Below are 57,543 nucleotides of genomic sequence, written 5' to 3'. Positions count from 1 at the left end.
GTCCGCATTCTCGCGCGAGGAGGCGATATCATCCTTGTCATGCCCCTCACGATCATCCAGTTGAGAATCCTTCAGAAACGCATCGTAATGGGCCTGCGCGGTCGCAAGTTCCTGCTCTTCCAGCGACATCAGGCGGTCGATAATTACCTTCTTACGGGCGGCCGGGTCTGTTTGGGCGGTCATTCAAAGCGATCCTTCAAATTCTCTATCTGATACAAATTGGGCCTCAAGCAACGGGATTGCAACAGAAATCCGTCGCTCAGATCAGCAGACCCGCCGCCCGTTCATGGCGCAACAGAGCGACTTTGGTCTCGACCCCGCCCTCGCCGGAGAACCCGCCCAGACCGTTGGCGGACAGCACCCGATGACAGGGGATAATCACGGGAATGGGATTGGCGCCACAGGCTTGACCCACCGGCTGCGGCGGCTGGCCCAGTTCTTTCGCGATGTCACCGTAGGTGCGGGTTTCGCCCAACGGGATGGCATACACCAGGTCGCAAACCTGGCGCTGAAAGTCCGACCCGGCGACCCTGTAAGGCAGGTCAAACCGATCTAGCTTGCCTTGATCATAAGCCGTCAATTGTGCCGCCGCCTCTTGCAACAATGGCGTGTCCGGCCCGTCGTCATGGCCATTCCACACAAGACGTGTGATGGCTCCGTCGGTTTCTTCGATACCAAGGCGGCCAAACTGGGTTTCAACTGCGATCATCGGCATGGACATACCGTTTCAGATCACCGAAGCCGAGGCAAGCGGTGAACGAAAAACCCCCGGCGGATTGGCCGGGGGTTTAAAGATTAGCTCAGCGCATCGTCGCAGCGTCCGCAGACACCATCATGCGCGTGGCGGCCGACATCTGGTAGGATTTTCCAACAGCGCTGACACTTTTCGCCTTCGGCTTTTTCGAACAGCACCGCGACGCCCTCGATTTCGGGAACGCGGAACGCCTCGGCCGGTGCCGGATCACCGGTGACGGTCAGACCCGAGGTGATGCACATGTCATCCACGTCGAAGGTCGCCAGCAGGGCGCGGGTATCCGCATCTTCGACATGCACGATCGGCGCAGCTTCGAGGCTGGAGCCGATCACTTTGTCCTGACGCTGCACTTCAAGCGCGGCGGTCACAGCGCGGCGAACACGGCGGACCTTGGCCATGTTGGTTTCCAGTTCCTCGTCGCGCCACTCGGCCAGCGTATCCGGGAAATCGACCAGATGGACCGAGTTGTCGTCAGCCGGGAAGCGTTCCAGCCAGACCTCTTCCATTGTGAAAACCAGCACGGGGGCCAGCCACGTTGTCAGGCGATGGAACAGGATGTCCAGCACGGTGCGTGCGGCGCGGCGGCGCAAGTTGTCGCCGTCGCAGTAGAGCGCATCCTTGCGGACGTCGAAGTAGAAGGACGACAGATCAACGGTCGCAAAAGTGAAAACAGCACTGAACACACCCTGGAAATCAAAGGATGCATAGCCCTTGCGCACCTGCTCATCCAACTCGGCCAGACGGCTGAGCACCCAGCGTTCCAGACGCGGCATTTCCGCCGGATCCACTCGGTCTGCCTCGGTGAAATCAGCCAGCGATCCCAGCATGAACCGCATGGTATTGCGCAGGCGGCGATAGCTGTCAGCAGTTCCTTTCAGGATTTCCGGCCCGATCCGCTGATCGGCAGTATAGTCGGTCTGGGCCACCCAAAGGCGCAGGATGTCGGCGCCGTATTGTTTGATGACTTCTTCCGGCACGATGGTGTTGCCCAGCGACTTGGACATCTTGTTGCCCTTGGCATCCAGCGTGAACCCGTGGGTCACCACATTGCGATACGGTGCGCGACCCTTGGTGCCGCATGCCTGCAACATCGAGGAATGGAACCAGCCGCGATGCTGGTCGGTGCCCTCCATGTAGACGTCCGCGATACCGTCCTCGGTGCCATCCTCGCGGTCGCGCAGGACAAAAGCGTGGGTCGAGCCAGAATCGAACCACACATCAAGCACGTCAAAGACCTGATCGTAGTCGCCGGGGTCGGCGATGCCGTCCAGCACCTGCTCTTTGAATCCCTCGGTGTACCAGATATCCGCGCCGTCCTTCTCGAACGCCGCCTTGATGCGGGCGTTCAGGTCTTCGTTTCGCAGCAGGTAATCCGCGTCAGTGGGCAAAGCCCCTTTCTTGGTGAAACAGGTCAGCGGCACGCCCCAGGCGCGCTGGCGCGACAGAACCCAGTCCGGGCGGGCTTCGATCATCGAATACAGGCGGTTGCGGCCGGTTTGCGGCGTCCACTTTACCAGTTCGTCGATCGAACGCAGGGCGCGTTCGCGGATGGTGTCGCCCATCTCACCCATGCCATCGTCCAGCTTGCGGTCAACGGATGCGAACCACTGCGGTGTGTTGCGGTAGATGATCGGAGCTTTGGAGCGCCACGAATGCGGATAGCTATGCTTGATCTTGCCGCGCGCCAGCAGCCCGCCGACCTCGACCAGCTTGTCGATGACCGCCTTGTTGGCGTCGCCCTCACCGCCTTTGCGGGACAGGATGAATTTGCCACCAAAGAACGGCAGATCGGCGCGGAAACTGCCGTCATCCATCACGTTATAGGTGATGACCTGCTCGAGCATTCCCAGATCGCGGTAAAGCTCAAATTCCTCCATCCCGTGCGACGGCGCACAGTGGACAAAGCCGGTACCTTCGGTATCGGTCACGAAGTCAGCGGCGCGGAAGTCGCGGATGTCGTCCCATTCACCATTGCCACCCTCGGCCCCGGCCAGCGGATGGGTCAACTGGACACCTTCCAGTTCATCGGTGGTCACGTCGCGCACGCGGGTCCATTGATCGTCGTTCAGACGCGCGCGTCCTAGCACGTCGGCGGCCAGATTGTCCGCCAGCAGGAACTTGTCACCGACGCTGGCCCAACACTCATCCGGCGTGCCAGTGACTTCGTAAAGGCCGTAAGAGATGTCCTTGCCGTATACGACCGCCTTGTTCGACGGCATGGTCCAGGGCGTGGTGGTCCAGATAACCACAAAGGCGCCATCCAGATCGCCTGCATTCGCGACCTTAAATTTCACCCAGATGGTGAAGCTTTCCTTGTCGTGATACTCGACCTCGGCTTCGGCCAGCGCGGTTTTCTCGATGGGCGACCACATCACGGGCTTCGAGCCCTGATAGAGCGTGCCGTTCATCAGGAACTTCATGAACTCGTCGGCGATCACCGCTTCGGCGTGATAGTCCATCGTGATGTAGGGATCGGGCCAGTTGCCGGTGATGCCCAGGCGCTTGAACTCATCGCGCTGGATGTCGATCCAGCCCTCGGCGAACTTGCGGCATTCCTGACGGAAGTCGACGATGTTCACCTCGTCCTTGTTCTTGCCCTTCTTGCGATACTGTTCCTCGATCTTCCATTCGATCGGCAAACCGTGGCAGTCCCAGCCGGGCACATAGCGCGCGTCGAAACCCATCATCTGATGGCTGCGGACGATCATATCCTTGATCGTCTTGTTCAGCGCGTGACCGATATGCAGGTGGCCGTTGGCGTAGGGCGGTCCGTCATGCAGAGTGAACGGTTTCCGCCCCTCTTTTTCGCGCAGGCGGTCGTAAACACCGATCTTTTCCCACCGCTCCAGCCAGCTGGGCTCGCGCTTGGGCAGGCCGGCGCGCATGGGAAACTCGGTTTTGGGAAGGTTCAGCGTGTCTTTGTAATCAGGTGTTTGGGTCGTGTCGGCGCACATTGGGGGCGTCCTCAGGATGATCTGGTCGTGTTTGGATCGAAGCGGTCAGTGCGAGTTCTCAAGCACCTTTGCCCGGCGTCTCGCGATATCAGAGCGCCGGGGATATAATTCGAATAATGATGGCCAAACGGTCATACATGGCGGGCTTATAAGATGCCCACGCCTAATGGTCCAGAGGTTCTGCCGTCTGCGGCGAATGGCGCAGTTTAGCCCAGCGGTTCAGCCAGGCGAGACCGGCCAACGCAAGCCCAAGCGCCAACAGTGAAAACACCCGGATCAGACCGCCCAGACCCGCAATATCGATCAGGAAAACTTTGGCTACGGCCAAACCGATCACTGCCAGACCTGCCTTGCGCATTACATCGGACCGGCGGGCAAGCGATTGATAGAACAGCATCGCCCCAATGACCAACAGTGCCATGGTATAGGTGTAAAGTTCGGGCTGAGTGACACCGTTGCCTTCATACATGCCGTCAGCGCCCTGCCAGACATGGCGTATGGTCAGCCCCAGCCACAAAGCCGCAAGCGCTCCGGCCAGACAATTACTTGCTTGTTTCAGCCATATTGGCGTGGACGTGATTCTCCAGGCTGAGAACCCGATTGCCAGCGCAGGCAGCAGATACGCCACTGCGAGGGTATTCAACACTGGCGGCCCCAGCACTGGCCCGGCATGCAGGTTAAGCAACGGGTTTGCTTCCGTAACCGCCTGCCCCAAACGGAATAGGCCATGCCCCGCAAAAAACGCTGCGAACAGGTAACGCGCATAATTCAGCTTCCCGCCCAGTTCGAATCTTTGAACCTGCGCAAATGCCAATAGCAACCAGATGACTGCCAGCAGCCCTAATCCCCAGTGGCTGTTGGTGGCATTGCCCTCACCAAAGCTTTGCAACCATCTCTCAAGAAGCAGCGACAGCAATATGCCCCCCGTCGCCCAGGCCGCGCTTTCCAGCAGCAGCACGGCCACAGGACGTCGCAACGGCCTGAGCAACCACCAGCCTGCAAGGAATCCGATGGTGGCCGCACCGTAGACCAATGCCATCTCAACCACAGGTGCGGAGCTTGCCCAGACCAGACCCGGGTTCAGAACCAAACGCACCGTAACCGTGAAGACCCCGGCCCAGATGAACCAACTCATCTGGGGCAGCGTGAATTTGCGGTCCAGCGCAGCGGCAACAACAATGGTCGCAACCAGCGCGATCGTCAGCGCCGCTGAACTGAGGACAATGACGCAGGCAAAGGCCAGACAGGATAGTGCAGATAACGTAGACAGAGCAGCGCGCATCCGGTCCTCGCCGTCAACCCGCGCAAAACGTTCAGCGAAGACAACCATCAATACACCCAACGCAATAGCGTGCAGCGCCCAGGCGTAAGCACCGATAACCTCGGCCGGGTGCCAGCCGACTTCAAGCGCGATTGCCATCACAGGCGCGAAAACAGCGGCCGCGCCGGCCCAAACTGCTGCGTATCGGTTTGCATGCATCGACCGCCAGACAGCGAGCACCGAGAAAACCGCCCCCAACGCCGTTAAAGTCGTGATGACCCACGGGTAATCAGCCTCGGGTGTCTCTGCGTATGTTTCAGCGAACTGACGCAGCACCACACCGTAATCAAGACCATGGGCAAGAACGAACCAGACGAGGCCCAGGGCTGGAAACACGGTCGCATCCTGCAAGGCCTCCGCACCCCTGGCCCAAAGAAGCAATGCAAGTGTCAGGCCTGACAGCAAAGCGATGCCCAACCAGAACTCACCCGCGGAATCCGGCCAATGCAGGGACAGAATCGCCGAACTGACGGCTATCGCGCCAAAACCCAACCGTGTCGGAAACTCTGGCCACGGTTCACCCTTTTTGTGCCGAATGGTCTCAGAAATCATTAGTCCGGCGTGATTGGGCCAGATCCGCCGGACAGGAACTGCTATGGCGATCACCGCCAGCGCCGCCACGCAGGTCAGGTATCCCGGCTCGGTCAAAGGGGACGACAGCACCAGTAACAGGCACGCGGAGTAGGCCCCGAATAGCGTCAAAACCGATATCCATGCCCAGCGCCGCACCGTATCGATGCCTAAACCCAGCACGGTGATTACAAAGAAATACCCGTATAGCCAGTTTGGATCGTCCGAGGATCCTCCCACGACGAAGGGGGCAGAAAAGGCTCCGATCAAGCCGACTGCAGCCAGCAAAGGACCGTGGAACCATCCCAGCACAAGCCCCAGCAGCGCGACGCAGATCATTGCCGCCAATGCTGTCTCGGGACCAATCAGGTCATATAGCTGCCGGGCAGCCAGAACGCCGCCGAACAGCGTGACCAATCCGGCCCCTGAAAACACCGATGGCAAATAGGCGGTGGCCGAGGTCTCGTCGTCTCCGTACCTGCGCCGGATGATTTCGCCCGAAACGATCAGAGCCGCACCGAACGCCAAGGCCGCGATCACGCGCGCGGATGGAGGCAGCAAGCCATTCTCGACGCCATATTGGACAAGGAAAATACCCGCCAGCGCCAGCGACAGGGCCGAGACCGCATAGAACCAGTTCTCACGCAGCCAGGCCGTCAAGGCCGTAATGCGATCCTCGCGAAACACGACCGCTGCGGGTGGACCCTGTTGTGGCAGTGATTTCGGCCGCGTCTCCTTGGTCCTACCAGCCTTGGCGGCAGACCATGGGGCGGGTTTCGACTTTTTGTCCGGCCGTTCAGTGGATTTCGGGCGTTCTGACCGGGGTGGCACTGCCAGTCCAGCCGGCTTGTCACCCCCAAGTGACAGGATGTGCCGCTCAAGCTGGTCAACCCGGCGACGCAACCGCGCCTGCCCCACCAGCAGAACAACGACGGCCACCGGAATGGCCAGTACAATCAGTCCGACGAGAACAAGCAGCGATTCCAAAGGGCTCTCCGAGTGGTTTCGACGTCAGGCTACCCGAGGCTTACATTCTGTAACAGTCAGAAATTCCAGTAGATTCGAGGGGGCTGACTCCCGGGCTAACCCCAGCCAATCGCCGGTCGGGCGATCATCAACCAGATAATGGCCAACACTGCCGCAAAGGCGGGAAACCCGCTGGCAAACCAAATTCGGAACAGACGGTGATAAAGCGCGGGCAGCGGAGCTTCATTCTCTGCGGCCAGCCGTGCCAGTCCGCGCATTTTTATCTGTATCCACACAACCGGCAACCAGAACAGCCCGGCCATGGCATAAAGTGCCAGCGACAGCGCAATCCAGCCTTCGCTGAACGACCATCCCAACCGCCACGCCAGCAGGGCGCCGGTGATCGGTTGCAGGACGACAGCCGTTGTCGTGAACAAAAAATCGGCAAGAACCACTGTGCTGGCCGTCTGCGCGATAAACCGAGGGTCGCGCGAACGATGCGCAGCCAGCATAAAGAACGCGATACCGGCACCTGTGCCAAGCAAAACGCAGGCTCCGATTATGTGCAACCAACGCAGGATCAGATCAGGGTCCATCAGCGGCTCTGCAACATGGCCCATGGCGACAAGCGACAAACTCATTGCAGGCAATACTTTGATTAACGGGCCCAACGGGTCCAGCCACAATCCCGGAACAGTAATACTCGCTGCGATTAGGTAGAACAGGGCGATCCCAAACTGCGCCAGACAAGCGCGTTCGGCCCAGGGACGCCATAGAATGGCAAGACCCAGCGCAATATCGATGATCGACCAGAACACCACACTGGCGGTTGCTATCCCTGCGCCCCAACCTGCGCCGGTCAATACCGACGTCGCCTGTGAGAGGCCGAACAGACCGAGCAAGCCGGACAATACCCAGAAAAGGCTGAGCACAGCGACGACCGGCGGCAGCAACAAAGACATCCGCGCCGCCAGCCTGTGTTCCCGCGAACAGATCAAGCCGGCATAGATTTGTAGTAAAGGCGTCAGCGATTGGCCAGTGGCCATGCGGTAAGGTTCCGGGTCTCCGGTCACACCTTCGGCCATGAGTGTCATCGCGTTGCTTCTCAGGGGCGAGCGCCACCCCAGGTGACCAAGCGCGTCGGCGCAACGCAAGACCAAAACCGACATCGTACCAGGCGCATTGATGGTGACCAGTGCGGATGGAAAACCCATCCAGCGGCGCGTCTCGTCCAGAACACCGGACAGCGGAGTTGGCTCGTCCTCAACCAGATCGTATGTGCCTTGCGGCAACTCTCCGGCCACAGCCGCCGCAACCGCTTGGCACAGGTCCGGCATACCTACGCACTGGACCGGGGCCTTCGGATACGCGATTGGTTGTACCAGTGGAACCGCCGCCAACATACGCAGCAGAGCCGTCCCACCGTAGTCGGATTGTCCGATGACCAGACCCGGCCTGAGAATCCACAATGGGATGCCGCAGGATCGCAGCGCGTCATCACCCGCGACCTTGGTCCGCATGAAATCCGTCTTTGCACCCGGGGACGCTCCGATAGCTGAAATCTGAACCACGGCGATGTTCTTCTCAGCGCAGGCCTTCCCCAAAGCCGCAATGGCAATGTGGTGAACAGCTTCCAGATCATCCGCAGGGCCATCCTGCAATGCACCGGCGCAGTTCACGACACAATCGATACCAGACAAGGTGGCATTCCAGTCCCGAGGTTGCAGACAGGTCCGCAGATCACCATGCACCAGTGTCATACCCGGCAAGACCTGAGCCCCTGTTTTCCCGCTGCGCACAAAGGCCGAAACCCGCGCGCCTTCGGACTGAAGCGACCGAGTTACGGCCGCCCCGATAAACCCATAAGCCCCTAAAACAAGTACGTTTTTGTCGGAAATCAGCAAAAGTCGCACAATCTCTTGAATCTGCTTCCGACAGACTAGCGACTGAGACTGCCATGACCAGCCAATCCACACAATCTGCGACAATCTTGGCCCCTAGGGGTGAAAGAGAGATCCCACAAGATAAGCGATTGATGCTGCGGCTCCGCCGATCAGCAGGGTCTCGAACCCGGACCGCCACCACGGCGCCAATGACCAACGGCTTTTCAAAGCACCAATGGCAAAGAACACACCCATGGTCATCCAGGCAGAAACGGCAAAAGCCTGATCCACTGACAACAAGAACGGCAACAGAGGAACCATTCCGGCCACGAGAAAGGCTAAAAATGTTGCAGTCGCCGCCTTGATCGGGTTGGGATCAACGCTGCCCAACCCGTATTCGCCCTCGATCATCAAGTTTACCCAATTGTCATGGTTTGCCGTGATCTCATCGGTGGCTTCGTCCAGAATGCGGCCTGACAACCCTTTTTGCGCCAGAATCTCATGCACCTCACGACGCTCGCCGTCAGGATAAAGTTTTATGTGACGCTCTTCGATGACGCGGATGCGACGGATATTATCCAACTCCGCCTTGGTGGCTGAGTAATTCCCGGCTGCCATCGAAAACCCGTCTGCCAGGACGTTGGCCAGCCCCAGCGCCACGATCACGAACGACGACAAGCCCGCCCCCGCAACCCCTGCAACAATGGCAAATGTTGTCACCGAACCGTCGATACCGCCATAAACCACGTCCCGCAGGACGCCCCGGCCTGGCGGCGCATTGATCCGTTCCGAGATTTCCTGCTGGCTATGTCCGTGCTCGATCATGGCTGGCTCCGGCTTTGTTATGCACGCCAGCAGACAGGAAGACTTTGCGTCAGGTCAAGTTTTCGAGAACAAACCACTCAGCGCACGTTTGATCATACCGCGGGTGGACGGCCTGTGCCGGTCAGAAAACGGTAAAGGACGACAGACCTCCATCGCGGCCACGCCGACCCGCGCGCTGAGTGCGCCGTTCACCAACCCTTCGCCAAAGCGACGGGACAGTTTGCTGAGGACCGATCCCCCCAGAACAGGTTCCAGCAGGTCATCGCCAACGGCCACAGCCCCGGTGGCCACCAGATGCACAAAGACTGCCCGGGTCAGCCGCCAACTGCCCAGAAACCCTGCACGCCCCCCGTAAATCTCGGCAACCCTGCGGATCATCCGCAATGACGCCGCCAGCGCCGTCGCGACATCCGCCAACGCCAGAGGCACCAGGGCGGTTACCGTGGCGACCTGACGTGCTGCCGCCTCGACCTCGCGGCTGGCGGCTTCGTCCAGAGGGGCAAGCAATTCATCTTCGGCCAAGGTCAGCAGCGCGGAGGCGTCAAATTGTTCGCCCATCCGTTCAGTCAATCGGTCCCGGCCCCAACGGGTTTCTTCGCGCCCTTTGTAGAACGCGATCAGACGGTTCGTGACCACGCGGGCCTGTGCCAGATCGGCTTCGGTCAGCGCCGTGTCTGCGGCGCGGCGCATTCCATCGACGCGAGACAACCGCCCAATGGCGGCCAGTTCCCGCATTGCGATGATCAGTGCGACCAATACCAGCGCCGCAAACAAGCCAGTGATAACCCAACCAAGGATCGGTGCCCGTAACAGCAGTGAATTGACGAAATCCCAGGCCGCGACGGACACCACCGCGCCAATCGCTGCCAGAGCCAGCCCCCAGAACCACCGCGACAGGGCCGACGGTTTACGCGCCGTCAATCGAACCGCCGTTTGCATCGCCTGCCCTTGCGGCTGCGCAACGTCAGGAACCGGCGGCGCCTCTGCTACGTCCGCAGCTGGTTCCTCGTCGTCAAGATCAATCAGAACCGGACCTTTAGCCATTCTCAGCCCCTTTCCGTTGCCAGACGTATTTGATGTCCGGCAGGTTTTCATCGTTTTCCGCCCCGTCGCTGCGGGCGACCTCGGCAAAGCCGTTGTGCTCATAGAACCGGCATGCCCCGTGATTGGCCTGGAACGCAAACAGAGACAGCTGCGCCTGCCGGGATTTGGCTTGATCCAGAAGGCGCTGGCCGATTCCCTGCCCGCATTCAGACGGTGTCAGATAGAGGGAGTGGATTTCATCCCCCTTGAGCGCCAGAAACCCCACAACGCCTGTATTGGTTTCAGCCACGGTCACCCAACCCTGATCAATCATCCAACCGCAAAAGGCGATGGTTTCAGCGCAGGAATGCAATTCGGGCATCCAGTCGTTGTCACGAGCAAATCCGTGCAGAATTTCTCCGGTCGCACCGGCATCGGTGCTGCGGGCGGGACGAAGGACGACGGTCACAACCGGTCTCCGATCAAAAACTGCGCGGCACGGTCCAGCCGGATATGCGGCGGACCGTCACCCGGCCGCAGGGTCAGATGCGCTGGTGAAAAGGCCATGAATCCATAGTCTTCGCCCAGCCAGCTTTCCGCTCCGTTGCGGGCCGGACCCAGCAGATGGCTTGGGTCTTCGGGCAGGTCACCGGGATAGAAAGCCGCCTGCTTGCCGTCCAACAGGGTGCCGCGCACGCAGGGCAATTTGGACCCGTTATGCGTGCGGATTTCCTCGGTCGTTGCGCGCAAAGCAGCCAGGGACAGCGCCGCCGTTTCCGCCCCGGCAAAGCTTGCACGGTCGCGGGCGTCGCGGGTCAGAGCCTCCATGATGTGGGTCAGGCGTGGATGTTGCAGGTGGTGCAGATGGTCGGCCTTGGTGGCGGCGAACAGGATACGCTCGACCCGTTTTCCCAGCAGCAACTGGCTGAGCCAGGCGTTACGCCCCGGGCGGAAGGCGGACAGAATATCAGCCATGGCGCGGCGCATGTCCTCGACCGCTTGTGGCCCTTTGTGGATCGCTCCCAGCGCATCGACCAGAACCACCTGCCGGTCGATCCGCGCAAAGTGATCCCGAAAGAACGGCTTCACAACCTGAGACTTATAGGCTTCGTACCGCCGCGCCATTTCCCGGTGCAGGCTGCGCCGGGGCGCATGGCCGTCGACAGGTAAAGGCGCAAAGGTCAGCACCGGAGAACCCGCCAGATCGCCCGGCAGCAAGAAACGCCCCGGCGTGCAGTCATAGAACCCGGCATCTCGCGCGGCGCTCAAATAGGTCGCAAACTCTTTGGCCAAGGCCTGCGCCGTAGGCTCGTCATGCGTCTCAGTTGGTTCTGCCGCTTTGGCTTGTTCAAGAAAGCCCGCAGCCTCGGCGCGACCGGCAATGCGTTCAAGCGTTTCTCTTGACCAGACCTCGTAGGATTTATCCAGCAAAGCCAGATCCAGCAGCCATTCGCCCGGATAATCCACGATGTCCAGATGAACGGTTCGCGGCCCTTGCAGACCCGATAGCAAACCGGCGGGACGGGCTTTGAAGGAAAGCCGCAACTCAGATACGGCGCGGGTACTATCCGGCCAGTGAGGCTGTGCTCCGGTCAGCGCGGCCAAATGGTTTTCATAGTCGAACCGGGGCACCGTATCGTCGGGCTGCGGTTGCAAGTAAACCGCATTGATCCGGCCTTCCTGCTGCGCCACAAGGCCCGGCATCCGCCCCCGGTCCAGCAGGTTCGCGACCAGAGAGGTGATGAACACTGTCTTTCCCGACCGCGCCAACCCGGTGACGCCCAGACGGATCATGGGCTCGAACAGTGCCTCAGACACGCGGTCGCCCACGGACTCGACGCCGCGCACAAGACTGTCTGCCAGAGAAGAGATGACCAAACTGTCGCCCCGCTTTTATCGTTTCGCTCAAGATAGGTAGCCGTCGCCGGACATGCCAGCGCTTTCCCGCTCTTGCCCGTCCGTGCGCGGCGCGTTACCAGCAGCCCATGCCTAGATACGCGCTGAAAGTCGAATACCAGGGGGAGCCGTTTGCCGGGTGGCAGCGGCAAAAGGAATTGCCGTCCGTTCAAGGGGCGATCGAACAGGCCTTGTCGCGTATCCAGCCCGGAGAGCACACCATCGCTGCCGCCGGACGCACCGATGCCGGCGTTCATGCACTGGGACAGGTGGCCCATTGTGATCTGGTCAAGGAATGGGACCCGTTCCGCCTGTCCGAGGCGCTGAATTACCATCTCAAGCCGCAGCCTGTGGCCATCGTGAAAGCTGCCCGGGTGGATGACGACTGGCACGCACGGTTTTCGGCGTTGGAACGGCAATACCTGTTCCGTATTCTGATGCGCCGCGCACCTGCGACCCATGACGCCGGACAGGTCTGGCAGATCAACCACCGGCTCAACGTCGATGCGATGCAGGCCGGGGCAGATATGCTGATCGGGCGGCATGATTTCACCACCTTCCGCTCATCCATCTGTCAGGCGGCCAGCCCGGTCAAAACGCTGGATGAACTACGGGTCGAGCAGGTTGAGGGCTTTTCCGGCCCCGAGATACATTTCCACGTCCGCGCCCGGTCGTTCCTGCACAATCAGGTGCGCAGTTTCGTTGGCACGCTGGAACGAGTCGGCGCCGGAGCGTGGACGCCCGAAGATGTACGCGATGCGCTACAGGCCGCCGACCGCGCCGCCTGCGGGCCGGTTTGCCCGCCGCAGGGCCTCTATCTGGCGCGAGTTGGGTATCCTGAGCCTGTCTTCGACTAAATCGCGCGCAGCAACAGACCACCAGCAATCACCGCGATTAGCAGTCCAGCCACCAGTTCGATAGTCGGCGCCAACACCGAGGCAAACCGCGTGGCCGATGCCGAGACCAGCAATCCGCCGCGCAAGCCGAACGAGGTCCAACCGACCAGTGTCGTCACAGTCGCCGTGCCCAGAGCCATCGCAAAGGCCCCCGCTATACCGACCATCGCGATGCCCATCTGCCAGGTCAGGATCAGCACAAACAACGCGCCGGTGCAGGGGCGTGCCGCAATACCTGCAATCAGCAACGCGGCCTCACGCAGGCTGCCGATATGTGCCACTTCCTCTGCGGTGGGGCCGTGCCGGTGGCCGCAGTCTGAGCAAACGTCGTGATCGTGGTCATGATGATTGTGATCGTGATCATAGTGGTGATGATGCGCGGTTTCGCTGCGGACACGCCGTGCAAAACTGCGACTGGCCCGGAACACTAGCCACAACCCAATTGCAGCAATGGCAGCGTAGCTAATGGGGGCCATGACCTGCTCGGTCGTGCCCACAAGGCTTTCGCGAGACATCTGGAACACCAGAACCCCGGCATAGACCAGCACGATGGCCGTGACTGCCTGCCCAAGACTGGACAGCACACTGATGGCGGACAGGCGCCAGAACGCGATGCGGCGGCCAAGTCCGTAACCTCCGATCAGCACCTTACCGTGGCCGGGTCCGATTGCATGGAAGAAGCCATAGGCAAAACACACCGTCAGCAGGGTTGCGACGGCCTCGGGCTGTTCGGCGCGGGCAGCGCGCAAGGATCGCGCGATCTGGTTCTGGAATTCCCGCTGCTCACCCGCAGCCCATGCGGCCAGGTGATCAAACCCGCCACTGCCCCAGAACCACAGCAGCAGACCAACGGAAATGGCGACAGGTACAATCAGGTATTTGGACATGAAACGCGGATCTCAGTCGCAAAGTTCTCCCCGACCAGAGGGATGTCATTTTCTTCGAGGTCAAAATCGGCATCCAGCGTCCGAAGAAAAGCCTGCATTTGTGCCAGCTGGCCGTCGATGTCGGGCTCAACCCGGTTGACCTCACAGGTCGCAGGCCCCGAGACCGTAACCGGCCGGGTCACTTCGTAGGCGGTGTAAAAGGTCTCATCAAACGCTTTTGCCGACAGCGCCAGGACAGGCACCGCGCCGCCCTCAACCGCGCGCAGATGGGTAGTGACAACCCGCCCGTCTTCAGTGGTGGCCTGCGGTTCCAGAGGGCCGGACAGGGCTACGGTTGCCCCGTCCGAGAGCACGACCAGATCACCGTTATACCCCTCAACCCATTGAGCATCGAAACCGGATAGTAACTGTTGCTCGTCTTCGGTCAGGATGCCATCTGCATCCTGATCCAGCTTCATGTCTTCGAGGATCAACAGCGAGTAGAATTCATCATACGCCCAGGTGACCCGCACATGCGTCAGTTGACCCGCCTCATCCACGATAAATTCCAACCCGGTGTCAATGAAGACATGGGGGTGTGCCATGGCCGGGATCGGCAAACAGCAGGTCAACAGGGTCGCAATCCAACGCATGGGCGAAAGATAGTGTGTCGGTCAGCACCCGGCAATGCGTTTCGCGAGGCGCTTGCAGAAACTGGCCTGCGGATCAGTTAGGCGGGAACAGAACGAGGGTCTGCAAGGCCGCGCCGACAGGGCCTTCGGTGTCATAGAGAACTGATTGAGACATGCCGATGCCCGACGATTGCCAATGACAAATGGAGTCTGAGGCCAGCCATTCCGAAACCGGTTCGCGGTGGACTTGCACGGTCAGGTCGGCGTTCATGAATCCCATCTCAGCCGTTGGCGCGTTCCACGAGATACCGTTGCCGCAATCGGCCAGCGGGCAAAGTGCCTGAATCGGCGATTGCGCCTCGCCCTCAAGCAATTTCGGCGTCCGCATCCAGACCGTCTTTGGTCCGGGGCCTTGATTGCCGTTTCTGGGGTAGAGCACTTCGGAGTGGTTTGCAAAGCCCGGCAGGCCGTGGCGTATTTCACCTATCGGGAAAGGGCCTTTCACAGCGTCCTCCAGAATGGGCGGGGACAGTGTCACGTTGGGAACCGGCCCCAGATCCCTGCGCGCCAGGTGCATGGTTGTTGCTGTGGCACAGAGCGTGTCGTCGAGATCATGAACCGTCACACGTGTGGTCGCCAGCGTCTTGGTGTGGCGCGTGGTTTCCGCAGCCACACGCAGACCTGCCAGCGGCAGTGGCCGCAACAGGTCAACAGTCAGACGGGTCAACATTTTTTCCGGGCCGATCTCGGTTTCCGCGGCTCGCACGATCAGACCGCTAACCGGACCCGCATGACAGTGGTCAGCCGACCACGGACCACGCGCAGGATCATTGCCGACAAAGGCACCGTCCGCACTTTGGTGAAAATACGTCTGACGGCTCAGGTCGGTTTTCCTGTTCATGTGCTGCCTCAACCCTCTTCCTGCATCTGTTTCTTTGTCCGATCCATCGACCAGACTTTACCTTCAGCCAAAGAATGACTTAGCTGCGTTTACGATGTCCAGTTGGGTGACGAAACGTCAAAACGGTCAAATTGAAACAGAGGGGGCGCAATATGGCGTTGTTGATTGAAACCGGGCTGTCCGATTGGATAAGCGACAACGACATTGCCCGCGAAGTTCAACGGCTTTACCCCGGAACGGATGTGCGAACGCCATCGACACTCGGAGATCCCAGCGACATCACCATGGTTGCTGTGGTCGGGCTGAACGACGACCACCCCAAACGTTTGCCGAATTTGCAACTGGTGCAAAAACTGGGCGCCGGGGTCGAGACAATCGTCGGCAACCCCAACCTGCCCGTTCATGTCCGCGTGACCCGCCTGAAACCGGACGCGCCTGCGCAAGGCATCGCCGAATGGTTTGTAGCCTATGTCCTGCGCCACCAAAGACACATGACGTTCCACGAGGCCGCACAACGCCGCGCGGAATGGGTGCCGAAAGCGCCCATCTATTCGCCGGACACAGTGGTTGGTGTTCTCGGACTGGGCCATATCGGATCGCGCAGTGCCAGGATGCTGCACTCCGTCGGTTTCCGGGTTATGGGCTGGAGCCGGTCGCCCAAGCAGATTGACGGCGTCACCTGCCTGCATGGCGACGCGGCCCTTCCGGAATTGCTGGGCCAGTGCGACCATGTCTGCGCAATCCTCCCATCCACTCCTCAGACAGTCGGGCTTTTCGATGCCAAGATGCTGGCCGTCATGAAACCCGGCAGTCAATTGCTGAATGCGGGTCGCGGGGACCTGATCGACGAGGACGCTCTGATAACTGCGCTGGACAACGGCACACCGGGCCATGCTGTTCTGGACGTGACTACGACAGAGCCGCTGCCATCAGACAATCCGTTGTGGGCGCATCCCGGCGTGACGATCACGCCGCATGTTTCCGGCTGGCATCTGGGCGAAGCGCTGGCGGATGTGGGCGAAAACTTTCAACGGTTGAAGGCAGGAGCGCCCCTGTTGCACGAGGTCGACCGGGCGCGCGGGTACTAGCTCAGATTCAGGGCGTCAGGATCCAGTTGCCGCTGGCATCGCGGCACCGGCGGGTTCTGACCTCGCGTGTCTGATCAGAGCCTTCAGGCTGAATGAAGTGCTGCAAGTGAACGCAATTGTCGCGGACTTCGCGTACGCGGATCGTGCCCATCGAGCCGGTCGCTTCGTTGGCCCACGTGCTCTCCGTTCCCACCTGAGGCGCACCACCTGCGAGCATCGCATCCGCTGTCACGTTCACCACGTTAAAATCCTCGGGGCTCAACCCCATTTCTGCGATGATTCGGGAAAGCGGCTTTGCCTGGCTGGCCACTGCCGCTCCCAGAACCGCAACTGCTACCAATGTAGAAGAAATCCAGGCTTTCATGGTCGCCTCGCTTTGCTGAAATAGTTTTACATTCAAGACTATACCGGCAACGAACAAGGGCCAAGCCCTGTTGCGCGCCCTTAAAAATTTCCAAGTAAACCTTTTGCATGTCAGACGCCTGAGGCGGCGGGACAGTCCCAGCATGGTGCCGGAAACTGAAACCAAAGGTATCCATGGCACACGCCACATATTGCACGCTCACAGATAGCCACCGCGATCAGGACCAGTTATTAACTGATCGCCCCATATTCACTGACGTCCGAGTGGTGATCCCTTGTGCCGAAATTCACGTGATTCAAAACGGGCATTATGTCCTGAAAGTAAAGCCGTCTACCGGCTCAACGAGGATTGGGTCGCGGTCGTGGCTGGCGATTACATCTGGCTGCACGCCTTTTGCCCGCAGGCGGTCCAGGTCGATTCCGCTAACTGCACTACAATGACATGCACCTGTCCCTGGCTAAACGCTGACGTGGATTCGGTTTTTTCCGTCGCAGGGGTTCACAGAAGCGCTTGAATCTGGTGAAATAACACCGGTTTTTAGCACTGGAGATTTTCAATGGTACTGCGCGGATCAATGCTGGCACTGGCAGCAACAATTGGCCTGACGGCTTTCGGGTCAACACCTGTTGTCGCCAAGGAAGAAACCAAATCGGTTTTCGTCATGAGCCGCACATGGGCCGTGACGCAGGTATCGGACGCTCCGGTCGTGTACCGCGCCACGCGCGACAACAACAACCTGAACCCCTTTGGCCCGCCGCCGCGCCTGCGCACCGTTCAGGCCATTGCAGCCATTCAGCAGGCGACAGGATGCAAGCCGATCGTGGCCAGCATGTATCAGAACATCTCGGGTCAGTTCTTTTCACAGGTCAGTTGCAACTGACGTGTGGTCGAAACGGCCATTGAGGTCTGACCGGCGCGCTGCCATAGCTTGCGCATGAAACTCGCAATCAACGGATTCGGCCGTATCGGCCGCACGATCCTGCGGCAGCTTCTGGCCTTGCCGCAAGGTTCGGACATCGAGCTGGTGCTGATCAACGATATCGCTCCGCTTGAAACCTGTGCCTATCTTTTCAAATATGACAGCACATTTGGCCCGTTTCCTGGCACGGTTGAAACGGGTGACGAAACCATCTTGATTGATGGGCACGCATTCCCGGTCACCCACAGCGCGGATCTGTCGCGCGTAGATCTGTCCGGTGTCGATGTTTTGATGGATTGCACGGGAGTCGCGCGCACATCAGACGTTGCCAGCCAGGGACTGACAGCCGGGGCGGGCAAAGTTCTGATCTCAGGCCCCTCACCCGCAACCGAAGTCACAATTGTTCTTGGCGCCAACGAAGATCAGTTGGGCAATGCACGGATCGTATCAAACGCCTCCTGTACCACAAACGGGCTGGCGCCTCTGATCAAAGTACTGGACCGGATCGGAGGCATCGCCTCGGCCCACATGACGACGATTCACTGCTATACCAACAGCCAGCCCATGGTCGACGCACCGCGCGGAGATCTGGCGCGCTCACGTGCCGGTGCTCTGTCCATGGTCCCGACAACCACCAGCGCCACGCATCTCATTGACGACGTCATGCCCCATCTCGCTGGCCGCATCTCGGGCGCAGCCGTTCGCGTTCCCACGGCCAGCGTGTCCGCCGTCGATCTGGTTGTTACGCTTGAGCGTGGCATGTCCGAGACCGCTTTTGACGCAGAACTGCGTAGAGCCGTCGCTCAGTCACCCGTTCTGGGCTGGACCGATCACCCCCTGGTCTCGTCGGACTTGCGCACAAGGCCGGAATCCCTTGTCCTAGCAGGCCCCGAGACGCGGATGGTCGGTGAACATCAGGTCCGCGTCTTCGGCTGGTATGACAATGAATGGGGGTTTTCGGCGCGTATGCTGGACGTGGCTCGCCTGATGGCCAACGTCTGAGCTGACCGCAGTACTCCGCGAACCGCGTGTGCCCGACTATAAGCACGCCAAACAGGCTGATGCATGCTCTGCCATACCGCTTGAAACCTCCTCGGCCGCCTCGGGGACCATTTCATTGGGCAGGGCCGGGTTCAGCACGATTGCGATCAGGCCGATCTTCTTGGCTGAGCGATAAATTTGGCACATCCGGTTGCGTAGTCGACTACTACGTGATCCTTTTGCTCTCGCCATATGGGCGTTCAACTTGCCGGGCCAACTGAAGACACAGATTGCGGAAGCGAGCACCACATCGCCAATTTGCGCGTTCATGGAATTCACAAACTGACGCTCCATGGAGACCTGATGCTGTCGGGCTATTACGCACTGGTATTTGCGACCAGATACAACCGGTTCATCGCCGCGCTGGTATTCCTGATGGGCGTCGCGATGTTGCTCGTCGCCGTCATGTGGTTGTCGACTGCACCGATGTTCAAGCCGCTGTGAGAGGTCGATACCCAATCTCATACGCCTTTCGAACAAACGAACGCAGCAGCTGAAGAGGCCCATCACGTCCTGCTGGGCAACTGTCCATGCTTTGCGCGAACCGGGTTGGGAGCGCGTCCTCAGGGCTTCGAAGGGTGTTCTGCCGGAAACTGAAGGCGAAATCACCCGCAACACACATCAAATCTACCTTCAGGTGGGAGTGACCCAAGAAATGCCACCTGCCAATGTCTCCCATGTGGAACCCGAATACCGCAAAGCCACCCTTTGCTGGTTCTGCAACGCCGGGTCCTGACCACCACACGAACAGCTATTTTGGCGAGTTTTTCGATAAATTCTTTCCCTGCACTGAAACTGATGCTCTAACATGAATGCAATCAGCCGTTGCCATTCAAAAGACGGCGATTTTTTGATTTCGACTTGGGGCAGTTGGAGCCATTCGATGCAGGAAAGCTGGCCGCGGGCTTTTGCGAAAAAATGCCTTCTCGGCGCGATAACGGCTGCATTTCCAACAACTCTGGCCGCATTGGAAACCACACTGACAGTGCCCGGCGCGCCGAAAGAACTGATTGAGCGGCTTGCGGAAACGTCCTCGGTCGCAACTGCGGAAGACAGAGGATTGGACACGCCGCTGGAAATTCTTTCAGCCGCCTTGTCCGATTATCGCACCATCGTTCAGATTTTGTATGACGAGGGGTATTTCAGTCCCGTCGTCAGCATCAAACTGGATGGTCAGGAAGCTGCAGAGATCAGTTCACTCACGGTACCCGCCGAGATCAATCGGGCCGTCATCACAGTCAACACCGGCCCGACCTTTACCTTTGGCACCGCTGTCGTTGAACCCGTCGCCCCACAAACCGAGTTGCCCGAGGAGTTCGCCACCGGCAAGCTGGCAACAACCGGTGCGATTCAGCAGGCAGCCTCGGCCGGAGTGCAGGGCTGGCGCGATGCCGGGCACGCCAAAGCCGAAGTCCAGGATCAAAGGGTCATCGCCCGCCATCAACAGAGAAAACTGGATACCGAGATCGACCTTGCCCCGGGTCCGCGCCTGACATTTGGCAAGATGATCATCTCCGGCGACACGGATGTGCGCCACAGTTCGATCGAAAAAATCGCAGGCTTCCCTTCCGGTGAGGTGTATTCGCCGGAGAAGATACAGAAAGTCGGTACACGGCTGAGGCGCACCGGTACATTCAATGTGGTGTCCATTGAGGAAAAAGACACTCCGAACCCGGATGGTACACTGGATTTCGACGCGACCTTCGAAGACCTGCCCAAACGCCGCCTGTCATTCGGGTTCGAAGTCGCCTCGCGCGATGGGATCGATGTAACGGCCACATGGATTCACCGCAACGTCTCTCGCCGCGCCGAAAGGCTCAGGTTCGAATTCGCCTTGCGGAATATCGGCGGATCCGAGGATCTGGACGGCCGGATCGGTCTGCGCCTGGATCAGCCGGACAGACTTGGCCCGGATGACAACACTTTCTGGAGCGCCTTGCTGGAACGGCGCAACACAGACAACTACAACGTGTGGATTACGTCACTGGCATATGGTGCGCGGCGTACTTTTTCCGACCGCCTGTACGCGGAAGCTTCTGCTGGTTTTCAATGGTCGGACGCGGACGACGCTTATGGCAGCGGGCGCAAGTTCCGGTACTTCATCCTCCCGTTTCGATCGGAATGGGACCAACGCGACAGCAAGGTCAGTGCTACGCGCGGGTACTATCTGGATTCGCAGGTCATGCCGTTTGTCGGGTTGTCGGACACGGAAACCGGCATCCGGCTGTTTTTCGACGGCCGTGCGTACACCAGCCTGAACACGGGCGGCAGGCTGGTTTTGGCAGGCCGTGTGCAACTGGGTTCAGTGATCGGCCCGTCACCCGACGGGGTAACACCGGACTTCCTGTTTTTCTCGGGCGGCGCTGGGACCGTGCGCGGGCAACCGTATGAAAGCCTCGGCATTCCCATCAATGGCGGGGTGGCCGGTGGCAAATCCTTTCTTGGCCTGTCCGGCGAAATTCGTGGGAAAATCACCGACACGATATCGCTTGTCGGCTTTTACGACTATGGTACCGTCGATACGTCTTCGTTCATCGGAAGTGGCGCTGAGTATCATTCCGGGGCCGGACTTGGCGTCAGATACGACCTGGGCGGGTTCGGCCCGCTGCGCCTTGACCTGGCGGTGCCGGTACAGGGTGACACCGGCAACGGTCTGCAGTTCTATATCGGGATCGGACAGGCATTTTGATTTGGCGCTATTCATATCCTGTCCTAACCACGGCGCTTCTGCTGACCGCGCCTCAGCCCCTTCTTGCCCAGGAAGACGACAGCGGCGGCAGTATGTTGGAGCGGTTTCTGCAGGACACTCTGTCCGGCGACGATCAGAACGTTACCGTCAAGGGCCTGCAAGGGGCGCTGAGCGCCCGCGCCACGATCGAAGAGATCACGGTTTCGGACGACGAGGGCGTCTGGCTGACCATCAAGGACGCCGAACTGGACTGGAACCGGTTGGCCCTGATACGCGGACGGTTTTCCGTCAACGCCCTGACCGCGCAAGAGATCGACATCGCCCGCGCGCCCGGCACGACCACCAAAGAAACACCGGCGCCAACAGCCGAGACGCAACCCTTCCAGTTGCCGGAACTGCCGGTTTCAATTGAGATCGGTGAGATCCGGGTGGATGAACTGTCATTGGGCGAACCGCTGATCGGCGTGGCTGCTGATTTGAAGGTGACCGGGAACCTTTCACTGGCCGATGGCACACTGGACACCAACCTGGATGTCACCCGACTGGACCGGGCCGGCGACGAGATCAAGCTGACTGCCGGGTTCCAGAACTCCTCGCGCGAGATCAATCTCGACCTGCAGGTCAGTGAGGCGTCGGGCGGTCTGATCTCGACAGCGCTGAAGATTCCGGACAGCCCGCCGATTGGTCTGACGGCCAAGGGAGCAGGACCGTTGACGGATTTCACGGCCGACATCGCGCTGAGCAGCGACAATCAGCAGCGCGTGACCGGGCAAGTCCGGTTGCGGGCTGCCGAGAGCGGTGCTGCGGACGGGATCGCCTTTACCGCCGATTTAGGCGGCGATCTGACCCCGTTCATGGCAGAGGACCTGGACCCGTTCTTTGGGTCGAGGACACGCCTTTTCGTGGACGGCCAGACAAAACCCGAGGGCGCGCTGGATATCTCGGATCTGGAACTTACCACCCAGGCTCTGAATATAAAGGGCGAGTTGCACCTGGACGAAGGCGGAACCTTGCAGTTGGTGGCCTTGCAAGGCCGTATCACGCCGCCTGATGGTGACACTGTGGTGCTTCCGGTTGCGGGCGGAGACACGTCGATCGAAGCAGCACAGATCTCTGCCCTCTATGATCAGAAAAACGGCAATTTGTGGGACCTGAGTCTGACGGCAAATGCATTCGCTTCTCCGCAAGCGAAACTGGAAAGCGCCCAGATCACAGCACAGGGCACTCTGGAGCAGGGCGATGCTTTCAGCGTCCGGGGTGACGTACAGGCCACCGTGACCGGTATCAACCTGAGCGACCCGGCCCTGAACGCTGCTTTGGGTGAACAGGTTACGCTGGACAGCCTGTTTGATTATGGCAGTGGCCAGTCCCTGAACCTGTCAGGCTTCGAACTGGTGGGGACAGATTATACTTTGGCTCTGGACGCGCTGATCAGCGGGTTGACCAGTGGTCTTTCAGTCGACGGGTCCGCATCGCTTGACGCTTCCGACCTTTCGCGGTTTTCCGATCTGGCCAAGCTTGAACTGGGTGGCCAGGCCTCGGCCAAGGTCGATGGCAAAGGCTCGCCGCTGGAAGGCAGCTTTGACGGGAAAGTGGTCATTCAGGGCCGCAACCTGTCCACCGGTCGTGACGATATTGACCCTGTCATCAAGGGCGAAACCACGATCACACTGGACGCCAACCGCGGATCAGAGGGCATAAGCATCCGCGAGTTTGACCTGAACAGCGACGCGGCCCAGGCGCAAGCCAGCGGTGAGGTCACAACGCCGGACGGCAATCTGACCATCGATGGTCAGGCCCAGGTGAATGCACCGGACCTTTCTGTTTTCTCTGGGCTCGCCAAGCGTGACCTCGGCGGCGCCCTGCAGGCGGAACTGGACGGTAAGGGCACGGTGCAGACACTGGAATTCGACGGCACGGCGAACGTGATCGGACAGGACATCACAACTGGGATGTCAGATATCGACCCACTGCTGACGGGTCGGACCACGATCACATGGGACGGCGCGCGAACGGCCGAACAGATCGAAATCCGCAAAGCGACGGTCAACGGCAAAGCCCTGACCGCGCAGGTTGCGGCGACAGTCGATGACCCGACCGGAGACTTGTCCGTCGACGGCGAAGCCAGCCTGAACGCGCCAGATCTTTCTCTGTTCGCGGGTCTCGCCGGACGCGACCTGAGCGGCTCGGTCACGGCGGATGTTCAGGGCAACGGAAACCTGTCGAGCCGTGTCTTTGACGTACAGGGCAACGTGGATGCCGACGACATTCAGACCGGGATCGAGATTGTCGATAAACTGATCCAGGGCCGAACGACCCTGAACGTCGACGCAGAAAACGGCGATGAGGGCCTGGATGTCCGGACCTTCCGCCTGACGGGGACCGCGCTGTCGGCCACCGCGTCAGGCAAAGTCGATCGTGAGGCCGGCGGCCTGAATTTCTCGGTGCAGCTTGATGACATGGGTCGGATCCTTAGCACGCTTTCCGGGCCGCTCACACTGGATGGAAACGTAGCTCCGACCGGATCGGGACTGGAAGGAACCGCGACGCTGCGGGGGCCAGACAGCTCATACGCGACCCTTACAGGCACTGTGGAAAACAATGGGTCAGCGGATGTGGATTTCGACGCCAAGCTGAACAAAATCGAACGATTTGCGCCCGAGTTTCCGGGAACTATCGCCGCGACGGGAACCGCAAAACGCGATAACGGCGTCTGGACAATCAACGCCTCCGCCGATGGTCCCGCCGAAATCAACAGCGATATCGCGGGAACATTTGACGAAAGCAAGGGCGAAGCGGACCTGAAAGCACGAGGCGGCGTCAATCTTGGCGTGGCCAACATCTTTATTACGCCCAACAAAATCGACGGGACAGCACGATTTGACCTCGGGTTGAAAGGAAAACCCGCCCTAAGCTCGCTCAGCGGCAAAATCACCACCTCGGGGACGTCGCTGGCCATCCCCGGTGCAGGGCAGACGATAACAGGAATAAGCGGCTCGGTCGATCTGGCGCAAAGCCGGGCCACAATCTCGCTGAATGGCGGCGTGCGCGCTGGTGGGAACTTTACCGTCGCAGGCCCCGTGGACCTGACGCCGCCGTTCAATGCGGACATCAAGACCACCCTCAACAGCCTCGTGCTGACGGACAAGTTACTGTACGAGACCACTCTGAACGGCCAGATCGCGTGGACCGGAGCATTGGCTGGAAACAGCGCGATTTCCGGGCAGATCACGTTTGATGAAACCAATATCAATCTGGCCGCCGCCGCCGGTGCGGTGGGTGCTGCGCCGATACCGGACATTGAGCATATTAACGAAAGCGCGGCGGGGTTCCTAACCAGAGAACGCGCCGGTCTGGTTGTCGAAGAAGGCAAAACCAAAAGCGATTCCCGCATTGCGCTGGACATCAGCCTGCTCGCCCCCAAAGCGGTTTTCGTGCGCGGACGTGGTGTAAACGCGGAACTTGGCGGTCGGTTGTTTATCGGAGGGACGACGACCTCGGTCATTCCGTCCGGTCAGATCGAACTGATCCGCGGTAATTTCGACATTCTGGGCCGCAGGCTGGCCCTGACCAAAGGCATCGTGACGCTGCAAGGGGACCTGACGCCCTATATCGAGTTCGAATCTTCCACCAGCACGTCGGACGGGACCGCCACGATCGAAATCGCGGGTCCTCTGGATGCGCCCGAGGTGGACGTCTTTTCCGATCCGGAACGCCCCGCCGAAGAGGCCCTGGCCATGCTGTTGTTCGGCAACCGTTTCTCGGAACTCTCGCCCATCGTGATCGCGCAGATGGCGGCATCTCTGGCGCAGCTCAGCGGCGCTGGGGGTGATGCCACAAAGGGTCTGAGAGACGCGACCGGCGTCGATACCTTGGACATCGGTGCATCTGAAGGCGGCGCAGGTCGTCTGGGTGCCGGTGCTTATCTGAGCGACAATCTATATACCGATTTCACCGTAAACACTGAAGGTGACACCGAGGTGAACCTGAACCTTGACGTCACTGACAATTTCACCGTGCGCGGAACCGTTGATGGGCGCGGCGAAACCGGCATCGGTGTGTTTTTCGCTCGGGATTACTGAACGCCCATTTACTTCCGCCGGATTCCGATTGATTGGCCGACCTGCGGCGCAGTTTCCAATCCTGCGTGATCCCTGACCATCTGGGCCAGTCGCATGGCAGCCCAATCGGGATAAGACACTGACCGCCCCGTCGTGTGGCTGACATTCATGAACAGCGCTTCCTGGGTGGCGCAAACTGCGTCGTCTTCTTCGGACAGCATCTGCGCGAAGTAGTGGCCGCGCTTTTGGTCAGCGTCCAACATGCGGAAGCGGAAATAGAGCGGCTGATCCTGCTGGACCTCGCGCAGAAAACTCATGTGGGATTGCAGGATATAGGGCCCCTGCCCCAGCGCGTCGACCTGCACTTCGCCCAGCCCAAGGTGGTCGGCCATCAGCCTTTCCAACGCCATATCAAAAACCACGCCATAAAAACCCACGTTCATATGGCCGTTATAGTCGATCCATTCAGGCAAGACCGTGAAACCACGGATTTCGACCGGCGCATCGTAGGGGCCGTCATGCCCGCTGAGAGGTTCATTCATCGGTCGCGCCTTCCTCATATTCAAAAATCGCTACTGCACGGACAAAGCCCGCCGACGCCCCTTTGATCTTGTACGGAAAACACGAGATTTCAAACCCGGTGGGCGGCAGCCCTTCGAGGTTGGTCAGCTTTTCGATATGGCAATACCCGATCTCCATCGAGGCCCGATGCCCCTCCCAGATGATCGAGGGGTCCTGCGTTTCGGCATATTCCTGCGCGGTCAACGGAAAGGGCGCGTCCCAGCTCCAGGCATCGGTTCCGGTCACGCGTACGCCGCGTTCGGTCAGATACAGGGTCGCCTCGCGCCCCATGCCACAACCTTTCATCAGGTAATCAGGCTGACCGTATTGGGTTCCGGCCGAGGTATTCACTATCACGATATCCAATGGCTGCAAGTCATGACCGATGCGTTTCAGTTCCGCCTCAACATCGGCCGCGGTGGCCACATAGCCATCGTCGAAGTGGCGGAAATCCAGTTTTACACCGGGGTTCATGCACCATTCCAACGGAACTTCGTCGATGGTGATCGCACGCTCTCCTTTGTTCATGGTCGAGTGATGGTGGTAGGGCGCATCCAGATGGGTCCCGTTATGGGTTGCAATCTGCAGGCGTTCGATGGCCCAGCCCTCGCCGCCCGGCAAGTCGTCCTTTTTCAGTCCGGGAAAGAATGACATGACCTGTTCTGCGGTCTGTTCATGAGTCAGATATTCGATTTCCGGCAGCATGATCGGCGGATCGGATACGATCCCGGTTTCCAAGGGGACTGACAGATCAACGAAACGGCGGGCCATGTGCAACTCCTCCACCAATGACGGTGACAGGGTTGGCTGCAAGTAACCCGCTGTCAAGGAAAGAAAAAGGCGACCCGACAGGCCGCCTTCCAAAGTTTGTGAGTGGTGGTTTTATTCCGCCGCGACGGCGTTTTCGATCTTTTCAACCCGGATCGCCGAGAACTTGAACTCGGGGATTTTGCCATATGGGTCGACGGCCGAGTTGGTCAGGATGTTCGCCGCCGCCTCGACGTAGGCAAACGGGATGAACACCATGTCCTCGGCAATGGCCCGGTCGGCCCGTACCATGATGTCGATCGTGCCGCGACGTGTGGTCAGACGGACTGTCTCGCCCGGTTCGATCCCCATCAGCTTGAGCGTCCGGGGGTTCATCGAACAGTTCGCCTCGGGCTCTACCGCGTCGAGAACGTTGGACCGGCGGGTCATGGACCCGGTGTGCCAATGTTCCAGCTGGCGGCCCGTGGTGGCGATCATCGGGTATTCTTCATCCGGGGCCTCATCCGGCGGAATGACACTGGCCGGAGTGAATCTGGCTTTACCGTCCGCACGCGGGAAGCCGTCACCGAACACGATTGCCTGCCCCGGATCGGTCTCGCTCAGCGATGGGTAGGTAATCGTCTCGGTCTCCAGCCGTTCCCATGTGATATTGTTGAGCGACGCCATGGTCAACTTCATCTCGGCAAAGACCTGAGACACGTCTGTGTAATCCCAGTTCAAGCCGATCCGCTGCGCCAGTTCGACGGTGATCTTCCAGTCCTCGCGCGCCTCACCCGGGGGTGCCACGGCCGGACGCACACGCTGTACCTGACGGTTGGTGTTCGACACCGTTCCGTTCTTTTCATACAGCGCCGAGGCCGGCAGGATGATGTCGGCATAGTTCGCCGTCTCGGTCAGAAAGATATCCTGCACGATCATCAGGTCCAGCTTGGCCAGTGCCGCGCGGGCATGGTTCACATCGGGGTCAGACATGGCCGGATTTTCGCCCAGAATGTACATGCCTTTGATGTTACGCGCATAAATCTGGTCGATAATTTCAGTGACAGTCAAACCCTTCTCGTTCGAGAAATCGTCCGAGTTCCAGACCTCGTTGAACTTGGCCCGGATGCCATCATCCGTCACCGTCTGATAATCCGGCAGGAACATCGGGATCAGACCTGCGTCGGACGCACCCTGCACGTTGTTCTGACCACGCAACGGGTGCAGACCCGCGCCGGGTTTACCAACGTTGCCAGTCATCAGAGCCAGCGAGATCAGGCAGCGCGAGTTATCCGTGCCGTGGATATGCTGGCTGACGCCCATACCCCAGAAGATCAAACCGGCCTTGGCATGCGCAAAGATGCGGGCCACGCGGCGCAGTTGATCCGGTTCGATGCCGCAGATCGCCGACATCGCCTCGGGCGTGAACTGGCGCAGGTGCTCTTTCTCGGCCTCCCAGTTCTCGGTCCAGCGGTGGATGTACTGGCTGTCATAGAGCTCTTCCTCGACGATCACGTTCATGATCGCGTTGAGCATCGAGACGTCAGCGCCCGGACGGAACTGCAGCATCTCGGTCGCGAATTTGCGCATGCCGACGCCGCGTGGATCCATTACGATCAGCTTGCCGCCACGCTTGGTGAACTGCTTGAAGTAGGTTGCCGCAACCGGGTGGTTTTCGATCGGGTTCGAGCCGATGATAATCGCCACATCCGCGTTTTCGATCTCGTTGAAGGTCGCGGTCACAGCGCCCGAGCCCACGTTTTCGATCAGTGCCGCCACTGATGAGGCGTGGCAAAGACGCGTGCAGTGGTCGACGTTGTTGTGCTTGAACCCCTGACGGATGAACTTCTGGAACAGGTACGCCTCTTCATTGGTGCACTTGGCCGAGCCAAAGCCCGCGACATTACGCGGATCTTCGTCGCGCAGCGCCTTCAGCTTGGTGGCAGCGAGGTCCATCGCCTCTTCCCAGGTCGCTTCGCGGAAATGGGTGTCCAGATTGCCCGGATCGACGTTCAACCCCTTCGCCGGGGCATCCTCGCGCCGGATCAGCGGCTTGGTCAGGCGGTGCGGGTGGTGGATGTAATCGAACCCAAACCGGCCTTTGACGCACAGACGGCCTTCGTTGGCGGGGCCGTTGATGCCCTCGACATATTTGACCTTGCCGTCTTTGACCTTCAGCGAGACCTTGCAGCCAACACCGCAGAACGGGCAGACGCTTTCGGTTTCCGAGTCGTAATCCTTGCTGTCGCCCTTTTGTTGGTCGTCCAATACAGTGGCCGGCATCAGCGCACCAGTCGGGCAGGCCTGAACGCATTCGCCACAGGCCACACAGGTCGACGCGCCCATCGGGTCGTTCTGGTCGAACACCACCTGTGAAGTGTGGCCACGACCGGCCATGCCGATCACGTCATTGACCTGAACTTCGCGGCAGGCGCGGACGCAGAGGTTACAGTTGATGCAGGCGTCCAGATTGACGCGCATCGCAACGTGGCTGTCATCCAGAAGCGGGATTTTCTCGGCCTCTTTCGCCGGAAAGCGGCTGTCGCTGACTTCGGTCAGTTTGGCCATGTCCCAGAAGTGGCTCGAAACGTCATGCGCTTCTTCGGGCTGGTCGGCGACCAGCAACTCCATCACCATCGCACGCGACCTCTCGGCCCGGTCGGTGTCGGTTTTGACTACCATTCCTTCCGCTGCCGGACGGACGCAGGAGGCGACCAGAGTGCGTTCGCCTTCCACCTCGACCATACAGGCGCGGCAGTTGCCGTCCGGGCGATAGCCTGGCTGCGGCTTGTGGCACAGGTGTGGAATGATAAGGCCTTGGCCATTGGCCGCGTCCCAGATCGTTGTGCCCTCGGGCACAGTGACGTCATTGCCGTTCAGGTTGAAGGTGACGGTCTTGGTTGGGCTTGCATCAAGCATGGCTGTCTCCCTCAAATTTCGTCAGCGAAGTGTTTCATGACCAGACGGATCGGGTTCGGGGCCGCCTGCCCCAGACCGCAGATCGAAGCATCGCCCATGACCTGACACAAATCTTCCAGCAGGTCCTGATCCCACTTGTCGGCCTGCATCAGCTTCACGGCCTTTTCGCAGCCCGCGCGGCAGGGTGTGCACTGGCCACAGCTTTCATCTTCGAAGAACCGCAGCATGTTCAGCGCTGCATCGCGGGCGGTATCCTGATCGGACAGAACCACCACGGCGGCGGAACCGATGAAGGTACCATGCGGTTGCAGCGTGTCGAAATCCAGTGGGATGTCGTCCAACGACGCAGGCAGCAGACCCGAAGACGGGCCACCCGGCTGATACGCCTTGAAAGTCTGGCCTTCGGCCATGCCACCAGCCGCATCGATCACGTCCAGAATGGTCGATCCCGCGGGCAGCAGGTAAACGCCCGGCTTCGCAACCCGGCCCGAGACCGAGTAACTGCGCAGGCCTTTACGGCCATTCTTCTCGGTGCTGTTGAGGCACTCCGGCCCCTCGCGGCAGACTTTAGTGACCCAATACAGCGTCTCGACATTGTGCACCAAGGTCGGACGGTTAAAGACCCCAACCTGCGCCACGAACGGAGGACGGTGACGCGGCAGGCCCTTCTTGCCCTCGATCGACTCGATCATCGCGGATTCTTCACCGCAGATATACGCACCAGCACCCCGGCGCAGGTCGATATAGCCGGGTTCAACGATCCCCGCGGTTTCCAGCGCGGCAATCTCACGACGGAGAATTTCCAGAACCGCCGGGTATTCATCACGCATGTAGATGAAGCAGGTTTCCGCCTCGACCGCCCATGCGGCGATTAGCATACCTTCCAAAAAGACATGCGGCGCGCGTTCAAGGTAATAGCGGTCCTTGAACGTGCCGGGTTCGCCCTCGTCGCCATTTACGGCAAGATAGCGCGGCCCCTCGTTCATACGAACAAAGCCCCATTTCTTGCCAGACGGGAAGCCAGCGCCGCCCAGACCGCGTAGGCCCGAGGCCAGAACGTCTTCCTGCACCTTCTCCCAGTCGCCACCGTCGCGCAGTTCCATCAGTTTGGTGTAGCCACCGTTTTCGACATAGGAAGCATAGGTCTCATAGTCGGGCAGGTGGGCATGCGTGTCACCCGCCGCGATGGCGGCCTGAACCTTTTCCGGAGTCGCATTGTCGATATGGTTGTGACCGATCTCCAGCACCGGAGCCGTGTCGCAACGGCCCATGCAAGGCGCGCGGACAACGCGGACCTCGACCGGGTCCAGGCCATCTTCCAAGGCTTTCTGCAATTGCTGGGCACCAGCCATTTCGCAGGACAGGGAATCACAGACACGGATCGTCAGCGCGGGCGGTGGCGTCTCGCCTTCTTTCACCACATCAAAATGGGCATAGAAGGTCGCGGTTTCATAGATTTCGGCCTGCCCGATCCGCATCTCAACAGCCAAGGCGGCGATGTGGTCGGCGCTGATATGGCCGTGTTCGTCCTGAATCAAATGCAGAAATTCGATCAACAGATCGCGGCGGCGCGGACGATCGCCCAGCAGACGCGCAATTTCGGCCTGCGCCTCATCCGTGAACTGACGGCCTTTGGGCGTGTGCCGCCCTTTGCCTTTACCTGACTTCCAGACGCCCTTGGGTGCGCCTGATGGCTTGGTATCTAATGGTGCCATGATGCCCTCCGATTGAGGCTCCGTGTCTCATCAGAATAGCATATCGTCAAATCGCATATCGCAATCGCACGATAACGACAACTTATCACCGTAAAGACGTCACAACGGCACGTAATGCCTCGACCGTTGGCAATTCGGGGTCGCGAGTCAGGGTGGCCAGGCAAATTGGTTTACTTACAACGGGATCGACCAATGGCAATACCTTCGTCCCCCTGAGATCACCCAACGCCCGCACCAGAACACGCGGGACAACAGTGGCCGCAAGTCCCTCGCGTGCCATGACCATCGAAGCGGTGAAGCCGCTGGTTTCCGCGACCACATGCGGGTGCAGGCCCTGTTCGGCGAAAATCCGGTCGAGAATGCGCCGGTTCTGCATCTGCGGCTCCAGCAAGCTGATCGGGAATTCAGCCACACGTGCCCAGGGGATTGGGCCAGTTTCTTCGGTCATATGGGATGGCACCAGCAGCACATAGGTTTCTTCGTACAGAGGTTGCACTTGCCGCAAATCGGTGCCGATGCTGTCGCCATAGGTGATACCTGCGTCCAGACTGCCCTCATCCAGGCGATGCTGAATGGCCGAGGCGGACATGGTTTCGATACGTGTCAGGATGCGCGGATGGGCCTGCTGCAGGCGCTTGATCAGCCGCCCTGTAAAGGCAATTGCCGTCGGGATAACGCCCAAAATCAAGGTGCCGGTGATCTCGCCCCGTGCAGCCAGCACCTGCTGTTCCAAAGCTTTGGCATCGTCAAGAATACGCCGTGCTCGACGCACGATCATCTCGCCCTCTTCGGTCAGCCCCTGAAACCGGTTGGCACGGCGGACGATGGAGACACCCATCCGGTCCTCAAGATTGCGGATGCGCATCGAGAATGCGGGCTGGGAAATGCCGCACTCTTCGGCCGCCTTGGCAAAGTGACGGTGCCGCGCCAAAGCGCTGAGCAATTGCAGGTCGCGGATTTCGATCACTTGGGCCTCAGGGCTGTGGATGAGGCAGAATAACCTCATCCAACGTAAGGAAAAGCCCCAAACGATCAGGTGTTGAACAGGAAATGCAGCACATCGCCATCTTTGACGACGTAGCCCTTGCCCTCGGCCCGCATTTTGCCGGCTTCCTTCGCGCCCTGCTCACCATTGGCTGCGATGAAATCGTCGTAGGCGATGGTCTCGGCGCGGATGAAGCCCTTTTCGAAGTCGCCATGAATGACGCCAGCGGCCTGCGGCGCGGCTGTGCCGGTACGGATGGTCCAAGCGCGGGCCTCTTTCGGGCCGACGGTGAAATAGGTTTCCAGCTTGAGCAGGTCATAGCCAGCGCGGATCAGACGGTCGAGGCCGGGCTCTTCCAGCCCCATCTCTTCAAGGAACATCTGTGCCTCGTCGTCTTCCAGCAGGCTGATCTCTTCTTCGATCTTGGCGCTGATGATGACGTGGGCGTTGCCCTGAGCGGCGGCCATCTCGGCGACCTTGGCCGAGTATTCGTTGCCCGCTGCCGCCTCTTCTTCAGATACGTTGCAGACGTAAAGCACGGGTTTGGTCGTCAGCAGTTGCAGCATCTTCCAGGCTTTGGCGTCTTCGTCTGACACTTCAACCAGACGCGCAGGCTTGCCGTTTTCCAGCATCGCTTGCGCGGTGGCCAGCAGCCGATCCTGCTGCTGCGCCTCTTTGTCGTTGCCCTTCAGCTTGCGGACCAAATTGGCGCGGCGTTTTTCGATGCTTTCCAGATCGGCCAGCATCAACTCGGTCTCGATCGTGTCGGCATCGGCAACAGGGTCGACGCGGCCATCCACATGGGTCACATCGCCATCTTCGAAACAGCGCAGCACATGGGCGATGGCATCAGTTTCGCGGATGTTGGCCAGAAACTGGTTGCCCAGCCCCTCGCCCTTAGAGGCCCCTTTTACCAGACCGGCGATGTCCACAAAGGTCATCCGCGTCGGTATGATCTGTTTCGAACTGGCGATTGCCGCCAGTTTGTCCAGCCGGTCATCAGGCACCGCGACATCCCCCACATTGGGTTCAATCGTGCAGAACGGGAAATTCGCCGCCTGCGCAGCTGCGGTCTTGGTCAGCGCATTGAAGAGGGTCGACTTGCCCACATTCGGCAAACCCACGATTCCCATTTTAAAGCCCATGACGGTCTCCTGATGCCATTCGAGGGGTGCTTCTATGCAGGTCCGGGTCAATGCGCAAGCCAGACTGCAGGCAGGTCCACAAGTCCGATTTGCAACATCACGAAAATGTTCGGCAACCGTGAGCTTGCCCGGATTGAATTCGGCACACTAAGCTCACCACGTAGGACGTTGCGAACAAACAAAAAGTGAATACCAGACATGAAGCACTTTATTGTACCTCTTGCGCTGCTGTTGGCCGCCCCGGCCGCGCAAGCCCAATCCCTTGTTTTTGGCGCCGGATATTCGGACTATTCCGACAGCGACTCTGAGGACGAGGCCGTGTTCTCGCTCGAGTACCAGCACCGACATTTTCACGAGGCTACACGCTTTTCGGCCACCTGGGGTGGCGCCCTGACCGTGGATACCGCAAGTGACATTCATATCGGCATCGGCCTGATCGGAATTTACGAATTTGCCGACCGGTGGTTCTTTGAAGGCAGCGTCATGCCCGGGTACTTCTCAGACGGCGAAGACCGCAACGATCTTGGCGGGGATTTTCAGATCCGCACTCTGCTGGGCGTCGGGTACACGCTGGACAGCGGCAATAAAGTGTCTCTGGCGATTACCCACAAATCCAACGCCAGCACGCAGGACGACAACCCGGGCGTCAACTCGGCACTGCTGAGGTATCACTACGCGTTCTGAAGCGATGAGGCAGGACCGGGATTGATTTTCACGCAAAGTTTCTGCACATCAGGTCCAAACCTGAATGCAAGGACTGCAGATGACCCGTATCGATGCCAAGTTCGCCGCTCTGAAAGCCGAAGGGAAAAAGGCCTTTGTCGCCTATATCATGGCCGGAGATCCCGACTTCGACACCTCGCTCGAGGTTGTAAAGGGCCTGCCCGGGGCAGGAGTCGACGTGATTGAACTGGGTCTTCCTTTCACCGACCCGATGGCAGATGGCCCCACAATCCAGGCCGCCGGGCAACGGGCGCTGGATGGCGGTATGACCCTGCAGCGGACACTGGATCTGGCTCGTGCCTTTCGGGAAACAGACGATACCACCCCGATTGTTCTGATGGGATATTACAATCCGATCTATAACCGCGGCGTCGATACGTTCCTGACGGATGCGAAGGACGCCGGTATCGACGGCCTGATCGTGGTTGATCTACCCCCCGAAGAAGACGAAGAACTGTGCCTGCCAGCGCAGGCGGCCGGTTTGAACTTCATCCGCCTTGCGACACCCACCACGGACGACAAACGCCTGCCACGCGTCCTGCAAAACACATCAGGCTTTGTCTACTACGTTTCAATCACTGGTATCACGGGTGCCGCCGAAGCGCAGGCAACGAATGTCGGCCCCGAAGTAGCCAGGATCAAATCTGCAACGGACCTGCCCGTGATCGTGGGCTTTGGCATCAACACGCCTGAAAAATCCAAAGCCATCGCCAGTGTCGCAGATGGCGCCGTTGTCGGCTCGGCCATTGTCAGCCAGATCGCTGCGGGCAAACCCGTCGCCGAGGTTCTGGACTTTGTCAAAACACTGGCTGACGGCGCGCATTCCGTCTGATCCCAAAGACATACAGATCCCTTCGACAAAGCCGCAGCGGGCCCCATGTTTGCCGCGGCCATTTTGATGTCTGGCCCTGATTGCGCCCTGCATAAAGCATTGGTAAAAAAGCATAACCAAATTACCGAAGGCGCTGGCCATGCCCGTAATTACGACCATCGAGGATCTGCGACGCATCTATGAACGCCGTGTGCCGCGGATGTTCTATGACTATGCGGAAAGCGGCAGCTGGACCGAGCAGACCTTTCGCGACAACAGTGCCGACTTCGAAAACATCCGCCTGCGGCAGCGAGTTGCCGTGGACATGGATGGCAGGTCGACGGCCTCTCAGATGATTGGTCAGGACGTTGCCCTGCCGGTCGCGCTGGCCCCGGTTGGGCTGACAGGCATGCAGCACGCAGACGGAGAGATAAAGGCCGCCAAAGCCGCCGAGGATTTTGGCGTGCCCTTTACCCTGTCCACGATGTCGATCAACTCGATCGAGGATGTGGCAGAAAACACGGCCAAACCCTTCTGGTTTCAGCTGTACACGATGAAGGACCAGGACTATGTCGGTCGCCTGATCCAACGCGCCAAGGACGCAAAATGCTCGGCGCTGGTGATTACGCTGGACCTGCAGATTCTGGGGCAGCGGCACAAGGACCTGAAAAACGGCCTGTCCGCCCCACCGAAACTGACGGCGAAGACCATCGCAAATCTGATGACCAAATGGTCGTGGGGGATCGAGATGCTGGGCGCATCGCGCCGCGAGTTCGGCAATATCGTGGGTCATGTCGAAGGTATCTCGGATGCATCTTCTCTGGGTGCGTGGACAGCCGAACAGTTCGACCCCAGCCTCGACTGGAAAAAGGTCGAAAAGCTGATGGAGCAATGGGGCGGGAAGGTTATCCTGAAAGGCATCCTGGACGCCGAAGACGCAAAAACGGCCGCGAAACTCGGCGCTGACGCCATTATTGTTTCGAACCACGGCGGGCGACAGTTGGACGGTGCCCTCAGTTCCATTCGAATGCTGCCGGAGATCATGGATGCGGTCGGCAACGACGTCGAGGTTCATCTGGACAGCGGTATCCGCTCCGGTCAGGACGTTCTCAAGGCTTTGGCATTGGGCGCCAAAGGAACTTATATCGGGCGCGCTTTTGTCTATGGGCTGGGTGCCATGGGACAGAAAGGTGTCACCACCGCGCTTGAAGTCATCCAAAAGGAATTGGACACGACTATGGCGTTGTGCGGCGAACGCGGCGTGGGTGATCTGGGTCGGCACAACCTGTTGGTCCCCGAAGACTTTGGCGGTCGCTGGCAGAGTTGATTTGCCCTTGAAAACAAATAGGCAAAAAGCTCTTTCCAATTCCCATGAATCAAGCTAAGGACGCGGCTTCACGCGGGTATACAGCCTTGGAGGATGCCCGCCCTAACATTGGAGATATATCATGGCTGGTGAGATTCCTGATCTCGTAGCTCTGGAACGGACGGGGACAGGCAAGGGCGCCGCTCGTCAGGCACGCCGCGACGGCATGGTTCCGGGCATTGTTTTTGGTGGCGACAAAGATCCGCTGCCGATCCAGATCCCGTTCAACGTCCTGTTCAAGCGTCTGAAAGCGGGCCGGTTCAAGTCGACTCTTTGGAACCTGAAGGTTGACGGCCACGAAGACGTTCGCGTTATCTGCCGCGACGTTCAGCGTGACGTTGTCAAAGACCTGCCGACCCACCTGGACCTGATGCGCCTGCGTCGGACCACCAAGATCGCGCTGTTCATCCCCGTTGAGTTCATCAACGAAGAAGCGGCACCCGGTATCAAGAAGGGCGGCGTTCTGACCGTTGTCCGTCCGGAAGTCGAACTGATGTGCACCGCAGGTGACATTCCTGAGAAGATCACCGTTGACGTGACCGGAATGAATATCAACGACGTGGTCACCATTTCGTCGGTTGACCTGCCTGAAGGCACCAAGCCGACCATCGACCGCGATTTCGTGATCGCGAACGTCTCGGCCCCGACCGGCCTGACAACCGACGAAGACGAAGAAGGTGATGAAGCCGAAGTGGCCGCTGACGAAGTTGAAGTCGTTGGTCAGGAAGAAGCAGAAGAATAAACCCGGACCAAATACTCCGGATTTAGAAACGGGGCTCCTACGGGGCCCCGTTTTTCTTTGCGCGCTTGGGCTGGAAAATCGGCCACGTTCCATGCAATCAACCAAGTGCGCATTTCGCACACTGAATAAGGACGAGACTATGAAATTGTTTGTCGGATTGGGGAACCCCGGGCCTAAATACGTCCGCAACCGGCACAATATCGGCTTTATGGCTGTCGACCGGATTGCTGATGATCACGGGTTCGGCCCGTGGAAGTCCAAATTTCAGGCCGAAATTGCCGAAGGTCGGCTGGGCTCGGAAAAGGTGCTGCTGATCAAACCGCAAACTTTCATGAACCGTTCGGGCCAGTCCGTGGGTGAAGCGATGCGGTTCTACAAACTGGATTCGACCGACGTGACCATCTTTCACGACGAATTGGACCTTGCCCCCGGCAAGGTGCGCGTTAAGGCAGGTGGCGGTCACGCCGGCCACAACGGACTGCGCTCGATCCATGAACATATCAGCCCCGCTTACGACCGGGTACGGCTGGGGATCGGGCATCCGGGCCGGAAAGAAATGGTCTCACCTTACGTTCTGAGTGATTTTGCCAAGGCTGATGCCGATTGGCTGGACGATGTCCTGCGCGGAGTGTCGGACGGTGCCACTAATCTGGCCGCAGGGGATGGTGGTAAATTCATGAACGCCGTCGCATTGCGCACCGCCCCTCCGCGATCGTCGAAGTCCCCCGCTGACTCACCCAAGCCGACCGCAAAACCAACGGCGGAGCCCGAGGTGGATAACCGTTCGGCAATGCAAAAGCTGCTGGACAAGTTCAAATAGACCCGTCGGCAATGCCGCTACGTCCTGATTGCGAATTGAACCCGTCCACGTTCCAATAGATACGCAAATGGGAGGCGACATATGAGAAGCTTGGTGAAATGGGCGTTGCGCATCCTGCTGATGCTGGTGTTGGCAGCGGCCGTTGTTGGCTTCTGGAAACGCGAAGAGATACAGCGCCTGATGGCGGTGAACTCTTTGTTTTCCGAAGAAAAGATTGTTCACAACTTCTCTCATATGAACGAGGCGTTCTTGACGGTCGACCTGCCACGCGGAGACGGGCCGACCTGGGAATTGCCGTACGGGCCTGGCTTTGATCTGCCAGACGGCACAGATACATGGATCGAAGAGCGCGCCGTTACGTCCCTGCTGGTGATGCAGGACGGCCAGATCCGGTTCGAAGAATATTATCTGGGCACCGCCGCAGAGGACCGCCGGATTTCATGGTCTGTCGCCAAAAGCTATCTGTCCGCACTGTTCGGCATCCTGCTGGGCGAAGGCGCAATCGACTCGTTGGACGATCCGGTGGTGAAATACGCGCCAAAGCTGAACGGCACGGCCTATGACGGCGCAACAATCCGCAATGTCCTGAACATGGCCAGCGGCGTCACCTTCGACGAGGATTACCTGGACTACAATTCGGACATCAACCGGATGGGCCGCGTCGTGGCACTGGGCGGAGAGCTGGATGATTTCGCAGCGTCATTGCAAGACAGTTTCGCCACTCCGGGTGAGACCTGGCAATACGTGTCGATCGACACGCATGTCATTGGCATGGTGATCCGCGGCGCCACCGGGCGCAGTGTTACCGAACTGCTGACGGAAAATGTCATCCAACCGCTGGGCTTGGAGCGCGACGGCTACTATGTGACTGACGGCGCAGGGGTTGCCTTTGTGCTGGGCGGGCTGAACTTCACAACCCGGGATTTTGCCCGGTTCGGTCAGATGATCCTGCAAAACGGGGTTCATGACGGCCGGCAACTCGTCCCGGCAGAATGGATCGCGGAGTCCGTGTTTCCCAGTGCCCCAACCGAAACTGGAAAGATTGGCTATGGTTATCAATGGTGGGTTCCTGTTGGTGCGCATGAAGGCGAGTTTCTGGCCCGTGGGGTTTATGGCCAGTACATCTATTTCGATCAGCCGCGCGGGGTGCTGATTGTCTCGACAGGGGCTGATCGCAAGTTCCGCGATCCGGGCGTGAACGAGGCGAATATAGAAATGTTCCGCAAGATTGCGCAAAGCCTGTAAGGTAGGCGCATGGAAAAACAGGATAGTATCAACGTTTTGGGTGGCGTCCTCGCCCCATGTTCACGCGATCCGCTGACCGGGTTCTTTCGCGATGGCGCCTGCAATACCTGCCCCGAGGATCAGGGCAGTCATACGGTTTGCGCTGTAATGACAGCCGAATTTCTGGCCTTTTCAAAGTATGTCGGAAACGACCTGAGCACACCGCACCCGGATTTCAACTTTCCGGGTCTCAAACCCGGAGATAGCTGGTGCCTGTGCGCAGCGCGCTTTCTTCAGGCCCATGACGAAGGCTGTGCGCCAAAAGTGCATCTTGAGGCAACCCACCAGCGGGCGCTTGAGATCGTGCCGCTACGCCTTCTGAAAGAACACGCCGTTCTGGAATAAGCAGACCGGCCCGGAATCAACCGGACCGGCCCTAATTCGGGATCACTCCCGCAGTTTGACAAGGTCGGACATCAGCCCTTCGGTCCCATTATGGACCGTCAGCCGCTCGACCTTCCCCGCGATGGTTTCCAGAGCCTCCAGCTCTTTCAACCGCAGCATCACCGGGTTTTCCGCCATCACCTTCGCGGTGTTCAGCAGCGACCGTGTGGCATTGGTTTCTTCCCGCCGCCGGATGACGTTGGCCTCGGCCTGTTTCTCGGCAGCGACCACGGCGGTCAGGATTTCCCGCATCTCACCGGGCAGGATAACGTCTTTCAACGCGATCTCGCCCACTTCGATACCGATCCCGGCCATCTGTGTCCGCACCCGATCCGCAGCCTCGGTGTCGACGGTCACTTTCTCGGCCAGCAACCGGTCAAGTGTCATCGCACCCAAGGTCTTCCGGAACGCCAGTTGCAGCGCCCGGTGCAGGGCCTGATCGAAGTCCTTGACCGACCCCACCGCCTTGACCGGATCGACGACCCGGTAGTCGGCGCTGAGGTTGATCCGGATGGTCACCCGGTCCTTGGTCAGAATCTCCTGCCCCGTCACCTCATGAGTCCGCTGCCGCAGGTCGATCTGCTTGACCTCGACGTTCCGGCCCACTTTCCAGAAGGCATGCGCACCAGGGTTCAGTTGATCCACCAGCACACCGTCAACTGTCAGCAGACCGGTATGGCCTTCGGCGATCTCGACCTGCGTAAGGTTCAGCCGCAACCCGGCCCGAACCAGCCGCTGCGCCGTCGCTTTGAGCACAGCCATGGTCTCGGTCAGCGCGTGGTGTTCGACCTTAAATGGCCCTGCAGCTTTCCAGACAAGTGCCCGTGCTTCGGGGTTCAACACCCGAACAGGCACCTCATCCCGCAGCAGAACCAGAACTTCGTCAGGCCCGGCCCGGAACTCGGTCAGATGCTTGTCGGCCAGTTCAGGCCGGTTCTGCATCAGCGTCCGCTCATAGGGCGACACGAAAAAGAGATTCTCCAGATCGTGCAGCTCGGTCAGCACATCCTGGCGCGGCAACCGGTGTTTCCCGGCACTCAGGATTGCATCGAACACCCCGTTGCGCAGGACCAGCATCCGCTGGGTCTCGGTCAGGATCAGCCGTTGATAACCGGTCAGCCGGTCAATCAGATCTTGGAACAGTGTCATATCATTTCTCCTTTTCGTCTTGCTCTATCGTCGTCGCAAATGCGAACTCCTTTTCATGTTTTCAGTAGGTTGCACCCCGAACAGGTGACAGGTGTGAAGCCTTCGGATGAAGGCAGGAAAGGTCCGGACATCCCCCGCGCCATGCCCCTGCGCGGGAAGGTCAGAGAGAGGGGCGCGGGACCGATGCGCCGCCTTACCCAAGGGGTCAAGCGGGGCACCAATCCGGCGGCACCGTCATCTGCCCTCCGGCCCAAGACCAGAGCAGCGAAGACCCCTGCCCCGCCCGGCCAAAGCCTGGCGTTGCGCGGTGCCACCCCTGCTGGGGGACACCCGGACCCATAATTTGGAGACCGCTTTCGCGGCCGGCGTTGAAGGCCGGTGCTGACTGAACAGCTTTGTCAAATGGCGGGATTCGAACCCGCAACACATCGATTCGCAGTCGATTACTCTACCATTGAGCTACATTTGCGGCTTTGGAAGGAGTCGAACCTTCGCCTACAGATGGGAAACCTGCCGCTCTATCCAACTGAGCTACAAAGCATACCAATCCCCGGTTTCGGCCCTGGCATACGGTATCGGCAGCGCCGTCCGCACCGGGAGAGTGATCACCTCTGCCCGCTAGGGTCCGGCCCGTTGTGACCGGTAACGGCGGGTTTAGGCGAATGGCCTGGATTCGCTCAATAATTTTTTGAGGGTGGAAATTGCACCTGTGGCGCGTGCGCAACAAAATTACCCAGTTGCGCAATATTCGAAAAGCACTGAGCCCAAAAACAGAGCGGCGGACCCGTCAAAGGCACGCCGCTCTTGTCGAATATTGCAATTTTACCGCCTGGTCAGTCGGCGCTGCGGCCTTCGGTATCCGACATGTCGAAGTTCAGATATTTGGCCACGGTTTGAACATCCTTGTCGCCGCGTCCGCACATGTTCATGCAGATCAGGTGATCCTTGGGCAAATCAGGCGCGATCTTCATCACATGCGCCAGCGCGTGGCAGGGCTCCAGCGCGGGGATGATACCTTCGGTCGCGCAGCACAACTGGAACGCCTCAAGCGCCTCTTTGTCCGTGATCGAGACATATTGCGCGCGGCCAACATCATTCAGCCATGAATGTTCTGGACCGATACCGGGGTAATCCAGACCCGCTGAGATCGAATATCCTTCGAGAATCTGCCCGTCATCATCCTGCAGCAGATAGGTGCGGTTGCCATGCAGAACGCCCGGACGACCGCCGGTCAACGAGGCACAGTGTTCCATCTTTTCATTCACGCCCTTACCGCCGGCCTCGACACCGATGATGTTCACGGACTTGTCGTCGAGGAACGGGTAGAACAGGCCCATCGCGTTCGAACCGCCACCGATGGCGGCGATGATCGTGTCTGGCAGGCGGCCTTCGGCCCTTTGCATCTGTTCTTTGGCTTCTTTGCCGATGATCGACTGGAAGTCGCGGACCATCGCCGGGTACGGGTGCGGCCCGGCCACGGTACCGATGCAGTAGAACGTGTCGCGCACATTGGTCACCCAGTCACGCAACGCGTCGTTCATCGCGTCCTTCAGCGTGCCACGGCCGGAAGTCACCGGAATCACCTCGGCCCCCAGCAGGCGCATACGGAATACGTTCGGGGCCTGACGCTGCACGTCATGCGCGCCCATGTAGACCACGCATTTCAGACCGAACTTGGCGCAAACCGTAGCAGTTGCAACGCCGTGCTGCCCTGCCCCGGTTTCGGCGATGATCCGGGTCTTGCCCATACGCCGCGCCAGAATGATCTGGCCCAGCACGTTGTTGATCTTGTGCGCACCGGTGTGGTTCAGCTCGTCGCGTTTCAGATAGATTTTCGCGCCGCCCAGATGTTCAGTCAGGCGCTCCGCGTAATACAGCGGCGAGGGGCGGCCCACATAGTTGGCCCAGAGATCATCCATCTCGGCCCAGAATGTCGGATCGTCTTTGGCCTTCTCATATTCCTCTTCCAGCGACAGGATCAGGGGCATCAGCGTTTCGCTGACGAATCGCCCGCCGAAGATACCGAACCGGCCCTGTTCGTCGGGACCGGACATGAAGGAATTGAAAAGGTCGTTGGCCATGGGTGTCTCCATCGTCGTACCCGTTGTTCATAGGAGGTGGCGACGGGATTTGCCATCGCAAATCGTATCATTCCGCCGCTTGAACATGCTGGCACCAAACCTGCAATGCCTGTCTCCGGCTTGGCACAGCGATACAGTGGAAATGGTGGAACTCATTCACGTCCGCCAGCCGCGATGCCGCCTGCACTACACGCCGATGCGGGCCGGAATGCGCGAATGTCAGCATGGCCTCGGCGTCGTGCCAGACGCTTAGCGAGAAAAACAATCCGTGATGGGGAAACACGTCGGCATGTAAGCACAACGGATCACCGCGCGCCTGCAGCAGGGCCTGACGCGCGCGCCAGACGAATTCCGGCCCGTAGTACCACCGTTTTAAAGAAACACCACCTATCGCCGCCAGCATGTCTGCGCCCTCCCCTATCGGGGATACACAAGCAAGGACCGATCAGATCAACGGGTTGCGTCGACAAACGCCCGGATCAGGTCCAAATCCTTAGCCCCCGGTGCGGTTTCCACACCCGAAGACACGTCGACCTGCCGCGCGCCGGTCATGCAAACTGCCTCGGCAACGTTTTCCGGCGTTAGTCCGCCGGCCAGCATCCATGGACGCTGCCAATATTTCCGCCCGGCCAGCAAACGCCAGTCAAAAGCCAGCCCGTTCCCTCCCGGCAATTCCGAGGTACGCGGCGGTTTCGCATCGATCAGCAATTGGTCGGCCACTTCGGAATACAGATCAATCGCTGCTAAGTCCTCGGGTTCGGCGATGCCGATGGCCTTCATCACCGGCAGACCAATACGCTCCCGCACTTCTGCCACGCGGTCGGGACTTTCCTTGCCATGCAACTGCAACATGTCAAGAGGAACGTCGGACACGATTCGATCCAGATCTTCATCTGAGGCGTTTACAGTCAGCGCGACTTTGGCGATGCCGACGGGCACCAGATGGGCCAGTTCGGCAGCGGCTTCAATCGCCAGATGACGCGGTGATTTGGGGAAGAACACAAACCCCACATAGCGCGCGCCAGCCTCGGCGGCTGCGCGCACGTGGTTTGGGGCGGTCAACCCGCAGATTTTGACGCTTACGTCTTGGGGCATTGGCGTGCCTCAGCTGGCCTCGTCCAGAAGAGCCAGAACTTCGTCCTGACCTTCATTCTGCTTTTTCTTGAGCTTCTTGACCTCACGCTCAAGCTTGCGCACTTCGCCGGTCTTGGTCGAGGCGTCGCGACGGTGCTTGTGCTCACGCAGCCATTCCCACAGGAAGCCGATGATCAGGCCCGCAACCACACCGCCAAGGACGACAATGAACAGAGGCAGGGAAGTACTGAAATTAAAGCCCAGCAGATCGCCAATCTCGTCCGGCATCAGCTTCAGCTCCACCGCCTCGCGGTTGGCAAGCGAAATAGAGATAAGGACGATCCCGAGGGCCGCCAGGAAAGCATATCGGATGTAGCGCATCATGCCTTAGGCTTTACCGTTCAAACGATCCCTTAGCAACTTGCCAGTTTTGAAAAACGGAACACATTTTTCTTCGACCTGCACGGTCTCACCTGTTCTGGGATTGCGGCCGACGCGCGCGTCACGCTGTTTTACGGAAAAAGCACCGAACCCGCGCAACTCAACACGGTCACCGCGCGCCATGGCATCCGTCACCTCTTCGAACACGGTATTCACGATCCGCTCGACGTCACGCTGATAAAGATGCGGGTTCTCGTCGGCGATTTTCTGAATCAGTTCTGAACGGATCATGAGTGTTACCCTCCCAGGCGACCGGTTAACCATGTCTATTGTTCTGGACAGTATAGGAAAAAACCGTGATCGGGGGAACGTAAACTCTGTGTGCAAAGCCTTCATTTTACTGAAAAGTTACGCGATTTTTCGCTTGTTCATGCAAAATCCGCGCCAAAAGCGTGAACCACAACCCAAATAAGATCAAAATTCGGAACATATTGATTCGCAACAAAAACGGCCCCGCGCGGTCGCGCGGGGCCGTAAATTCGGCTTGGACTGAAGTCCGGACTTAGTCGCCCGATTTCAGAGCTGCGCCCAGGATATCGCCCAGCGACGCGCCCGAGTCGGAGGAACCGTACTGTTCCACGGCCTCTTTCTCTTCGGCGATTTCACGTGCCTTGATCGACAGGCCCAAACGGCGGGTTTTGCTGTCGACGTTGGTGACGCGAACGTCGACCTTGTTGCCGACCGAGAAACGCTCGGGGCGCTGCTCAGCACGGTCGCGCGACAGGTCGGAGCGGCGGATGAAGGACTTCATGCCTTCGTATTCCACCTCGATACCGCCATCTTCAATCGCCGTGACTTCGACGGTGATGACCGAGCCACGCTTCACGCCGCCCACGGCTTCGGCGAACTTGTCACCGCCCAGGGCTTTGATCGACAGCGAGATACGCTCTTTTTCCACATCAACTTCCGAGACGACGGCCGAAACCATGTCGCCTTTGCGGTAGTTCTGGATGGCATCCTCGCCACGCTCGTCCCACGACAGGTCCGAAAGGTGAACCATGCCGTCGATGTCGCCTTCGAGACCAATGAACAGACCGAATTCGGTGATGTTCTTGACTTCGCCTTCGACCTGCGTGCCCTCGGGGTGTGTTTCTGCAAACACTTCCCACGGGTTGCGCTGAGTCTGCTTCAGGCCCAGAGACACGCGACGCTTGGCGCCGTCGATTTCCAGAACCATGACGTCGACTTCCTGGCTGGTCGAAACGATCTTGCCGGGGTGGACGTTTTTCTTGGTCCAGGACATCTCGGACACGTGCACCAGACCTTCGACACCGGCTTCCAGCTCGACGAACGCGCCGTAATCGGTGATGTTGGTGACGCGACCCTGATGGACCGAGCCCAGCGGGTACTTGGCAGCAACCAGATCCCACGGATCTTCCTGCAGCTGCTTCATGCCCAGGCTGATGCGGTGGGTCTCTTTGTTGATCTTGATGACCTGAACCTTGATGGTTTCGCCGATCGTCAGGATCTCGGACGGGTGGTTCACACGGCGCCATGCCATGTCGGTGACGTGCAGCAGGCCGTCAACGCCGCCCAGGTCAACGAATGCACCGTATTCGGTGATGTTCTTGACGACACCCTCGACGGTCTGACCTTCGGACAGGTTGCCGATAACCTCGGCGCGCTGTTCGGCACGCGATTCTTCCAGGATTGCGCGGCGCGACACAACGATGTTGCCACGGCGGCGGTCCATTTTCAGAATCTGGAACGGCTGCTTCAGACCCATCAGCGGGCCAGCGTCACGCACGGGGCGAACGTCAACCTGCGAGCCGGGCAGGAACGCAACTGCGCCACCCAAATCGACGGTGAAGCCACCTTTGACGCGACCAAAGATTGCACCTTCGACGCGCTGGTCGTCGGCGTATGCTTTTTCCAGACGGTCCCATGCCTCTTCACGGCGGGCCATCTCGCGCGAGATGACGGCTTCGCCACGGGCGTTTTCTGCAGCGCGCAGGTAAACTTCGACCTCGTCACCAACAGCGATTTCAGGGGCTTCGCCGGGATTTGCGAATTCTTTCAGATCAACGCGGCCTTCCATTTTGTAGCCTACGTCGATGATGGCCTGGCCGGCTTCGATCGCCAGAACCTTGCCTTTGACAACAGAACCCTCTTCGGGCGTGTCCATTTCGAAGCTTTCGTTCAGGAGGGCTTCGAATTCCTCCATGGTTGTATCAGGCATGTGGCGTTGTTTTCCTTTACATACGTTTTTTCTGGCCGAGCGGTTGTCTCCGCCGGTCTTGTTTCATGATGTCTTCAGGCGTGACCCGGATCGCATCTGACTACACAAACACAAAGGGCCGAGGTGACCCGGCCCTGCTCAGATACGTCATCCGGACGTTGACCGCCCTTGTTAAGACGCGTGCTCTATAACGAGTCTGCAAGGACACCGCAAGTCAAAGACAGAAAACGACTTGCTTGTCGCGATTCAATGCCCAACGCCACAGGGAAATTGGTAAGCATGTTCGCGTGTCAAAGGAGCGGACGATGGGCGATAACTTGAACTTACTGATTATCATTTCGGATGAGCACCGCAAAGATGCGATGGGATGCGCTGGCCACCCAATCGTAAAAACGCCCAATCTGGACGCGCTGGCCGCGCGCGGCACGATGTTCGACTCAGCATATACACCCTCGCCGATGTGCGTACCTACGCGTGCTGCGCTGGCCACCGGTGACTGGGTACACAAAACCGGCAACTGGGACAGCGCGACCCCTTATGACGGCGAACCGCGCAGCTGGATGCGTCAGCTACGGGATGCCGGGCGTGAGGTTGTGTCCATCGGAAAGCTGCATTTCCGCTCTGGCAAAGATGATAACGGCTTTTCCAAAGAGATCTTGCCCATGCACGTGGTCGGGGGCGTCGGCTGGACGATCGGCTTGCTTCGGGAAAATCCACCGCCTTACGATTCAGCCGCCGAACTTGCGGGTGACGTCGGAAGCGGTAGCAGCACGTACACCGATTACGACTATGACATCACGAAGGCGACCGAGGCATGGCTGGCCGACCCTAAACGGCATGAACAGCCTTGGGCCGCCTTCGTCTCGCTCGTCAGCCCGCATTATCCGCTGACCTGCCCTGAGGAATGGTACAACCTCTACGACCCTGCGGACATGGATCTGCCCGTCGGTTATGGAGAGGGCCTTCCAGACCACGAGGAACTGCGCAATATTGGTGCCTTCTTCAATTACGAGGACTATTTCGACGAGCAAAAAATGCGCGAGGCCAAGGTTGCCTATTACGGCCTGACCTCGTTCATGGATCATTGCGTGGGTCGTGTGGTCGCCGCTCTGGATGCCAGCGGGCATCTGGACAATACCGTGATCCTCTATGTGTCGGACCATGGCGACATGATGGGGGATCAGGGATTCTGGACCAAGATGGTGATGTACGAGGCCAGCGCCGGAGTTCCGATGATCGCGGCAGGTCCGGGCGTACCTGCGGGGCACCGAGTGTCCACTTGCACCAATCTGACCGACATTGCGGCCACCGCCCGCGACGTCTGCGGCGTGTCCGATGATGAGGGCAACGCAGACCAACCCGGCCAATCCCTGCGCACCATAGCCAATGCGCCTGACGACCCGAACCGAACCGGATTCAGCGAATATCACGATGGCGGGTCAAAAACCGGCTCGTTCATGGTGCGTTGGGGCCGTTGGAAATACGTGTATTATGTCGGGCAGCCGCCACAACTTTTCGATCTGGAAAGAGACCCTCATGAGCAGGTAAACCGCGCCGTGGATGGGGTGAACGACCCCGAAATCGCCGCCGCGTTGACCGAAGGCGAACGCCGTTTGCGTGAAATCTGTGATCCGGACGCAGTCAACGCTCGCGCTTTTGCCGATCAGCGCCGCAAGATCGAAGAGCTCGGTGGGGAGGAAGCGTGCCGCACGGCGTATGTATTCAACCATACGCCAACGCCAACCGAACAAGACAAAACACGCGAAGGATCGGCGCTTTAGATCAGATTTCCTCGCCCTTTTTAAGCAGTTCCTCGATCAATTCGCGCTGCAGGTCGTTGCTGTCACCGCCCCCGTATTGCTGAGCTCCACCGGAATAGAGCGAGCCATATGTCTTGGCGATGTTCACCGTCTGCGCCAGCCCCGAGATCAACTGATCCTTCTCCAGTGGCGACAGCGGGTGAATGAAGGCAGCCCACAGTATCCCATCGGCAATGGCATAGCGCGCGTCCAGAGTGGTGTCGAAATTAGCCTGCATCATTCGGTGCAATTCTTCAGTTGTCAGCCCTTCGGCGCTGCGAATGGGGATCATTGCACGCATCCGGTCTGCATTGGTATCAGTGATCACCACAACCGAGATATCCGACACGGTCAACTGAAAGCCCGGCCCGCGTGGCTGTGCCTCGGGATCGAGCGCAAAGATAATCTTGCCCAACCGTTCGTAATCCATCGGCGGCTCGGCCTCCTGGGCTGCCAGACCTCCCGCCAGAAAAATCAGCAATAGGGCTAGTCGGATCATGGCATCTCTCCTGCAGGCTATGGCCTAACCATAGGAACCCGGCCTCACACTGACCAAACAAAGCTTAGTGAAGAGTAATTCCAGGACGCCCGTAACTTTGAACGATCTGCAAGTTTTGCCGTCCTTCCTGCGATAGCTCGTTCAAGTCGCGGTCTCTACCTTTGTTTCAGCGGTTGGCAGACAAGCCGACCCGAACCTGAACACGGAAGGAAAATGAAATGAAATCTCTGGTCCTGACCTCCCTGATCGCGACCCTGCCCCTGATCGCGGCTCCGGCCTTTGCCGCGGACGAGATCAATGTTTCGAACGGTATTTCGGCGGCGGGTGCGCCGCTGGCGGCTCATGGTGTCGATCTGGTGGCGCTCGTCAATGACGGCAATCCGGTCGATGGTTTTGCCACCCACTCCGCCACCTATGACGGCGCGTCCTATTACTTCACCAGTGCCGCAAACCGCGAAGCCTTTGAAGCCAACCCGGCTGCATTTCTGCCGCAGCACGGCGGGTTCTGTTCCTTTGGCGTGTCTGTTGGCAAGAAGTTCGACGGCGACCCGGATCAGTATCTGGTCTCGGACGGCAAGCTGTACCTGTTTCTGAACGCCGAAACCCGCGCCGCCTTTTTGAAGGACGTTGCGGCTACGGCAAAAACGGCTGACGGTCAGTGGGCAAACATCAAAAGCATCGCTGTCGGCGAGCTGTAACCTTGGCAGCCCGCGGCATTACGGTGTCGCGGGTCGTTTCTGCTCGATGACCGCCACGGCTTGTGCCAACGCCGCTTCGATGCTCAGGTCCGATGTATCCAGCAACATGGCGTCATCAGCGGGTTTCATCGGCGCGGTACTGCGTTCAGAGTCCCGCGCATCACGTTCACGAACATCCGACAGGACTTGCTCGCGCGTGACTTCAGCGCCCTTTGCGCTCAGCTCCAAAAAACGGCGCTCCGCGCGAACCTCGGCGCTGGCGGTGACAAATAGTTTAACTTCCGCCTCTGGGCAAATCACCGTCCCGATATCCCGGCCGTCCAGTACCGAGCCGCCCGCCCGACGGGCGAATGCACGCTGGAAATCCACAAGTGCTGCACGCACTTCGGGGACTACCGCGACTTTAGAGGCCGCCTGCGCAATCTCTGCCGTGCGCAGATCACCCTGCCCCAGCTCCTCGGCTGTCAGCGCCTGTGCGGCGGCAACCGGTTCCATCCCCTCCAGGGTTCGCCTACCGACGGCGCGATACAACAGCCCCGTGTCCAGATGTGCAAAACCGAAATGCGCTGCGACCCCTTTCGAGATCGTGCCCTTGCCTGCCGCCGCCGGACCGTCGATGGCAACTGTAAAGCTCATGTACGCTCGACCTTGGCGCCCAGCGCAGCCATCAGCGGCTCGAAGATCGGGAACGAGGTTGCAATCGGGTTGCCATCGTCGACGGATACCGGAGATTTAGCTCCCATCCCCATGACCATGAAAGACATGGCGATTCGGTGGTCCAAAAAGCTCTCGCAGGTGCCGCCTCCGGGGACGTTGCCGATGCCCAGTCCTTCGACCGACCACCATTCTTCGCCTTCGTCCACGGTCACGCCGTTTGCGCGCAGCCCGCGCGCCATGGCGTCGATTCGATCGCTTTCCTTGACGCGCAGTTCTTTCACGCCGGCCATCATCGTGGTTCCGGTTGCATTTGCTGCGATCACGGACAGAACTGGGTACTCGTCGATCATCGAGGCCGCGCGTTCCGGTGGCACGTTGATGCCCTTCATGTCGGGCGAGTATTTCGCGCGCAGATCAGCGACGGGTTCGCCGCCTTCTTCGCGTTCGTTTTCATAGGTCAGGTCGGCACCCATCTCGCGCAGCGTTGTGAACAGGCCCGCGCGGGTTGGGTTCAGGCCGATACCCGGCACCAGAACGTCCGAACCCGGTGTGATCAGCGCCGCACAGACGGGAAAGGCCGCGCTGGACGGATCACGGGGCACGGCAATGACTTGCGGTTTAAGTTCGGGACGGCCGGTTAGAGTGATCACCCGACCTTCATCCGTATCCTCAACGGTGATTTCGGCACCGAACCCGGCCAGCATCCGTTCGGAATGGTCGCGAGTGGCCTCATTCTCGATCACTACAGTCTTGCCCGGTGCATTCAGGCCGGCCAGCAGCACCGCGGATTTCACCTGTGCCGACGGTACTGGCACTTCGTAACGGACCGGTACGGGCTCAGCCGCACCGACGATGGTCATTGGCAAGCGCCCACCGGAACGCCCAACGGATTGTGTGCCAAACAGGGCCAGCGGATCGGTCACGCGGGCCATGGGGCGCTTGTTCAGGCTGGCATCACCGGTGAATGTCGCCGAGATTGGACAGGTCGCCATCGCCCCCATGATCAACCGGACGCCTGTACCCGAGTTTCCGCAATCGATCACCTGATCGGGTTCGGCAAATCCACCGACACCCACACCCTGCACCGTCCATTCGCCGTTGCCGTGATCCGTGACCTCAGCCCCGAAGGCCCGCATTGCCTTGGCAGTGTCCAAAACGTCCTCGCCCTCAAGCAGGCCCGAGATCCTGGTCTCACCCACCGCCATTGCGCCCAGAATCAGCGACCGGTGCGAGATCGACTTGTCGCCGGGCACCTCGGCCGTGCCGGTCAGCGGGCCGCAGGGATGTGAGGTCATCGGGATGGGCGTGCCGTGTCCGGACATGGGGGCTCCTTTTGCGCTATCAGTGCTCAAGCCGATTAGCGAATTGGGGCCGCTTGGTCCAGCCGCAATCAGTCTTTGCGCCGGAAGGTCAGGTAATGTGGCGTGCGACCTTCACGCAGAGCTTTCTGTTCATAGCGGGTAGAAATCCAGTCATCCCACGGCTCGCGCCAATCCGTTGGGCGCTTGGCCAGCCATTCGAAGCCAGCGCGCGGCACCTCTTCCAGCGTCTGGCGGACATAATCGGGAATGTCAGTGGCCACGCGGAAGATCGACCCCGGCTTCAGGACGCGGGCCAGCGGCTCCAGATGCTCCGGTGTCACAAATCGGCGTCGGTGATGCCGTGTCTTGGGCCACGGATCGGGATATAGCAGGAAGGCGCGCGAGATGCTGGCCTCGGGCAGCACGTCGAACAGATCGCGCGCATCGCCGGGATGCACCGCAAGGTTTTCGACCCCTGCTTGCCGGATTTTACCCAGCAGCATTGCAACGCCGTTGATGTAAGGCTCAGCTCCTATGATCCCGATATCAGGGTTACTTGCAGCCTGATGCACCAGATGCTCACCACCGCCAAAGCCGACCTCAAGCCAGACATCCTTGCCTCCGAACAAGGCTTTCAAGTCCAACGGATGGCGATTGGGGTTGGTTTCCCAGTCAACCGCTCCCGGCGACAGGGCGTCGAGATCTTCATTCAGATACGTCTTTTGACTCTGCTTCAGGGCCTTGCCCTTGAAGCGACCATAGAAGTTTCTGCGGGGGCGTTGTGGTGTCTGGGTGCTCATGGCGGAGCCCATACTGCGCGGGTCCCTACGTTGCAAGGGTTGCAGCACCGGCACAAGAATGAAAAAGCGCGCCGACCAGGGCGCGCTTTAGAGTGCTTTTGGTCAAACCGCCTTTTTCAACGCGTCAACCAGATCAGTACGCTCCCAGCTGAAGCCGCCGTCAGCATCCGGCTGCCGGCCAAAATGGCCATAGGCTGCGGTGCGCTGGTAGATTGGCTTGTTCAGTTCCAGATGCTGACGAATGCCACGCGGGGTCAGGTCCATCACCTGCCCGACGGCCTTTTCAATCTGGGCATCTGCTATCTGCCCAGTGCCGTGTGTGTCTGCATAGATGGATAGGGGCTTGGACACGCCAATCGCATAGCTCAGTTGAATGGTGCAACGCTCTGCCATGCCTGCGGCGACCACGTTCTTGGCCAAGTAGCGCGCGGCATAAGCCGCCGAGCGGTCAACCTTGGTTGGGTCCTTGCCCGAGAACGCGCCGCCGCCATGCGGGGCCGCGCCACCATAAGTGTCCACGATAATCTTGCGTCCGGTCAGGCCCGCATCTCCGTCCGGCCCGCCAATGACGAACTTACCGGTGGGGTTCACGTGCCACTCGGTCTCGTCTGTCAACCAGCCCTCGGGCAATGTTTCGGTGATATAGGGTTCAACAATGGCCCGAATATCTTTCGAAGTCAGTGTTTCGTCCAGGTGCTGAGTTGACAGCACGATGGAACTGACGCCGACCGGCTTGCCATCACGGTAGATCACCGACAGCTGCGACTTTGCGTCAGGACCCAAAACCGGTTCGGTGCCGTTCTTGCGCACCTCGGCCAGACGGCGCAGGATCGCGTGCGAATACTGGATTGGGGCTGGCATCAGCGCGGGCGTCTCGGTGGTTGCATAACCAAACATGATGCCCTGATCACCGGCACCCTCGTCCTTGTTTTCCGAGGCATCCACACCCTGCGCGATATGCGCGGATTGCTCGTGCAGCAGGTTCGTCACCTCGACCGTTTCGTGGTGAAACTTGTCCTGCTCGTAACCGATATCCTTGATGCAAGCGCGCGCGATCTCGTCGATGCGACCCATATAGTCGTGCAGCTTGTCCTGATCCGACAGCCCCACCTCGCCACCTATTACCACGCGGTCGGTGGTCGCGAATGTTTCGCAGGCCACGCGCGCTTCGGGCTCTTCGTTCAGGAACGCGTCAAGGACGGCGTCGGAAATCCGGTCGCAAACTTTATCCGGGTGCCCTTCGGAAACAGATTCCGAAGTGAAAGTGTATTTCTGTCGGGACATGAATGTGCTCCATTGAAATTTCCCCATCACGCCAGGAAGCCGTTGTGACAGGCATCAAGATGCATATGACGCCCAACCAGCAGGGTCAATCGGCAATTAAGTCTCAACTCTCCTGTTAACCAGCCAAAGCGGCACAAAAAGTGCCAATAGCATCAAAATCACAGGATTGTCGCCCATGGTGGCATAAAGCGTTGGTGGCAGCGGTGCCGGTAATTTTGTATCCAAGTAGCCCGCCTGCCCCAAAGGCAACGCCTTGGTAATGCGCCCATGCGGGTCGATCATCGCTGACACCCCGGTATTGGCCGACCGCATCATCGGTAGCCCCTGCTCGATCGCCCGCATCTGCGCCTGCACCAGATGCTGGTAAGGACCAGACCGGGTGCCAAACCAGGCATCGTTGGTAATTTGCAGCAAGAAGTCCGCCCGCCCCGGCGCTGACAGGACGTCTTGCGTGAACACGGCTTCGTAACAGATCAACGGCAGAGCCATACCCAGCTTTCCCGCTTCCATCAGTGCCGCCCCCGGTCCTGCGCTGAATCCATGGCCTGTGGTCGCAGCCATTCCGTAGATGCCGAACCGCGCCATCACTTCACCGAACGGAACATATTCTCCGAACGGGGCAAGGTGATGCTTGTCGTATAGGCCCTGCTGCTGACCTTTCTCGTTCAGATAGATCATCGAGTTATAAATCTGCGGACCGTCGCCCCGTTGAATACCCAGAAAAACCGGTGTTCCCTGAGCTGCGTCAGCAATTGTGTTCAAGTAGGGCTGCGCGCTGCCCAACCATGCAGGGACCGAAGTTTCGGGCCAGACAATCAGTTCAGGACGGGGTTCGGCTGCGGTGAATTCGATCTGACGGGCAAAGAACAGCGGGGCGTAATCCGGATCCCATTTCTGATGCTGCGGCGCATTCGGCTGAATTAGTCGGACGATGTGATCGGTCCAAATCACCGCAGGGCGCGATACAGCGTAGCCCAGAATCAGGCAGGCAGCACCGATGGTAAGGGCCGTTGGCAAAGCGAACCCGTTCCGCAGTGCCAGCGCAGCACCCAAGGGCAAGGTTGCCAGAAGTGTAAGTGCGCCCAAACCATAAGGCCCGAACAGCGACAAAAGCTGCCCGGCGGGCGTATCCACCCATACTTGCGCCAAGCCCGCCCAGGGGAATCCTGTCAGCACATAACCCCGGGCGCATTCCATCAGCGACACGGCCACGGCTAAAAAAATTGCCTGTGCAACCGGCCTGCCGTCAGGGCGCCTCGCGATCCAAAAAGCCAGTGCCCAGAACAAAGCCAGCCCACCCGCCATGAAATTCAAGGCAAAAGGTGCCATCCAGGCGTGCCGTTCTGCGTCAACGAGAAACGGTTCGATAATCCAGCTCAACGCGTGGGCAAAGTACCCGGTCGCAAAAGCCCAGCCAAGCCATGCAGCACGCCTGCGTGTCTCAGTCGACAAAAACAGCGGCGCCAGCAGCACCAATGCGATCAGGGTCGCCACCCAAACGCCGTAGGGTGCAAGACCAAAGGCCGCGAGGGCACCCAACAAAGCCGCCAGAGTGACTCGTAGCCAAAAAGGCCACCCCTGAGCAGGGTTCATCCAACGAGATCCGGCAACATCACGCGCAAACGCTTGATTCGTCGCGGATCGGCGTCGATCACTTCGAATTCCGGACCTTCGGGGTGCAGCACGACCTCTCCCCGCGCAGGAACCCGACCGGACAGCATGAAGACCAGGCCGCCCAGCGTGTCGATCTCTTCCTCGTCGACATCCTCGTGACTGGTCAGAGAGCGCCCGATCTCGGCTTCGAACTCCTCTAGCGGGACACGCGCCTGAACGATGTAACAGCCGGGTTTATCCTGAACCCAAAGCTGGTCCTCATCCGCGTCGTGTTCGTCGGCAATCTCTCCAACGACCTGCTCGATCAAATCCTCGATCGTGAGCAAACCATCTACACCGCCGTATTCGTCAATCACCAAGGCCATATGACGACGTTCGGTCTGCATTTTGGTCAGCAATACCCCAATTGGCATCGATGGCGGCACGAACAGCAACGTGCGCAGCATAGACACCAGATCAAAGTCCGAGGACGTTCCGTTGAACCCGTGGGTCAGCGCAAAATCCTTGAGGTGTACGAATCCCAACGGCGTGTCGAGCGTACCTTCATATACAGGTATCCGGGACAGGCCGCTTTCGCGGAACAACTGCGCCAGCTCATCCTTGCTGATGGTCGAGGGCACGGATACGATCTCGGCCGTCGGGATGGCCACATCCTCGACCCGCATCCGCCGAAGGTTAATCATGCCCCGTGGCTGATGAACCCTATCGACGTCATGTCCGTTGGCCGCGCCGACCTCATCGTCGCTCTGCGATGAGAGCGCGTCAACTATTCGAGAAAAAAAACCGGCTTTCTCTTTGGTGTTTTCACCGCCGTTCTTCGGTTGCGCGCCATGCGCCGCCATAGAACTGCCGTCTGTATCGCCCATTGTCCTGTTCCAAATAATCGGGCGCTAAGGCCCACACTACGTATTATATGGGTCATCTATACCCATTTTGCCAAGTATCTCGACCTCGACCCCTTCCATCAAAGTGGCGTCGGTGTCACGAATGTGATCGTATCCCAGCAAATGCAACACTCCGTGAATGACCAGATGCGTAACGTGATCGTCCATGGATTTGTCTGCCTCGGAAGCTTCGCGCTCACAAGTTTCATAGGATATTGCAATATCGCCCAGCGCAATTTCGCCGGTAAAATCCGGGGTTGGCTGTGCTGGTGCCTGCCCCGGGGTTTCAGCGGCCAAATCCTCGGCCGGCCAGCTGAGGACGTTTGTTGGCGAAGGTTTCTCGCGAAACTCCGCATTCAATTCGGCAATCCGCGCATCGTCGCATGCCAGCAGGCTGATCTCGCACAGATCAGCGTCCGGGCCGCAATGATCCAAGACCGCCTGAATGGCACGCGTGGCCAAGGGTTCCAGCCCCTGCCAGCGCGCATCTTCAATCGTTATTTCAAGGTTCATGCCGTCATGTCCAAAGTTCCGATGCCGGAACCCTGACGATTACCCTGTCTCACGGCCCGCGTCGGCCTCATACGCCTCGATAATGGCGGCGACAAGCGGGTGACGCACCACATCCTTCGAAGTGAAATAGTTGAAGCTGATATTCGGAATCGTCTTCAACAGCCGTTCAGCATCCTTCAGCCCGGATTGAACACCGCGCGGCAAGTCGACCTGCGAACGGTCGCCAGTGATAACCATGCGACTGCCTTCGCCAAGACGGGTCAGAAACATCTTCATCTGCATGGTGGTCGCGTTCTGCGCCTCATCCAGTACCACAAACGCGTTTGCAAGGGTGCGACCTCGCATAAACGCCAGCGGAGCGATTTCGATTCGCTTTTCCTCGATCAGCTTGGCCAGTTGCTTACCGGGCAGAAAGTCGTTCAGCGCGTCGTATAGCGGCTGCATATATGGATCGACCTTGTCTTTCATGTCGCCCGGCAGGTAGCCCAGCTTTTCGCCCGCCTCGACGGCAGGGCGGCTTAGGATAATCCGGTCCACATGGCCACCAATGAACATCGACACGCCGACAGCAACGGCTAGGTAGGTTTTACCTGTGCCAGCCGGACCAATCCCAAAGGCCAGTTCGTTGTTGAACAAGGACTGAACATAAGCCTTCTGCGCGTCCGTGCGCGGCTCGACCAGCTTTTTGCGGGTCTTGATTTCGACCGTGCCGCCCTTGA

The 57,543-nt window shown here is 59.2% G+C and carries 52 protein-coding genes, 1 tRNA gene, 2 pseudogenes and 1 riboswitch (2 of these 56 only partly in view); of the genes and pseudogenes, 17 read left to right on the top strand and 38 right to left on the bottom strand.

The window, feature by feature from the left end:
• From GOX66_RS08735 to GOX66_RS08695, 10 genes and pseudogenes are all read right to left on the bottom strand, one after another.
• Window positions 1-183, bottom strand: the start of a protein-coding gene (locus GOX66_RS08735; protein ID WP_170761654.1) for a hypothetical protein. 285 nt of this gene lie to the left of the window's left edge; only the first 183 of its 468 coding nucleotides appear in the window; its start codon is at window positions 181-183; the stop codon falls past the left edge of the window.
• 76 nt (window positions 184-259) lie between these two features.
• The gene (locus GOX66_RS08730) at window positions 260-715 is read right to left on the bottom strand and encodes a methylated-DNA--[protein]-cysteine S-methyltransferase (RefSeq protein WP_170761653.1); all 456 of its coding nucleotides are present in this window, start codon (window positions 713-715) and stop codon (window positions 260-262) included.
• Window positions 716-795: 80 nt separating this feature from the next.
• Complete coding sequence (gene ileS / locus GOX66_RS08725) at window positions 796-3,708, bottom strand: isoleucine--tRNA ligase (protein ID WP_170761651.1); 2,913 nt, start codon at window positions 3,706-3,708, stop codon at window positions 796-798.
• Between the two features lie 163 nt (window positions 3,709-3,871).
• Entirely contained in the window at window positions 3,872-6,586 is a 2,715-nt protein-coding gene (locus GOX66_RS08720; protein ID WP_170761649.1) for a DUF2339 domain-containing protein, read from the bottom strand.
• 95 nt (window positions 6,587-6,681) lie between these two features.
• Window positions 6,682-7,161, bottom strand: coding sequence for a DUF2269 family protein (locus tag GOX66_RS26290; protein WP_237212550.1), 480 nt, complete (start codon window positions 7,159-7,161; stop codon window positions 6,682-6,684).
• Window positions 7,162-7,206: 45 nt separating this feature from the next.
• Window positions 7,207-8,478 (bottom strand): annotated as a pseudogene (locus GOX66_RS08715) (SDR family oxidoreductase); the annotation flags it as partial.
• Between the two features lie 84 nt (window positions 8,479-8,562).
• Window positions 8,563-9,273 carry a VIT1/CCC1 transporter family protein gene (locus tag GOX66_RS08710; protein ID WP_170761647.1) on the bottom strand — a complete coding sequence of 237 codons (711 nt, stop codon included), beginning with the start codon at window positions 9,271-9,273 and terminating at the stop codon, window positions 8,563-8,565.
• A 54-nt stretch (window positions 9,274-9,327) separates the two neighbouring features.
• Entirely contained in the window at window positions 9,328-10,317 is a 990-nt protein-coding gene (locus GOX66_RS08705; RefSeq protein WP_170761645.1) for a YcjF family protein, read from the bottom strand.
• Window positions 10,310-10,765 carry a GNAT family N-acetyltransferase gene (locus tag GOX66_RS08700; RefSeq protein WP_170761643.1) on the bottom strand — a complete coding sequence of 152 codons (456 nt, stop codon included), beginning with the start codon at window positions 10,763-10,765 and terminating at the stop codon, window positions 10,310-10,312. Before GOX66_RS08700 ends, GOX66_RS08705 begins: the two co-directional genes overlap by 8 nt.
• Complete coding sequence (locus tag GOX66_RS08695) at window positions 10,762-12,174, bottom strand: YcjX family GTP-binding protein (protein ID WP_170761641.1); 1,413 nt, start codon at window positions 12,172-12,174, stop codon at window positions 10,762-10,764. Before GOX66_RS08695 ends, GOX66_RS08700 begins: the two co-directional genes overlap by 4 nt.
• Before the next feature lie 107 nt (window positions 12,175-12,281).
• Here GOX66_RS08695 and truA point away from each other — a divergent pair, with 107 nt between their 5' ends.
• Window positions 12,282-13,049, top strand: coding sequence for a tRNA pseudouridine(38-40) synthase TruA (gene truA / locus GOX66_RS08690; RefSeq protein ID WP_170761639.1), 768 nt, complete (start codon window positions 12,282-12,284; stop codon window positions 13,047-13,049).
• On the opposite strand, the gene GOX66_RS08685 is transcribed toward truA, so the two are convergent.
• From GOX66_RS08685 to GOX66_RS08675, 3 genes are all read right to left on the bottom strand, one after another.
• Entirely contained in the window at window positions 13,046-13,975 is a 930-nt protein-coding gene (locus GOX66_RS08685) for a nickel/cobalt transporter (RefSeq protein ID WP_170761637.1), read from the bottom strand. The two genes, truA and GOX66_RS08685, sit on opposite strands and share 4 nt — an antisense overlap.
• Complete coding sequence (locus GOX66_RS08680; RefSeq protein ID WP_237212545.1) at window positions 13,960-14,559, bottom strand: DUF1007 family protein; 600 nt, start codon at window positions 14,557-14,559, stop codon at window positions 13,960-13,962. Before GOX66_RS08680 ends, GOX66_RS08685 begins: the two co-directional genes overlap by 16 nt.
• A gap of 121 nt (window positions 14,560-14,680) precedes the next feature.
• On the bottom strand, window positions 14,681-15,487 hold the full coding sequence (locus tag GOX66_RS08675) for a thioesterase family protein (RefSeq protein ID WP_170761633.1): 807 nt from the start codon (window positions 15,485-15,487) through the stop codon (window positions 14,681-14,683).
• A gap of 152 nt (window positions 15,488-15,639) precedes the next feature.
• Between GOX66_RS08675 and GOX66_RS08670 the strand changes: the two genes are divergently transcribed.
• Window positions 15,640-16,575 carry a 2-hydroxyacid dehydrogenase gene (locus tag GOX66_RS08670; protein WP_170761631.1) on the top strand — a complete coding sequence of 312 codons (936 nt, stop codon included), beginning with the start codon at window positions 15,640-15,642 and terminating at the stop codon, window positions 16,573-16,575.
• A gap of 7 nt (window positions 16,576-16,582) precedes the next feature.
• Here the strand turns inward: GOX66_RS08670 and GOX66_RS08665 are convergent, their stop codons facing one another.
• Window positions 16,583-16,939, bottom strand: coding sequence for a hypothetical protein (locus tag GOX66_RS08665; RefSeq protein WP_170761629.1), 357 nt, complete (start codon window positions 16,937-16,939; stop codon window positions 16,583-16,585).
• 266 nt (window positions 16,940-17,205) lie between these two features.
• Here GOX66_RS08665 and GOX66_RS25770 point away from each other — a divergent pair.
• From GOX66_RS25770 to GOX66_RS08655, 3 genes and pseudogenes are all read left to right on the top strand, one after another.
• Window positions 17,206-17,345 (top strand): annotated as a pseudogene (locus GOX66_RS25770) ((S)-ureidoglycine aminohydrolase); the annotation flags it as partial.
• A gap of 150 nt (window positions 17,346-17,495) precedes the next feature.
• Window positions 17,496-17,819 carry a hypothetical protein gene (locus tag GOX66_RS08660; protein WP_170761627.1) on the top strand — a complete coding sequence of 108 codons (324 nt, stop codon included), beginning with the start codon at window positions 17,496-17,498 and terminating at the stop codon, window positions 17,817-17,819.
• A 54-nt stretch (window positions 17,820-17,873) separates the two neighbouring features.
• The gene (locus tag GOX66_RS08655) at window positions 17,874-18,860 is read left to right on the top strand and encodes a type I glyceraldehyde-3-phosphate dehydrogenase (protein ID WP_170761625.1); all 987 of its coding nucleotides are present in this window, start codon (window positions 17,874-17,876) and stop codon (window positions 18,858-18,860) included.
• Between the two features lie 36 nt (window positions 18,861-18,896).
• Here GOX66_RS08655 and GOX66_RS08650 read toward each other — a convergent pair whose 3' ends face one another.
• The gene (locus tag GOX66_RS08650; RefSeq protein ID WP_170761623.1) at window positions 18,897-19,193 is read right to left on the bottom strand and encodes a hypothetical protein; all 297 of its coding nucleotides are present in this window, start codon (window positions 19,191-19,193) and stop codon (window positions 18,897-18,899) included.
• Between the two features lie 9 nt (window positions 19,194-19,202).
• On the opposite strand from GOX66_RS08650, the gene GOX66_RS26285 reads away from it, so the two are divergent.
• From GOX66_RS26285 to GOX66_RS08635, 3 genes are all read left to right on the top strand, one after another.
• Window positions 19,203-19,343, top strand: a complete 141-nt coding sequence (locus GOX66_RS26285) for a hypothetical protein (protein WP_170761621.1) — start codon at window positions 19,203-19,205, stop codon at window positions 19,341-19,343.
• Window positions 19,344-19,782: 439 nt separating this feature from the next.
• Complete coding sequence (locus tag GOX66_RS08640) at window positions 19,783-21,588, top strand: autotransporter assembly complex protein TamA (RefSeq protein ID WP_170761619.1); 1,806 nt, start codon at window positions 19,783-19,785, stop codon at window positions 21,586-21,588.
• The gene (locus GOX66_RS08635; protein WP_174822696.1) at window positions 21,585-25,670 is read left to right on the top strand and encodes a translocation/assembly module TamB domain-containing protein; all 4,086 of its coding nucleotides are present in this window, start codon (window positions 21,585-21,587) and stop codon (window positions 25,668-25,670) included. The genes GOX66_RS08640 and GOX66_RS08635 overlap by 4 nt, the downstream gene beginning before the upstream one ends.
• An 8-nt stretch (window positions 25,671-25,678) precedes the next feature.
• Here GOX66_RS08635 and GOX66_RS08630 read toward each other — a convergent pair whose 3' ends face one another.
• The 6 genes from GOX66_RS08630 to ychF all read right to left on the bottom strand — a co-directional run bounded on the left by GOX66_RS08630 (window position 25,679) and on the right by ychF (window position 33,721).
• The gene (locus tag GOX66_RS08630; protein ID WP_170761617.1) at window positions 25,679-26,191 is read right to left on the bottom strand and encodes a thioesterase family protein; all 513 of its coding nucleotides are present in this window, start codon (window positions 26,189-26,191) and stop codon (window positions 25,679-25,681) included.
• A complete protein-coding gene (locus tag GOX66_RS08625) occupies window positions 26,184-26,981 on the bottom strand; it encodes a cyclase family protein (RefSeq protein WP_170761615.1) in 798 nt (265 codons plus the stop codon). The genes GOX66_RS08630 and GOX66_RS08625 overlap by 8 nt, the downstream gene beginning before the upstream one ends.
• Before the next feature lie 111 nt (window positions 26,982-27,092).
• Entirely contained in the window at window positions 27,093-29,876 is a 2,784-nt protein-coding gene (fdhF, locus tag GOX66_RS08620; protein WP_170761613.1) for a formate dehydrogenase subunit alpha, read from the bottom strand.
• A gap of 11 nt (window positions 29,877-29,887) precedes the next feature.
• Window positions 29,888-31,591, bottom strand: coding sequence for an NAD(P)H-dependent oxidoreductase subunit E (locus GOX66_RS08615; protein WP_170761611.1), 1,704 nt, complete (start codon window positions 31,589-31,591; stop codon window positions 29,888-29,890).
• An 85-nt stretch (window positions 31,592-31,676) separates the two neighbouring features.
• The gene (locus tag GOX66_RS08610; protein ID WP_170761609.1) at window positions 31,677-32,558 is read right to left on the bottom strand and encodes a LysR substrate-binding domain-containing protein; all 882 of its coding nucleotides are present in this window, start codon (window positions 32,556-32,558) and stop codon (window positions 31,677-31,679) included.
• 65 nt (window positions 32,559-32,623) lie between these two features.
• Window positions 32,624-33,721 (bottom strand): redox-regulated ATPase YchF, encoded by a 1,098-nt coding sequence (gene ychF, locus GOX66_RS08605; protein WP_170761607.1) that lies wholly within the window; start codon window positions 33,719-33,721, stop codon window positions 32,624-32,626.
• 198 nt (window positions 33,722-33,919) lie between these two features.
• On the opposite strand from ychF, the gene GOX66_RS08600 reads away from it, so the two are divergent.
• From GOX66_RS08600 to GOX66_RS08570, 7 genes are all read left to right on the top strand, one after another.
• Complete coding sequence (locus GOX66_RS08600; protein WP_170761605.1) at window positions 33,920-34,405, top strand: acyloxyacyl hydrolase; 486 nt, start codon at window positions 33,920-33,922, stop codon at window positions 34,403-34,405.
• Between the two features lie 79 nt (window positions 34,406-34,484).
• Entirely contained in the window at window positions 34,485-35,276 is a 792-nt protein-coding gene (gene trpA, locus GOX66_RS08595) for a tryptophan synthase subunit alpha (RefSeq protein ID WP_170761603.1), read from the top strand.
• A 139-nt stretch (window positions 35,277-35,415) separates the two neighbouring features.
• A complete protein-coding gene (locus GOX66_RS08590) occupies window positions 35,416-36,582 on the top strand; it encodes an alpha-hydroxy acid oxidase (protein ID WP_170761601.1) in 1,167 nt (388 codons plus the stop codon).
• A 121-nt stretch (window positions 36,583-36,703) separates the two neighbouring features.
• Entirely contained in the window at window positions 36,704-37,363 is a 660-nt protein-coding gene (locus GOX66_RS08585; protein ID WP_170761599.1) for a 50S ribosomal protein L25/general stress protein Ctc, read from the top strand.
• Between the two features lie 139 nt (window positions 37,364-37,502).
• Window positions 37,503-38,183: an aminoacyl-tRNA hydrolase gene (gene pth, locus GOX66_RS08580; RefSeq protein ID WP_170761597.1), complete on the top strand. Its 681-nt coding sequence runs from the start codon at window positions 37,503-37,505 to the stop codon at window positions 38,181-38,183.
• 81 nt (window positions 38,184-38,264) lie between these two features.
• Complete coding sequence (locus GOX66_RS08575) at window positions 38,265-39,428, top strand: serine hydrolase domain-containing protein (protein ID WP_170761595.1); 1,164 nt, start codon at window positions 38,265-38,267, stop codon at window positions 39,426-39,428.
• A 9-nt stretch (window positions 39,429-39,437) separates the two neighbouring features.
• On the top strand, window positions 39,438-39,812 hold the full coding sequence (locus GOX66_RS08570) for a DUF2237 family protein (RefSeq protein WP_170761593.1): 375 nt from the start codon (window positions 39,438-39,440) through the stop codon (window positions 39,810-39,812).
• A 42-nt stretch (window positions 39,813-39,854) separates the two neighbouring features.
• Here the strand turns inward: GOX66_RS08570 and GOX66_RS08565 are convergent, their stop codons facing one another.
• The 8 genes from GOX66_RS08565 to rpsA all read right to left on the bottom strand — a co-directional run bounded on the left by GOX66_RS08565 (window position 39,855) and on the right by rpsA (window position 46,775).
• The gene (locus GOX66_RS08565; RefSeq protein ID WP_214652594.1) at window positions 39,855-41,000 is read right to left on the bottom strand and encodes a slipin family protein; all 1,146 of its coding nucleotides are present in this window, start codon (window positions 40,998-41,000) and stop codon (window positions 39,855-39,857) included.
• A 396-nt stretch (window positions 41,001-41,396) separates the two neighbouring features.
• Window positions 41,397-41,469, bottom strand: a tRNA-Arg gene (locus GOX66_RS08560).
• A 364-nt stretch (window positions 41,470-41,833) separates the two neighbouring features.
• Window positions 41,834-43,081, bottom strand: coding sequence for a tryptophan synthase subunit beta (trpB, locus tag GOX66_RS08555; protein ID WP_170761591.1), 1,248 nt, complete (start codon window positions 43,079-43,081; stop codon window positions 41,834-41,836).
• A gap of 67 nt (window positions 43,082-43,148) precedes the next feature.
• Entirely contained in the window at window positions 43,149-43,484 is a 336-nt protein-coding gene (locus GOX66_RS08550; protein ID WP_170761589.1) for a hypothetical protein, read from the bottom strand.
• A 47-nt stretch (window positions 43,485-43,531) separates the two neighbouring features.
• Window positions 43,532-44,176: a phosphoribosylanthranilate isomerase gene (locus GOX66_RS08545; protein WP_170761588.1), complete on the bottom strand. Its 645-nt coding sequence runs from the start codon at window positions 44,174-44,176 to the stop codon at window positions 43,532-43,534.
• A gap of 9 nt (window positions 44,177-44,185) precedes the next feature.
• Window positions 44,186-44,536 (bottom strand): lipopolysaccharide assembly protein LapA domain-containing protein, encoded by a 351-nt coding sequence (locus GOX66_RS08540; protein WP_170762007.1) that lies wholly within the window; start codon window positions 44,534-44,536, stop codon window positions 44,186-44,188.
• A 6-nt stretch (window positions 44,537-44,542) separates the two neighbouring features.
• On the bottom strand, window positions 44,543-44,827 hold the full coding sequence (ihfB, locus tag GOX66_RS08535; protein WP_037310872.1) for an integration host factor subunit beta: 285 nt from the start codon (window positions 44,825-44,827) through the stop codon (window positions 44,543-44,545).
• Between the two features lie 271 nt (window positions 44,828-45,098).
• Window positions 45,099-46,775: a 30S ribosomal protein S1 gene (gene rpsA / locus GOX66_RS08530; RefSeq protein ID WP_170761586.1), complete on the bottom strand. Its 1,677-nt coding sequence runs from the start codon at window positions 46,773-46,775 to the stop codon at window positions 45,099-45,101.
• A 305-nt stretch (window positions 46,776-47,080) separates the two neighbouring features.
• Here rpsA and GOX66_RS08525 point away from each other — a divergent pair, with 305 nt between their 5' ends.
• On the top strand, window positions 47,081-48,556 hold the full coding sequence (locus tag GOX66_RS08525; protein WP_170761584.1) for a sulfatase family protein: 1,476 nt from the start codon (window positions 47,081-47,083) through the stop codon (window positions 48,554-48,556).
• A gap of 1 nt (window position 48,557) precedes the next feature.
• On the opposite strand, the gene GOX66_RS08520 is transcribed toward GOX66_RS08525, so the two are convergent.
• Window positions 48,558-49,073, bottom strand: coding sequence for a hypothetical protein (locus GOX66_RS08520; RefSeq protein ID WP_170761582.1), 516 nt, complete (start codon window positions 49,071-49,073; stop codon window positions 48,558-48,560).
• 218 nt (window positions 49,074-49,291) lie between these two features.
• Here GOX66_RS08520 and GOX66_RS08515 point away from each other — a divergent pair, with 218 nt between their 5' ends.
• Window positions 49,292-49,771 carry a YHS domain-containing (seleno)protein gene (locus GOX66_RS08515; RefSeq protein ID WP_170761580.1) on the top strand — a complete coding sequence of 160 codons (480 nt, stop codon included), beginning with the start codon at window positions 49,292-49,294 and terminating at the stop codon, window positions 49,769-49,771.
• A gap of 18 nt (window positions 49,772-49,789) precedes the next feature.
• Here the strand turns inward: GOX66_RS08515 and cmk are convergent, their stop codons facing one another.
• The 8 genes from cmk to GOX66_RS08475 all read right to left on the bottom strand — a co-directional run.
• Window positions 49,790-50,407: a (d)CMP kinase gene (gene cmk, locus GOX66_RS08510; protein ID WP_170761578.1), complete on the bottom strand. Its 618-nt coding sequence runs from the start codon at window positions 50,405-50,407 to the stop codon at window positions 49,790-49,792.
• Window positions 50,404-51,750, bottom strand: a complete 1,347-nt coding sequence (gene aroA / locus GOX66_RS08505; protein WP_170761576.1) for a 3-phosphoshikimate 1-carboxyvinyltransferase — start codon at window positions 51,748-51,750, stop codon at window positions 50,404-50,406. Before aroA ends, cmk begins: the two co-directional genes overlap by 4 nt.
• A 68-nt stretch (window positions 51,751-51,818) precedes the next feature.
• Window positions 51,819-52,529 (bottom strand): tRNA (guanosine(46)-N7)-methyltransferase TrmB, encoded by a 711-nt coding sequence (gene trmB, locus GOX66_RS08500; RefSeq protein ID WP_170761574.1) that lies wholly within the window; start codon window positions 52,527-52,529, stop codon window positions 51,819-51,821.
• A gap of 102 nt (window positions 52,530-52,631) precedes the next feature.
• Complete coding sequence (gene metK / locus GOX66_RS08495) at window positions 52,632-53,813, bottom strand: methionine adenosyltransferase (protein ID WP_170761572.1); 1,182 nt, start codon at window positions 53,811-53,813, stop codon at window positions 52,632-52,634.
• 5 nt (window positions 53,814-53,818) lie between these two features.
• Window positions 53,819-53,867: riboswitch (SAM-SAH riboswitch) on the bottom strand.
• Between the two features lie 42 nt (window positions 53,868-53,909).
• Entirely contained in the window at window positions 53,910-55,406 is a 1,497-nt protein-coding gene (lnt, locus tag GOX66_RS08490) for an apolipoprotein N-acyltransferase (RefSeq protein ID WP_170761570.1), read from the bottom strand.
• On the bottom strand, window positions 55,403-56,293 hold the full coding sequence (locus tag GOX66_RS08485) for a hemolysin family protein (RefSeq protein ID WP_170761568.1): 891 nt from the start codon (window positions 56,291-56,293) through the stop codon (window positions 55,403-55,405). Before GOX66_RS08485 ends, lnt begins: the two co-directional genes overlap by 4 nt.
• Before the next feature lie 36 nt (window positions 56,294-56,329).
• Window positions 56,330-56,824 carry an rRNA maturation RNase YbeY gene (ybeY, locus tag GOX66_RS08480; protein WP_170761566.1) on the bottom strand — a complete coding sequence of 165 codons (495 nt, stop codon included), beginning with the start codon at window positions 56,822-56,824 and terminating at the stop codon, window positions 56,330-56,332.
• Between the two features lie 39 nt (window positions 56,825-56,863).
• Window positions 56,864-57,543, bottom strand: the 3' portion of a protein-coding gene (locus GOX66_RS08475; RefSeq protein ID WP_170761564.1) for a PhoH family protein. It continues 343 nt past the right edge of the window; 680 of the gene's 1,023 nt are visible here — the last part of the coding sequence; the start codon falls outside the window, past its right edge — the gene reads right to left on this strand; it ends in the stop codon at window positions 56,864-56,866.

Source organism: Ruegeria lacuscaerulensis (assembly GCF_013031245.1).
In the GTDB taxonomy this organism is placed as follows: Bacteria; Pseudomonadota; Alphaproteobacteria; order Rhodobacterales; family Rhodobacteraceae; genus Ruegeria; species Ruegeria lacuscaerulensis_C.
The sequence above is the reverse complement of the archived record's forward strand: the minus strand, read 5'-3'. Positions and strand labels throughout refer to the sequence as shown.

Bases quoted from the DNA above. Each gene is read 5' to 3' on its own strand.
- GOX66_RS08730 (WP_170761653.1), bottom strand. From the start codon at position 715: ATGCCGATGATCGCAGTTGAAACCCAGTTTGGCCGCCTTGGTATCGAA.
- ileS (WP_170761651.1), bottom strand. From the start codon at position 3,708: ATGTGCGCCGACACGACCCAAACACCTGATTACAAAGACACGCTGAAC.
- GOX66_RS26290 (WP_237212550.1), bottom strand. From the start codon at position 7,161: ATGGACCCTGATCTGATCCTGCGTTGGTTGCACATAATCGGAGCCTGC.
- GOX66_RS08710 (WP_170761647.1), bottom strand. From the start codon at position 9,273: ATGATCGAGCACGGACATAGCCAGCAGGAAATCTCGGAACGGATCAAT.
- GOX66_RS08705 (WP_170761645.1), bottom strand. From the start codon at position 10,317: ATGGCTAAAGGTCCGGTTCTGATTGATCTTGACGACGAGGAACCAGCT.
- truA (WP_170761639.1), top strand. From the start codon at position 12,282: ATGCCTAGATACGCGCTGAAAGTCGAATACCAGGGGGAGCCGTTTGCC.
- GOX66_RS08685 (WP_170761637.1), bottom strand. From the start codon at position 13,975: ATGTCCAAATACCTGATTGTACCTGTCGCCATTTCCGTTGGTCTGCTG.
- GOX66_RS08680 (WP_237212545.1), bottom strand. From the start codon at position 14,559: ATGGCACACCCCCATGTCTTCATTGACACCGGGTTGGAATTTATCGTG.
- GOX66_RS08675 (WP_170761633.1), bottom strand. From the start codon at position 15,487: ATGAACAGGAAAACCGACCTGAGCCGTCAGACGTATTTTCACCAAAGT.
- GOX66_RS08670 (WP_170761631.1), top strand. From the start codon at position 15,640: ATGGCGTTGTTGATTGAAACCGGGCTGTCCGATTGGATAAGCGACAAC.
- GOX66_RS08665 (WP_170761629.1), bottom strand. From the start codon at position 16,939: ATGAAAGCCTGGATTTCTTCTACATTGGTAGCAGTTGCGGTTCTGGGA.
- GOX66_RS08660 (WP_170761627.1), top strand. From the start codon at position 17,496: ATGGTACTGCGCGGATCAATGCTGGCACTGGCAGCAACAATTGGCCTG.
- GOX66_RS08655 (WP_170761625.1), top strand. From the start codon at position 17,874: ATGAAACTCGCAATCAACGGATTCGGCCGTATCGGCCGCACGATCCTG.
- GOX66_RS08650 (WP_170761623.1), bottom strand. From the start codon at position 19,193: ATGGAGCGTCAGTTTGTGAATTCCATGAACGCGCAAATTGGCGATGTG.
- GOX66_RS26285 (WP_170761621.1), top strand. From the start codon at position 19,203: ATGCTGTCGGGCTATTACGCACTGGTATTTGCGACCAGATACAACCGG.
- GOX66_RS08640 (WP_170761619.1), top strand. From the start codon at position 19,783: ATGCAGGAAAGCTGGCCGCGGGCTTTTGCGAAAAAATGCCTTCTCGGC.
- GOX66_RS08630 (WP_170761617.1), bottom strand. From the start codon at position 26,191: ATGAATGAACCTCTCAGCGGGCATGACGGCCCCTACGATGCGCCGGTC.
- GOX66_RS08625 (WP_170761615.1), bottom strand. From the start codon at position 26,981: ATGGCCCGCCGTTTCGTTGATCTGTCAGTCCCCTTGGAAACCGGGATC.
- fdhF (WP_170761613.1), bottom strand. From the start codon at position 29,876: ATGCTTGATGCAAGCCCAACCAAGACCGTCACCTTCAACCTGAACGGC.
- GOX66_RS08615 (WP_170761611.1), bottom strand. From the start codon at position 31,591: ATGGCACCATTAGATACCAAGCCATCAGGCGCACCCAAGGGCGTCTGG.
- ychF (WP_170761607.1), bottom strand. From the start codon at position 33,721: ATGGGCTTTAAAATGGGAATCGTGGGTTTGCCGAATGTGGGCAAGTCG.
- GOX66_RS08600 (WP_170761605.1), top strand. From the start codon at position 33,920: ATGAAGCACTTTATTGTACCTCTTGCGCTGCTGTTGGCCGCCCCGGCC.
- trpA (WP_170761603.1), top strand. From the start codon at position 34,485: ATGACCCGTATCGATGCCAAGTTCGCCGCTCTGAAAGCCGAAGGGAAA.
- GOX66_RS08590 (WP_170761601.1), top strand. From the start codon at position 35,416: ATGCCCGTAATTACGACCATCGAGGATCTGCGACGCATCTATGAACGC.
- GOX66_RS08585 (WP_170761599.1), top strand. From the start codon at position 36,704: ATGGCTGGTGAGATTCCTGATCTCGTAGCTCTGGAACGGACGGGGACA.
- pth (WP_170761597.1), top strand. From the start codon at position 37,503: ATGAAATTGTTTGTCGGATTGGGGAACCCCGGGCCTAAATACGTCCGC.
- GOX66_RS08575 (WP_170761595.1), top strand. From the start codon at position 38,265: ATGAGAAGCTTGGTGAAATGGGCGTTGCGCATCCTGCTGATGCTGGTG.
- GOX66_RS08570 (WP_170761593.1), top strand. From the start codon at position 39,438: ATGGAAAAACAGGATAGTATCAACGTTTTGGGTGGCGTCCTCGCCCCA.
- GOX66_RS08565 (WP_214652594.1), bottom strand. From the start codon at position 41,000: ATGACACTGTTCCAAGATCTGATTGACCGGCTGACCGGTTATCAACGG.
- trpB (WP_170761591.1), bottom strand. From the start codon at position 43,081: ATGGCCAACGACCTTTTCAATTCCTTCATGTCCGGTCCCGACGAACAG.
- GOX66_RS08550 (WP_170761589.1), bottom strand. From the start codon at position 43,484: ATGCTGGCGGCGATAGGTGGTGTTTCTTTAAAACGGTGGTACTACGGG.
- GOX66_RS08545 (WP_170761588.1), bottom strand. From the start codon at position 44,176: ATGCCCCAAGACGTAAGCGTCAAAATCTGCGGGTTGACCGCCCCAAAC.
- GOX66_RS08540 (WP_170762007.1), bottom strand. From the start codon at position 44,536: ATGCGCTACATCCGATATGCTTTCCTGGCGGCCCTCGGGATCGTCCTT.
- ihfB (WP_037310872.1), bottom strand. From the start codon at position 44,827: ATGATCCGTTCAGAACTGATTCAGAAAATCGCCGACGAGAACCCGCAT.
- rpsA (WP_170761586.1), bottom strand. From the start codon at position 46,775: ATGCCTGATACAACCATGGAGGAATTCGAAGCCCTCCTGAACGAAAGC.
- GOX66_RS08525 (WP_170761584.1), top strand. From the start codon at position 47,081: ATGGGCGATAACTTGAACTTACTGATTATCATTTCGGATGAGCACCGC.
- GOX66_RS08520 (WP_170761582.1), bottom strand. From the start codon at position 49,073: ATGATCCGACTAGCCCTATTGCTGATTTTTCTGGCGGGAGGTCTGGCA.
- GOX66_RS08515 (WP_170761580.1), top strand. From the start codon at position 49,292: ATGAAATCTCTGGTCCTGACCTCCCTGATCGCGACCCTGCCCCTGATC.
- cmk (WP_170761578.1), bottom strand. From the start codon at position 50,407: ATGAGCTTTACAGTTGCCATCGACGGTCCGGCGGCGGCAGGCAAGGGC.
- aroA (WP_170761576.1), bottom strand. From the start codon at position 51,750: ATGTCCGGACACGGCACGCCCATCCCGATGACCTCACATCCCTGCGGC.
- trmB (WP_170761574.1), bottom strand. From the start codon at position 52,529: ATGAGCACCCAGACACCACAACGCCCCCGCAGAAACTTCTATGGTCGC.
- metK (WP_170761572.1), bottom strand. From the start codon at position 53,813: ATGTCCCGACAGAAATACACTTTCACTTCGGAATCTGTTTCCGAAGGG.
- lnt (WP_170761570.1), bottom strand. From the start codon at position 55,406: ATGAACCCTGCTCAGGGGTGGCCTTTTTGGCTACGAGTCACTCTGGCG.
- GOX66_RS08485 (WP_170761568.1), bottom strand. From the start codon at position 56,293: ATGGGCGATACAGACGGCAGTTCTATGGCGGCGCATGGCGCGCAACCG.
- ybeY (WP_170761566.1), bottom strand. From the start codon at position 56,824: ATGAACCTTGAAATAACGATTGAAGATGCGCGCTGGCAGGGGCTGGAA.